This window comes from Cupriavidus gilardii, assembly GCF_013347325.1.
GTDB classification, from domain to species: Bacteria; Pseudomonadota; Gammaproteobacteria; order Burkholderiales; family Burkholderiaceae; genus Cupriavidus; species Cupriavidus gilardii.
Genome location: NZ_CP054626.1, coordinates 2,637,737 through 2,695,407, shown reverse-complemented (window position 1 = coordinate 2,695,407; position 57,671 = coordinate 2,637,737). Strand labels below are relative to the sequence as shown.

At 66.9% G+C, this 57,671-nt stretch carries 47 protein-coding genes (1 of these 47 cut by a window edge); 17 read left to right on the top strand and 30 right to left on the bottom strand.

The features are described from left to right. Positions 1–44 precede the first annotated feature (44 nt). From FOB47_RS22275 to FOB47_RS22255, 5 genes are all read left to right on the top strand, one after another. Positions 45–1,288, top strand: a protein-coding gene (locus tag FOB47_RS22275; protein ID WP_420839240.1) for an IS3 family transposase whose coding sequence is annotated in 2 segments (ribosomal slippage) — positions 45–399 and positions 399–1,288 — 1,245 coding nt in all. Because the reading frame shifts where the segments join, the coding sequence is not laid out codon by codon here. 461 nt (positions 1,289–1,749) lie between these two features. Beyond that, on the top strand, positions 1,750–3,141 hold the full coding sequence (locus FOB47_RS22270) for an SAM-dependent methyltransferase (RefSeq protein ID WP_174782150.1): 1,392 nt from the start codon (positions 1,750–1,752) through the stop codon (positions 3,139–3,141). A gap of 20 nt (positions 3,142–3,161) precedes the next feature. Further along, entirely contained in the window at positions 3,162–4,493 is a 1,332-nt protein-coding gene (locus FOB47_RS22265; protein WP_053822488.1) for a sensor histidine kinase, read from the top strand. Between the two features lie 5 nt (positions 4,494–4,498). Then, entirely contained in the window at positions 4,499–5,683 is a 1,185-nt protein-coding gene (locus FOB47_RS22260) for a hybrid sensor histidine kinase/response regulator (RefSeq protein WP_053823198.1), read from the top strand. Next, on the top strand, positions 5,680–6,672 hold the full coding sequence (locus FOB47_RS22255; RefSeq protein WP_053822487.1) for a response regulator: 993 nt from the start codon (positions 5,680–5,682) through the stop codon (positions 6,670–6,672). Before FOB47_RS22260 ends, FOB47_RS22255 begins: the two co-directional genes overlap by 4 nt. A gap of 125 nt (positions 6,673–6,797) precedes the next feature. Here the strand turns inward: FOB47_RS22255 and secF are convergent, their stop codons facing one another. The 5 genes from secF to queA form a co-directional block, all read right to left on the bottom strand. Continuing rightward, a complete protein-coding gene (secF, locus tag FOB47_RS22250; protein ID WP_174782149.1) occupies positions 6,798–7,769 on the bottom strand; it encodes a protein translocase subunit SecF in 972 nt (323 codons plus the stop codon). Positions 7,770–7,876: 107 nt separating this feature from the next. Next, entirely contained in the window at positions 7,877–9,751 is a 1,875-nt protein-coding gene (secD, locus tag FOB47_RS22245) for a protein translocase subunit SecD (protein WP_174782148.1), read from the bottom strand. 209 nt (positions 9,752–9,960) lie between these two features. Continuing rightward, a complete protein-coding gene (gene yajC, locus FOB47_RS22240; RefSeq protein WP_006577207.1) occupies positions 9,961–10,290 on the bottom strand; it encodes a preprotein translocase subunit YajC in 330 nt (109 codons plus the stop codon). 131 nt (positions 10,291–10,421) lie between these two features. Beyond that, positions 10,422–11,552, bottom strand: a complete 1,131-nt coding sequence (gene tgt, locus FOB47_RS22235) for a tRNA guanosine(34) transglycosylase Tgt (RefSeq protein WP_174782147.1) — start codon at positions 11,550–11,552, stop codon at positions 10,422–10,424. A gap of 46 nt (positions 11,553–11,598) precedes the next feature. Next, positions 11,599–12,636, bottom strand: coding sequence for a tRNA preQ1(34) S-adenosylmethionine ribosyltransferase-isomerase QueA (gene queA, locus FOB47_RS22230; RefSeq protein WP_053822483.1), 1,038 nt, complete (start codon positions 12,634–12,636; stop codon positions 11,599–11,601). 301 nt (positions 12,637–12,937) lie between these two features. Between queA and recG the strand changes: the two genes are divergently transcribed. The 5 genes from recG (at position 12,938) to ubiA (ending at position 19,928) form a co-directional block, all read left to right on the top strand. Then, positions 12,938–15,163, top strand: coding sequence for an ATP-dependent DNA helicase RecG (recG, locus tag FOB47_RS22225; protein ID WP_244959364.1), 2,226 nt, complete (start codon positions 12,938–12,940; stop codon positions 15,161–15,163). A gap of 263 nt (positions 15,164–15,426) precedes the next feature. Beyond that, positions 15,427–16,377: a LysR substrate-binding domain-containing protein gene (locus FOB47_RS22220; RefSeq protein WP_053822481.1), complete on the top strand. Its 951-nt coding sequence runs from the start codon at positions 15,427–15,429 to the stop codon at positions 16,375–16,377. A 430-nt stretch (positions 16,378–16,807) separates the two neighbouring features. Continuing rightward, positions 16,808–18,253 (top strand): catalase, encoded by a 1,446-nt coding sequence (locus FOB47_RS22215; RefSeq protein ID WP_174782146.1) that lies wholly within the window; start codon positions 16,808–16,810, stop codon positions 18,251–18,253. Positions 18,254–18,411: 158 nt separating this feature from the next. Beyond that, a complete protein-coding gene (locus tag FOB47_RS22210) occupies positions 18,412–18,897 on the top strand; it encodes a Dps family protein (RefSeq protein ID WP_006577618.1) in 486 nt (161 codons plus the stop codon). A gap of 173 nt (positions 18,898–19,070) precedes the next feature. Beyond that, a complete protein-coding gene (gene ubiA, locus FOB47_RS22205; RefSeq protein WP_174782145.1) occupies positions 19,071–19,928 on the top strand; it encodes a 4-hydroxybenzoate octaprenyltransferase in 858 nt (285 codons plus the stop codon). A 111-nt stretch (positions 19,929–20,039) separates the two neighbouring features. Here ubiA and proC read toward each other — a convergent pair whose 3' ends face one another. Continuing rightward, positions 20,040–20,879, bottom strand: a complete 840-nt coding sequence (proC, locus tag FOB47_RS22200) for a pyrroline-5-carboxylate reductase (protein ID WP_174782144.1) — start codon at positions 20,877–20,879, stop codon at positions 20,040–20,042. A 77-nt stretch (positions 20,880–20,956) separates the two neighbouring features. Then, positions 20,957–21,655 (bottom strand): YggS family pyridoxal phosphate-dependent enzyme, encoded by a 699-nt coding sequence (locus FOB47_RS22195; RefSeq protein WP_174782143.1) that lies wholly within the window; start codon positions 21,653–21,655, stop codon positions 20,957–20,959. Between the two features lie 90 nt (positions 21,656–21,745). On the opposite strand from FOB47_RS22195, the gene FOB47_RS22190 reads away from it, so the two are divergent. Then, positions 21,746–22,240 (top strand): glutathione peroxidase, encoded by a 495-nt coding sequence (locus FOB47_RS22190; RefSeq protein WP_174782142.1) that lies wholly within the window; start codon positions 21,746–21,748, stop codon positions 22,238–22,240. An 80-nt stretch (positions 22,241–22,320) separates the two neighbouring features. Here FOB47_RS22190 and FOB47_RS22185 read toward each other — a convergent pair whose 3' ends face one another. The 9 genes from FOB47_RS22185 to FOB47_RS22145 all read right to left on the bottom strand — a co-directional run bounded on the left by FOB47_RS22185 (position 22,321) and on the right by FOB47_RS22145 (position 32,793). Further along, complete coding sequence (locus FOB47_RS22185) at positions 22,321–23,877, bottom strand: glycine betaine uptake BCCT transporter (RefSeq protein ID WP_006578594.1); 1,557 nt, start codon at positions 23,875–23,877, stop codon at positions 22,321–22,323. A gap of 85 nt (positions 23,878–23,962) precedes the next feature. Next, positions 23,963–24,685 (bottom strand): LrgB family protein, encoded by a 723-nt coding sequence (locus FOB47_RS22180; RefSeq protein ID WP_053822478.1) that lies wholly within the window; start codon positions 24,683–24,685, stop codon positions 23,963–23,965. After that, the gene (locus tag FOB47_RS22175; protein ID WP_053822477.1) at positions 24,682–25,089 is read right to left on the bottom strand and encodes a CidA/LrgA family protein; all 408 of its coding nucleotides are present in this window, start codon (positions 25,087–25,089) and stop codon (positions 24,682–24,684) included. The genes FOB47_RS22180 and FOB47_RS22175 overlap by 4 nt, the downstream gene beginning before the upstream one ends. Positions 25,090–25,156: 67 nt before the next feature. Next, positions 25,157–26,401 carry a glycolate oxidase subunit GlcF gene (gene glcF, locus FOB47_RS22170; RefSeq protein WP_174782141.1) on the bottom strand — a complete coding sequence of 415 codons (1,245 nt, stop codon included), beginning with the start codon at positions 26,399–26,401 and terminating at the stop codon, positions 25,157–25,159. A 144-nt stretch (positions 26,402–26,545) separates the two neighbouring features. Next, positions 26,546–27,652, bottom strand: coding sequence for a glycolate oxidase subunit GlcE (glcE, locus tag FOB47_RS22165; protein WP_174782140.1), 1,107 nt, complete (start codon positions 27,650–27,652; stop codon positions 26,546–26,548). Between the two features lie 121 nt (positions 27,653–27,773). Then, positions 27,774–28,718 carry an ion transporter gene (locus tag FOB47_RS22160; RefSeq protein WP_170265881.1) on the bottom strand — a complete coding sequence of 315 codons (945 nt, stop codon included), beginning with the start codon at positions 28,716–28,718 and terminating at the stop codon, positions 27,774–27,776. 17 nt (positions 28,719–28,735) lie between these two features. After that, a complete protein-coding gene (locus tag FOB47_RS22155) occupies positions 28,736–30,259 on the bottom strand; it encodes an FAD-linked oxidase C-terminal domain-containing protein (protein WP_174782139.1) in 1,524 nt (507 codons plus the stop codon). 195 nt (positions 30,260–30,454) lie between these two features. Then, positions 30,455–31,345 carry a LysR substrate-binding domain-containing protein gene (locus FOB47_RS22150; RefSeq protein WP_006575626.1) on the bottom strand — a complete coding sequence of 297 codons (891 nt, stop codon included), beginning with the start codon at positions 31,343–31,345 and terminating at the stop codon, positions 30,455–30,457. Positions 31,346–31,374: 29 nt separating this feature from the next. Further along, a complete protein-coding gene (locus FOB47_RS22145; RefSeq protein ID WP_174782138.1) occupies positions 31,375–32,793 on the bottom strand; it encodes an FAD-binding oxidoreductase in 1,419 nt (472 codons plus the stop codon). Positions 32,794–32,993: 200 nt separating this feature from the next. Between FOB47_RS22145 and FOB47_RS22140 the strand changes: the two genes are divergently transcribed. From FOB47_RS22140 to FOB47_RS22125, 4 genes are all read left to right on the top strand, one after another. Beyond that, positions 32,994–33,545: a cob(I)yrinic acid a,c-diamide adenosyltransferase gene (locus FOB47_RS22140; RefSeq protein WP_053822473.1), complete on the top strand. Its 552-nt coding sequence runs from the start codon at positions 32,994–32,996 to the stop codon at positions 33,543–33,545. Between the two features lie 195 nt (positions 33,546–33,740). After that, positions 33,741–35,696, top strand: coding sequence for a molecular chaperone DnaK (gene dnaK / locus FOB47_RS22135; protein ID WP_174782137.1), 1,956 nt, complete (start codon positions 33,741–33,743; stop codon positions 35,694–35,696). Between the two features lie 185 nt (positions 35,697–35,881). Continuing rightward, positions 35,882–37,015 carry a molecular chaperone DnaJ gene (dnaJ, locus tag FOB47_RS22130; protein WP_174782136.1) on the top strand — a complete coding sequence of 378 codons (1,134 nt, stop codon included), beginning with the start codon at positions 35,882–35,884 and terminating at the stop codon, positions 37,013–37,015. Positions 37,016–37,167: 152 nt separating this feature from the next. Next, the gene (locus tag FOB47_RS22125) at positions 37,168–38,388 is read left to right on the top strand and encodes an ISL3 family transposase (protein WP_174779953.1); all 1,221 of its coding nucleotides are present in this window, start codon (positions 37,168–37,170) and stop codon (positions 38,386–38,388) included. Positions 38,389–38,439: 51 nt separating this feature from the next. Here the strand turns inward: FOB47_RS22125 and FOB47_RS22120 are convergent, their stop codons facing one another. Both FOB47_RS22120 and FOB47_RS22115 read right to left on the bottom strand, forming a co-directional pair. Further along, positions 38,440–38,796 carry a hypothetical protein gene (locus FOB47_RS22120; protein WP_174782135.1) on the bottom strand — a complete coding sequence of 119 codons (357 nt, stop codon included), beginning with the start codon at positions 38,794–38,796 and terminating at the stop codon, positions 38,440–38,442. Positions 38,797–39,602: 806 nt separating this feature from the next. Continuing rightward, positions 39,603–43,535, bottom strand: coding sequence for a hypothetical protein (locus FOB47_RS22115; protein ID WP_174782134.1), 3,933 nt, complete (start codon positions 43,533–43,535; stop codon positions 39,603–39,605). Between the two features lie 312 nt (positions 43,536–43,847). On the opposite strand from FOB47_RS22115, the gene FOB47_RS22110 reads away from it, so the two are divergent. Continuing rightward, positions 43,848–45,758 carry a chorismate-binding protein gene (locus tag FOB47_RS22110; RefSeq protein WP_174782133.1) on the top strand — a complete coding sequence of 637 codons (1,911 nt, stop codon included), beginning with the start codon at positions 43,848–43,850 and terminating at the stop codon, positions 45,756–45,758. Here FOB47_RS22110 and FOB47_RS22105 read toward each other — a convergent pair. The 9 genes from FOB47_RS22105 to FOB47_RS22065 all read right to left on the bottom strand — a co-directional run bounded on the left by FOB47_RS22105 (position 45,755) and on the right by FOB47_RS22065 (position 52,977). Further along, positions 45,755–46,477: an ATP-binding cassette domain-containing protein gene (locus FOB47_RS22105; protein WP_053822469.1), complete on the bottom strand. Its 723-nt coding sequence runs from the start codon at positions 46,475–46,477 to the stop codon at positions 45,755–45,757. The two genes, FOB47_RS22110 and FOB47_RS22105, sit on opposite strands and share 4 nt — an antisense overlap. Next, positions 46,474–47,172, bottom strand: coding sequence for an ABC transporter permease (locus tag FOB47_RS22100; RefSeq protein WP_023263954.1), 699 nt, complete (start codon positions 47,170–47,172; stop codon positions 46,474–46,476). Before FOB47_RS22100 ends, FOB47_RS22105 begins: the two co-directional genes overlap by 4 nt. A gap of 9 nt (positions 47,173–47,181) precedes the next feature. Further along, positions 47,182–48,003: a 3-methyl-2-oxobutanoate hydroxymethyltransferase gene (gene panB / locus FOB47_RS22095; protein WP_174782132.1), complete on the bottom strand. Its 822-nt coding sequence runs from the start codon at positions 48,001–48,003 to the stop codon at positions 47,182–47,184. A gap of 49 nt (positions 48,004–48,052) precedes the next feature. After that, positions 48,053–48,415: a DMT family protein gene (locus tag FOB47_RS22090; protein ID WP_006578922.1), complete on the bottom strand. Its 363-nt coding sequence runs from the start codon at positions 48,413–48,415 to the stop codon at positions 48,053–48,055. Continuing rightward, entirely contained in the window at positions 48,379–48,897 is a 519-nt protein-coding gene (folK, locus tag FOB47_RS22085) for a 2-amino-4-hydroxy-6-hydroxymethyldihydropteridine diphosphokinase (protein WP_006578921.1), read from the bottom strand. Before folK ends, FOB47_RS22090 begins: the two co-directional genes overlap by 37 nt. Next, positions 48,894–50,399, bottom strand: coding sequence for a polynucleotide adenylyltransferase PcnB (pcnB, locus tag FOB47_RS22080; RefSeq protein WP_053822466.1), 1,506 nt, complete (start codon positions 50,397–50,399; stop codon positions 48,894–48,896). The genes folK and pcnB overlap by 4 nt, the downstream gene beginning before the upstream one ends. Position 50,400: 1 nt before the next feature. Then, entirely contained in the window at positions 50,401–51,075 is a 675-nt protein-coding gene (locus tag FOB47_RS22075; RefSeq protein ID WP_006578919.1) for a histidinol-phosphatase, read from the bottom strand. Positions 51,076–51,188: 113 nt separating this feature from the next. Next, positions 51,189–51,896 (bottom strand): DnaA regulatory inactivator Hda, encoded by a 708-nt coding sequence (gene hda, locus FOB47_RS22070; RefSeq protein ID WP_174782131.1) that lies wholly within the window; start codon positions 51,894–51,896, stop codon positions 51,189–51,191. A gap of 10 nt (positions 51,897–51,906) precedes the next feature. After that, positions 51,907–52,977, bottom strand: coding sequence for an AI-2E family transporter (locus tag FOB47_RS22065; RefSeq protein WP_053822464.1), 1,071 nt, complete (start codon positions 52,975–52,977; stop codon positions 51,907–51,909). A 281-nt stretch (positions 52,978–53,258) separates the two neighbouring features. Here FOB47_RS22065 and purM point away from each other — a divergent pair, with 281 nt between their 5' ends. Then, positions 53,259–54,311, top strand: a complete 1,053-nt coding sequence (gene purM / locus FOB47_RS22060; protein ID WP_053822463.1) for a phosphoribosylformylglycinamidine cyclo-ligase — start codon at positions 53,259–53,261, stop codon at positions 54,309–54,311. Positions 54,312–54,402: 91 nt separating this feature from the next. Here the strand turns inward: purM and FOB47_RS22055 are convergent, their stop codons facing one another. The 3 genes from FOB47_RS22055 to mutL form a co-directional block, all read right to left on the bottom strand. Beyond that, complete coding sequence (locus FOB47_RS22055; RefSeq protein ID WP_174782130.1) at positions 54,403–54,909, bottom strand: GNAT family N-acetyltransferase; 507 nt, start codon at positions 54,907–54,909, stop codon at positions 54,403–54,405. Between the two features lie 71 nt (positions 54,910–54,980). Continuing rightward, entirely contained in the window at positions 54,981–55,934 is a 954-nt protein-coding gene (gene miaA / locus FOB47_RS22050; protein ID WP_174782129.1) for a tRNA (adenosine(37)-N6)-dimethylallyltransferase MiaA, read from the bottom strand. 34 nt (positions 55,935–55,968) lie between these two features. After that, positions 55,969–57,671, bottom strand: partial view of a DNA mismatch repair endonuclease MutL gene (gene mutL, locus FOB47_RS22045; RefSeq protein WP_174782128.1) — the 3' portion only. Its footprint extends 295 nt past the window's final position; the window shows 1,703 of its 1,998 coding nt (coding positions 296–1,998); the start codon falls outside the window, past its right edge; the stop codon is at positions 55,969–55,971.

Here is a 57,671-nt window from a genome sequence, read left to right as displayed (position 1 = left end):
CAAAAGACCGCTTACACTTTTCCTGTCGAGATTGGGAGAGTGCTGTGGAGAGGGAACGGAAGCGAACGCAACGTGACTACACGCTGGCTTTTAAGTTGGCAGTTGTGGAGGCGGTGGAAAAAGGCGAACTGACGTACAAACAGGCGCAGCGCAAGTACGGCATCCAGGGCCGGTCTACAGTACTGGTATGGTTGCGCAAGCATGGACTACAGGACTGGAGCGGCTCGTTGCCCCGGGGCGTCCAGTACGCCAGGATGGAAAACCAAGACAAGACCAAACGGGTTACGCCAGAACAGCGGATCAAGGAGTTGGAAGTCCAGTTGCGCGAAGCGCAGGAGAAAGCGCGCCTGTTCGAGGCAGTGATTGACGTGATCCAGAAGGAGCACGGGGGGCGCATCGTAAAAAAGCCTTTGGGCAGGTCCTCACGCAAGAGCTCGTCCAAGGGCTAAGCGTTAGCAAGGCCTGCCGTTACTTCGGCATCAGCCGTCAGGCTTACTACAAGCGCCGCGACAGCGAACTGCGGCAGGCCGCTCGGGATAGTGCGATCTGTGCGCTGGTCAAGCAGGTGCGGCTGCGCCAGCCTCGCATAGGTACGCGCAAGCTGCAGCAAGTACTGCGGGCCCCGATGGAGAGGGCCGATATCCAGCTCGGTCGTGACCGGCTGTTCGAAGTGCTGCGCGCGGCCAGGCTACTGGTGAAGCCGCATCGGGCCTATCACAAGACCACCGACAGCCACCACCGCTTTCGCCGCCATCCAAACTTGCTCAAGGATGGACCGCAAAAGGTCGTACCCACTGCACCAGAACAGCTCTGGGTCGCTGACATTACGTACCTGCCCACGACGCACCAGACGGTCTACCTTAGCCTGGTCACCGACGCCTACTCACGAAAGATCGTGGGCTACCACGTCCACGATAGCCTGCAGACCGAGCAAGTGAGCCAGGCCCTGAAGATGGCGCTGCGCTCACGCCAGACCCGGCAGCCCTTGGTACACCATTCGGATCGCGGCATTCAATACTGCTCGACTTACTATCAGGCTATCCATCAGCGGCACGGCCTGACCTGCTCGATGACCGATGGCTACGACTGCTATCAAAACGCCATGGCCGAGCGCATTAACGGCATCCTCAAGAGCGAGTTCCTCTTGAACCGTCCGCGAGATCTGCTGCAAGCTGCCCGTATGGTCCGAGAGTCAGTACAGATCTATAACGGCGAGCGTCCGCATCAGGCCTTGAAATACAAAACGCCCGATGAGGTCCATCGGGCGTTGCTCACCTTGGCTCAATAAGACCAGGCAACCGCAAAAGAACTGTCAACCTATGTCAGGACTTGACAATGGCAACCCCTCCCGCGGTGGGGGGCATGTGCGGCCGCTCCCCCTCGTTGGGATGAGGGTCGTTGTCCACTGCAGGGGCCCACAGTACAATCGGTCGCTGATTCGCACCTGGCGGCCCGGGAGCGGGACCGGGGCAGGCGTTGCCCGACCGCGACCGAGGCCGTTGCCGGCCGGCTTCCGGTCAGGCTGCTGGCCCGCATCGGCCTGTCGTTGGCCCGCTGTGTTCCCGCAGCTTTGCCCTTTCGCCGCTCACTTCCCGATCAGGATCGCAAGCGTATGCCCAACCCCTAGTTCCGTGCATCGCCTTCGCCGAGCCGTTCGCGAGTTCCTTCGCCCATGCCGCGCCGGACCGTTCCGACCCCCGTGTCGGCATGAGCCAGCCGCATTCTTCGGATTATCCCTGGCGCAAAACCGTGTACTCCCAAACGCAAATTGATCCGGTGGTCAGCTTCCGCAACTCGCAGGGCGAGCAGGTGCGGGGCACGATCATCAATCTCCAGAGAAAGTCTCTGGTGATGGAAGTCTATAACCCGTATTCGATCGTCCAGGTCAGCGAGGTATTGAGCGACCTGAGCGTCAGGATCGGGGCCAAGAACGCCTATCTTGGCAAAGCGGTGGTGATGAGCCTGGTCAATACCGGTCTCACGGCGGTGGTCTCGCTGACGCTGATCGACGAGTGGCGCGAGCTGAGCGACCTGCCCAACGAGCCGCGCTCGGTGGGACGCGAGGCCGAGCTGTTCGTCACGGACTGGGACACGCGCTTCAACATCCGCCGCGATTACCAGATCGCCGTCAACGAGATGCGCGCCTTCCTGTCCGAGGTGTCGCGCTGGGTCGAGCAGGTGGACCTGACCGAAAGCCTGCCCAAGGTCGACGGCCGCCTGCGCGAGGACGTGTTCCAGGAGCTGGCCACGCCGCTGATGGTCAAGGTCAAGGCGTATCTGGACCGGCTGGAAGGGGAGGCCGAGCGCGTCGACGTCGAACTGGCGCCGGTCCATCGGACCTATGCGCAATCGGCGCTGCATCCGCTGCTGCTGCGTGCGCCGTTCGTCTATCGCACCTTCACCAAGCCGCTCGGCTACGCCGGCGACTACGAGATGGTGAACCAGATCCTCAGCGATCCGCAGCAGGGGCCCACCACCTACTTCCAGATCGTCAACACGGCCTTCCTGAAGGCGGCGGTCGCCACCGCGCACCGCAACCGCATCGATCTGCTGGTCGAGTTCCTCGGCCGCCAGGCCGACAGCGCCCGCGCCGCGGGCCGACCGTTTCGCGTGCTCAACGTCGGCTGCGGCCCGGCCTTCGAAATCCAGCGCTTTGCGCGCGAATACGCCGAGCCCGAACGGCTGTCGTTCCAGCTGGTCGACTTCAGCGAGGAGACGCTCGAATTCACGCGCGGCTCGATCCAGCGGGCGGCACGCGAGGCGGGCCGCAACCTGCAGGTCGAGATGGTGCACGAGTCGGTGCACGAGCTGCTCAAGCGCCGTATCGCGGTCGAGGACCCTTCGGTGCGCGAGTTCGATGCGGTCTATTGCGCCGGCCTGTTCGACTACCTGTCCGACAAGGTCTGCGCCCGCCTGCTGAACCATTTCGCGGCGCGCACGCGCCCCGGCGGGCGGGTCCTGGTCACCAACGTCCATTCGAGCAATCCCGAGCGATACGGCATGGAGCATCTGCTCGAGTGGTACCTGATCTATCGCGACGAAGCAAAGATGCTGAGCCTGCTGCCCGAGCAGTCGACCGACCACCAGGTCTATGTCGATGCCACGGGCGTCAACGTGTTCGCTGAAGCCACCATCTCCTGAGGCGGCGCCGCCGATCTGCCATGACTGTCAACCGACTCTACGCCGGATACCAGGCCGAACTGGCCGACTTTCGCCTGGCGTTCAGCCGCGGCGGGGCCTACACCGCCATCGTGCTGGTGCTGCTCGGCATGGGTCTCGATTACGGCCAGTACCCGGAATGGCAGGTACCGTTCGCGGTCGCCCGCATCGTCGTCTCGATGCTGATCGCCGGCATCGTCGTGGTGCTGTACAGCCAGCACGGGCGCAGGTTGGCCCCGTGGCTGACGCTGTCGTGGCTGCTGCTGCCGCAGCTGATGATCGCGTGGATGATCTGGGAGACCGATGGCGTCGCCTCGCCGTACTACGTCGGCCTGAACCTGGCGATCTTCGCGTCGGGCATCGCGCTGCCGTTCGGCCTGTGGCAGAACGTGGTGTTCGGCGGGCTGTCCTACCTGTGCTACCTGGTCGCCTGCCTGCTGCATCCTGATGGGCTGCATCCGATCGGCACCTTCATCGTCAATTCGCTGTTCGTGCTGTTCGCCGGCGCGGCCAGCGCGGTCTACACCTACTTCAACGAGAAGGGCCGCTTCCAGCTGTTCCGGCTGAAGGAAGAACTGGCCCACAAGAACGACGAGCTGGCGCGCATCAACGAGAACCTGGCGCAGATCAAGGGCCAGCTGCTGCAGCAGGAGAAGATGGCCGCGGTCGGTACGCTGGCCGCGGGGCTGCTGCACGAGGTCAACAACCCGGTCAATTTCTGCCTGATGGCGATCGAGATCGCGCTGGAGGAGCCCGAGGCCAAGGAGAGCGCCTCGCTGCAGGAATGCCTGATCGACGCGCGGCAGGGGATGCAGCGGATCCAGCATATCGTCTCGGACCTGAAGATCTTCGCCTATCGGCAGCCCGGCGCCGAGGTCGAGGGCCGGCCCTTCCTGTTCGAGAAGGCGCTGGACTCGGCCAGCCGGCTGACCGCGCACGAACTGCGCGGCGTGCGGATGACGCGTGAGCTGCCGCCCGACACGCTGGTGTTCGGCGACGAGGCGGCCATCATCGGCGTGCTGATCAACCTGTTCTCGAACGCGGCGCTGGCGATGCGCAAGGCCGGCACGCCCGCACCGGCGATCCATACCACCGTCGTCTGGCGGGACGGCCGGCTGCATGTCAACGTGCGCGACAACGGCCCGGGCATCCCCAGCGAGAATCTTGCGCGCGTGTTCGAGCCGTTCTTCACGACGCGCGAAGTCGGACAGGGCCTGGGACTGGGGCTGTCGATCAGCTATGCGGTGATCGAGCGGCATGGCGGCGTACTGTTCGCCGAAAGCGAGCTGGGCCAGTGGGCCGCGTTCAGCTTCGATCTGCCGCGGGCGGAATGAGCGCGATGACAGAACAGCGGACAGACCAGCGGACGGATCCGCGGCCCGAGCTGCGATCCGATCTGCGCCAGCCGCGGCTGACCGTGCTCTACGTCGACGACGAGGAGATGGCCTGCAAGTACTTCGCGCGCGCGGCCGGCGCGGAGTACGAGGTGCTGCTCGCCCAGGGCGCCGACCAGGCGATCGAGATGCTGCGCAACGACAGTGGCCGCACCGCGGTGCTGGTCACCGACTTCCGCATGCCGGGGCGCAACGGTGCCGATCTGCTGCGGCAGGTTGCCGCCGAATATCCGCAGATCGTGCGGATCCTGGTGACGGCATACGCCGACAAGGACATGCTGCTGCAGACGGTCAACAGCGGCGAGGTGTTTCGCATCCTCGAGAAGCCGCTCGGCCTGCAGGCGGTGCGCGACGTACTGGCGCTGGCGCGCGAACGCTATCGCGAACGGCAGTCGCGCCACCAGCGGCTGACCGCGATCGACGAGACGCTGGCGTTTCTGGCGCACGAACTTAACACCCCGCTCGCGGCTATCGCGAATTTTGCCCGTGGTGTTGAAAGCCGCAGCAGCGCCGAATACGATCCGCAGCGCCAGGCCGAGATCGGCCAGGCGGCCGCGGTGATGCACAGCAATGCGCAGTACTGCCTGGCGGTGATCTCGTCGTTCCTGGAATCGGTGCGCGGCAATGGCGAACGGCCGCTGACCAGCGAGAACGATCGCGACATCACCGCCGGCAGCCTGATCATGGCGCTGCTCGACAGCTATCCGTTCACGGGCCCGCAGCGCAACTGGATCGAGGTCGAACTGCACGGCGATTTCATCGTTCATACGCTGCCGAACTGCGTGTCGCTGGTGCTGTCGTCGTTGCTCAACAACGGCTTGCGGGCGCTGACCGATGTTCCCAGGCCGTCGCTGCGCTTCCGTGTGGTGGCGCAGCCCGACCCCGTGATCTGCATCAGCGACAACGGCCCGGGCATTCCACCGGACGTGATGGAACGCCTGCTGGTCGATCCGGTCACCACGCATGCCGCCGCCGGCGGAAATGGCCTCGGCATGATTTTCTGCAACCGCGTCATGCAGTCGTTCGGCGGCGGCATCCGGATCGAGTCGACCCCGGGCGCCGGCACCACGGTGACGCTGGAATTCCCCCATACGAAGACTCGAATGCACAGCAATAGGAGCGGTCAATGAACGAACCGAACGACAACCAGGCATCGCCTCCCGCGATTCTGTTCGTCGACGACGAGGCCACCGCGGTCAAGTATTTCCAGAGGGCGATCGGCGGGCTGGCGCCCGTGGTCACCGGCGGTTCGGTCGAAGAGGGCAAGGCGCTGCTCGAAGCCCATGGCGACACGCTGGCCGTGCTGGTCTCGGACCAGCGCATGCCGGGCGAATATGGCAACGAGCTGCTGCGCCATGCCCGCGAGCACTATCCGCATATCGTCCGCATCCTGACCACTGCCTATTCGGAGCTCGAGTCGACGGTGCAGGCGGTCAACGAGGGGCAGATCCACCGTTATATCAAGAAGCCGTGGGACATCACCGCGCTGCGCATGGAGCTCAAGCAGGCGCTGGAGATTGCCGGCCTGCGCCGCGAGCGCGACCAGCTGGTGCGCGAGAAGCTCAGCGTGATTCAGCGGCAGACGCTGGCGGCGCGCATCGGCATGGTGCGCGCGCTGTGTGCCAGCCTGATCGGTCCCGAGCGCTTCCAGCCGGTCGAGACCTATCTGGCGGCCGCCGTGCTGGCCGGGGCCAAGGGTCCCGAGCCGGACTGGGCGCGGATGGACTACGCCGACCTGGTCGGCGCCGAAAGCCAGCGCAGCGGCGCCTTCGGCCATGCGGTGGCGAGCCGCCTGGCGCAGCTGCGCGCGGCCCATGACGCCGCCGCGGGCGCCGATGCGCTGGCGGTGATCGCGCAGCAGCTGGGCGAGGCGGTGCGCCGCGACGGCGACGCCCTGGTGTGGCTGTCGTTGCCGGTGCTGTCCGAATTCCTCGGCGCACCGGTCGGCACGGCGGTGTCGGAGCAGCACGCCGCGTGGTTCGCCGCGCTGCTGTGGCTCGACCACAGCGGCAATGCGCTGCAGATGCTGCGCGACGGCAACACGATCGTCTCGCGCCTGGCGCCCGCGTCGAGCGAATTCGGGGCCGACCGGCTGGCAATCTGGATCGAGCAGTTCTGATGCGGTTTTCTCGCCGCTCCCGCTTGGGAGAGAGGGGGGACACAGCCGGTGAGCGGTACGCTGGAGCAAGAAAAAACGGGGCCTGAGCCCCGTTTTTTTACGCGTGCTTCCTTACTACCGGCACGTCATGCCTGCGCGCCGTAGTTCGGATCGTCGCGGTCCGCGCCGCTGGCCTTCTTTTCGCCCTTGATCAGGTCCTCGCGCTTGACGCCCAGCCACATGGCCAGCGCCGCGGCGACGAACACCGACGAATAGATGCCGAACAGGATGCCCACGGTCAGCGCCAGCGCGAAGTAGTGCAGCGTCGGGCCGCCGAAGAAGAACATCGACAGCACCATCATCTCGGTCGAGCCGTGCGTGATGATGGTCCGCGAGATCGTGCTGGTGATCGCGTTGTCGATGACCTCGTGGGTCGTCATCTTGCGGTACTTGCGGAAGTTCTCGCGGATCCGGTCGAAGATCACCACCGACTCGTTGACCGAATAGCCGAGCACCGCCAGCACCGCCGCCAGCACCGACAGCGAGAATTCCCACTGGAAGAAGGCGAAGAAGCCCAGGATGATCACGATGTCGTGCAGGTTGGCGATGATGCCGGCGACCGCGAACTTCCATTCGAAGCGGATCGACAGGTAGATCACGATGCCGGCGATCACGCACAGCAGCGCCAGCAGGCCGTCGGTGGCCAGCTCCCGTCCGACCTGTGGGCCGACGAATTCGACGCGCTGCAGGTTGGCGTCGGGCGAGACCGCCTTGAGCGCGCCCATCACCTGCTCGCTCTGCTGCGCCGAGCTGATCGGCTTGCCGTCGGCGCCCTTCTGCAGCGGCAGGCGGATCATCACGTCGCGCGAGGTGCCGAAGTTCTGCACCTGCACGTCGGTGTAGCCGAGCTTGCCGACCTGGCCGCGGATCCGTTCCAGATCGGCCGGTTGCTGGTAGCTGACCTCCATCACCGTGCCGCCGGTGAACTCGATCGACAGGTGCAGGCCCTTCTGCCAGAGGAAAAAGACGGCGGCGAAGAACGTCACGAAGGAAATCACGTTGAAGATCAACGCGTGCTTCATGAACGGAATGTCGCGCCGGATGCGGAAGAATTCCATGGTGAATCCTGTATCTGCTGCAGCGTGCTGCGTTCGGGTGTTTCGTTTTCAGAGCGAAGCCGCGGGGCAGGGCCGCGCGCGGCTCGCGCTCGATGCGCTGACTTCGCTCACTTGTTGGCCACGGTGCCCTTGTTGTCGGGGCTGGGCCTCCAGATCTGGCCGATCGACACGCTCTGCAGCTTCTTCTTGCGGCCGTACCAGAGGTTGACCAGGCCGCGGTTGAAGAACACCGCCGAGAACACCGACGTCAGGATGCCCAGGCAGTGCACCACCGCGAAGCCGCGCACCGGGCCAGAACCGAAGGCCAGCAGCGCCAGGCCCGCGATCAGCGTGGTCACATTCGAGTCCAGGATCGTGGCCCAGGCGCGGTCGAAACCGACCGCAATCGCCATCTGCGGCGACGCTCCGGCACGCAGTTCCTCGCGGATGCGCTCGTTGATCAGCACGTTGGCGTCGATCGCCATGCCCAGCACCAGCGCGATGGCCGCGATGCCGGGCAGCGTCAGCGTGGCCTGCAGCATCGACAGCACCGCGATCAGCAGCAGCAGGTTGACGCCCAGCGCGATCACCGAGAACACGCCGAACAGCAGGTAGTACAGCACCATGAAGACGGCGATCGCGGCGAAGCCGTAGGCCACCGAATCGAAGCCCTTCTCGATGTTGTCGGCGCCCAGCGACGGGCCGATCGTGCGTTCCTCGATGATCTCCATCGGCGCGGCCAGCGAGCCGGCGCGCAGCAGCAGCGCCAGGTCGTTGGCGGCCTCGGTCGAGTACGAGCCGGTGATCTGGAAGCTCGAGCCCAGTTCGGACTGGATCGTCGCCACCGTCAGCACTTCGCCCTTGCCCTTCTCGAACAGCACGATGCCCATCGGCTTGCCGATGTTCTCGCGCGAGACATCGCGCAGCACGCGGCCGCCCTGGGCGTCGAGCTTGATGTTGACGGACGGGCGCTGGTTCTGGTCGAAGCCGGCCGATGCGCTTTCGATGCGGTCGCCGGTGAAGATCACCTGCTTCTTCAGCACCACCGGGGCGCCGTTGCCGTGCAGGAACAGCTCGCTGCCGAACGGGACCGGATCGCCCTGGCGCGGGCTGCGCGGCGCGTCCGGATCGACCAGGCGGGCCTCCAGCGTGGCGGTACGGCCGATGATGTCCTTGGCCTTGGCGGTGTCCTGCACGCCCGGCAGCTGCACCACGATGCGCTCCGCGCCTTGCTGCTGGATCACCGGCTCGGCCACGCCCAGTTCGTTGACGCGGTTGTGCAGCGTGGTGATGTTCTGCTTCACGGCGGCGTCCTGCACCGCGCGGCGCGCCGCTTCGGTGAAGGTGCCGACCACGTTGTTGCCGTCCATCGCGAAGGTCAGGTCCGGCATGGTGTCGGCCAGCACGCCGCGAGCACGGTTGGCGTCCTCGGGATTGTTGAAGCGCACCGTCACGCGGTCGCCGTTGCGGTCCACGCCGCCGTGGCGGATGCCCTTGTCGCGCAGCACCGTGCGCGCATCGCCTGCCAGGCTGTCGAGCTTCTTGTCGACCGCGCCCTTCATGTCGACCTGCAGCAGGAAGTGCACGCCGCCGCGCAGGTCCAGGCCCAGGTACATCGGCAGCGCATGCAGCGACGTCAGCCACTTCGGCGAGCCGGACAGCAGGTTCAGCGCGACCACATAGGTCGGGTCGGCGGGATCGGGGTTCAGCGCGCGCGACAGCACGTCCTTGGCGCGCAGCTGCTCGTCGGTAGTGCGAAAACGCGCCTTGACCGAGCCGGACTGTCCCGACACGTCGAAGAACACACCGTCGGGCTGCAAGCCGTTCTGCGCCAGCACCTGCTCGATCTGCTTCTGCATCGCCAGATCGACCTTGACGGTGGCCTTGCCCGACGAGACCTGCACCGCAGGCGCCTCGCCGAAGAAGTTGGGCAGCGTATAGATGATGCCGATGGCAAGCGCCACCAGGATCACGAGGTATTTCCAAAGCGGATAGCGATTCATCTTCGGCCAGTCTTTCTACGGTCTTGCTACGGCCGGCGCGGCGCGCGGACGGCAGTCCGCGGGCGCGCCGCGCAGGCAACCGGTTGGCAAACAGCCGCCTGGCCCGACCGGAGACTTCCCGGGGCGGGGCCAGGCGGCTGTGCGGGCACGCTATTGGCGGCGTGCCGGAACCTTGCGGCCAAGCCGCAAGGCGTGAGAGAGCGAGGGGCTCAGAGCGCCTTGAGCGAACCCTTCGGCAGCACCGCGGTGACGGCGTTCTTCTGCACCGTGATCTCGGTGCCTTCGGCGATTTCCAGCGTCACATACTGCTCGTTGACCTTGGTGATTCGGCCCAGGATGCCGCCGGCGGTCACGACTTCGTCGTTCTTGGCCAGCGCTTCCAGCATCGCCTTCGCTTCCTTCTGCCGCTTCATCTGCGGGCGGATCATGATGAACCACAGCACCGCGAACATCAGGATGATCGGCAGGAAACTCATCAGGCCACCCGCCGCGCCGCCGGCTCCGCCGGTGGCCTGGGCAAATGCGTTCGAAATCAGCACGTTGCTTCTCCGTCACAAATTACATTCAAGGAATCGGGCATTCTATCACCCGCTTCGGCCGGTCCAGGCGCTTCTTCGCCCGCCTGGACAGGCCCGTTTCGCACGGCCGGCGGCAGGGCCGGCAGGCCGCTCTACTGGGTGCCGCGCGCCCGGTCGGCGGCGAACTGGCGGCGGAAGGCGTCGAAGCGGTGCTGCTCGATCGCCTCGCGGATTTCGCGCATCAGCTGCAGGTAGTAATACAGATTGTGGATCGTATTGAGCCGCGCGCCCAGAATTTCTCCAACCCGGTGCAGATGGTGCAGATAGGCCCGGGAGAAATTGCGGCAGGTGTAGCAGGCGCAGCTTTCGTCCAGCGGCCGCGGGTCGTTGCGGTGCGCCGCGTTCTTGATCTTGACGTCGCCAAAACGGGTAAACAGCCAGCCGTTGCGCGCGTTGCGGGTCGGCATCACGCAGTCGAACATGTCGACACCGGAGGCCACGCCCGCCACCAGGTCCTCCGGCGTGCCGACGCCCATCAGATAGTGCGGCTTGTCCGCCGGCAGCCGCGGGCCGACGTGTTCGAGCACCCGCATCATGTCTTCCTTGGGCTCGCCGACCGACAGTCCGCCGATCGCCAGGCCATGGAAGCCGAGCTCCGACAGCCCGGCCAGCGACTCGTCGCGCAGGTCCTCGAACATGCCGCCCTGGACGATGCCGAACAACGCGTTCGGGTTGGCCAGCCGCTCGAACTCGTCGCGCGAGCGTTTGGCCCAGCGCAGGCTCATCCGCATCGAGCGCGCGGCCTCCTCGTGCGTGGCCGGGCGGCCCTCGATCTCGTACGGCGTGCATTCGTCGAACTGCATCACGATGTCCGAGTTCAACGTGCGCTGGATCTGCATCGAGATCTCCGGCGACAGGAACAGCTTGTCGCCATTGACCGGCGAGGCGAAGGTCACGCCGTCCTCGGTGATCTTGCGCAGCTCGCCCAGCGAGAACACCTGGAAGCCGCCCGAGTCGGTCAGGATCGGCTTGTCCCAGCCGATGAAGCGGTGCAGGCCCTGGTGGGTGTCGATGACCTCGAGCCCGGGCCGCAGCCACAGATGGAAGGTATTGCCCAGGATGATTTGCGCACCGATCTCGTTCAGCTCCAGCGGCGACATCGCCTTGACCGAGCCATAGGTGCCGACCGGCATGAAGATCGGCGTTTCGACCACGCCGTGGTTCAGGGTGACGCGGCCGCGGCGGGCGTTGCCGTCGGTGGTGAGCAGTTCGAATTGGAGCATGGGGTAGCGGTGGCGGAGATTCGTTGGGGCGGTGCGTGCCGGCGGCTCAGCGCTGGCGCTGCAGCAGCATCGCGTCGCCGTAGCTGAAGAAGCGATAGCGCTGTTCGACCGCATGGCGATAGGCGATGCGGATCGGCTCGATGCCGGCCAGCGCGGACACCAGCATCAGCAGCGTCGACTTGGGCAAGTGGAAGTTGGTGATCAGCGCGTCGACCAGCCTGAAGCGGTAGCCAGGCGTGATGAAGATGTCGGTGTCCCCGCTGCCGGCCACCAGCTCGCCCTCGGGCGTGGCGGCCGATTCCAGCGCGCGCAGCGAGGTGGTGCCGACCGCGATCACGCGGCCGCCGGCGGCGCGGGTGTCGCGCACCGCCTGCGCCAGTTCCTCGGAGATCGCGTACCACTCCGAGTGCATCTTGTGTTCGGCCAGGTTCTCGGTGCGCACCGGCTGGAAGGTGCCCGCGCCGACGTGCAGCGTCAGGAAGGCGCGCCGCACGCCGTGCGCATCGAGCCGCGCGAACAGCGCGTCGTCGAAATGCAGCCCGGCCGTCGGCGCGGCCACCGCGCCCGGATGACGGGCATAGACGGTCTGGTAGCGGGTCTCGTCGTAGGCGTCGGGATCGTGCGTGATATAGGGCGGCAGCGGCAGCCGGCCGAAGCGCTCGATCAGGTCCAGCGCCGGCTCGGGAAAGCGCAGCGTGAAGAACTGGTCCACGCGCGGGCCGACCGTGACATCGAAGGCATCGGCCAGCCGCAGCGTGCTGCCCTCGGCCGGCGTCTTCGAGGCACGCACCTGGGCCAGCACCGTGTCCTGGTCCAGGACCCGCTCGACCAGCACCTCGACCTTGCCGCCGCTGGCCTTCTGGCCGAAGAAACGGGCCTTGATCACGCGGGTGTCGTTGAACACCAGCAGGTCGTTCGGGCGCAGATAGTCGGTCAGGTCGGCGAACGCACGGTCGTCCAGCTCGGTAGCGCCGTCCGCGCCGGTCCGCACGACCAGCAGCCGGCTCGCGCTGCGGTCTGGCAGCGCGGTCTGGGCGATCAGTTCGGGCGGCAGCGGAAAGTCGAAATCGGACAGCGTCAGCATAAAGGGACAGGGGCCGGCGCCTCGAAACGAGGCCGGCACGTATTCTCAAACAGTCGGCAACAGTGGGCAGCGAGCCGCAGCAGGACAGGGAACCGCCGGTGGCGCCTGGAGCGCGCGGCGCAGGCATGGGTACAATCGGCGGACCCGCTATTGTAAGGCTTCGGCCGCCAGGCTTGCCGCGCTGGCCATGATGGCGGGTATTGCGCCGGGGCGACCCGCGAAGCGCCGACGGCCCAGCCGTTTTCCACGATCCGATCCGACACGCCAGCGGCGCCGCCGCGCCCTGCCGACCACCGCCTCGATGCCCGTCACCGCCAGCGAACGCACGCCCGAGCCCGACGCCCAGCCGCAATCGACCAAGCCGGCCGGCAAATCGACGTCCAGGCCGACCAAGCCGGCCGCGGCCGCGAAATCCGCCAAGACCACCGCGCCGTCGTCGGCGATGGCCAAGCTCGCCAAGCTGGGCCTGAAGCGCGACGTCGACCTGGTGCTGCACCTGCCGATGCGCTACGAGGACGAGACCACGCTGCTGCCGATCCGCGAGGCCGTGCATCGCGCGGGCCTGGGCTTTGCCGTGCAGGTCGAGGGCGAGGTGGTGTCGAGCGAGGTCACGCTGCGGCCGCGCCGGCAGCTGGTGGTGCGCATCGCCGACGACAGCGGCGAGCTGACGCTGCGCTTTCTCAACTTCTACGGCAGCCAGGCCAGGCAGATGGCCGAGGGCGTACGGCTGCGCGTGCGCGGCGAGGTCCGCGGCGGCTTCTTCGGCGCCGAGATGATCCATCCGGTCGTGCGCCCGGTCGGCCCCGACGAGCCGCTGCCGGACCGGCTGACACCGGTCTATCCCGCTACCGCCGGCATCTCGCAGGCCTATCTGCGCAAGGCCATCGGCGGGGCGCTGCAACGCACGCCGCTGCCGGAAACGCTGCCGCGGCCGCTGCTGGACGGCCCGCTGGCGCCGTTGAGGCTGCAGCCGCTGGCAGAATCGCTGCGGCTGCTGCATGCGCCGCCGCCGCAGGTCGACGAGGCCGCGCTGGTCGACCGCTCGCATCCGGCATGGATACGCATCAAGTTCGACGAGCTGCTGGCCCAGCAGCTGTCGCTCAAGCGGGCCCAGGCCGCCCGCCGCGCCCGCAACGCGCCGCCGATGCCGCGCCGCGCCGGCGGCCTGCTGGACCGATTCCTCGCCGCGCTGCCGTTCGCGCTGACCGGCGCCCAGCAGCGCGTGGTGCGCGAGATCGCCGCCGACATGGGCGCGCCGCACCCGATGCACCGTCTGCTGCAGGGCGATGTCGGCAGCGGCAAGACCATCGTCGCCGCGCTGGCGGCCTGCCAGGCGATCGACGCCGGCTACCAGGCCGCGCTGATGGCGCCGACCGAGATCCTGGCCGAGCAGCATTACCGCAAGCTGTCGGGCTGGCTGGCGCCGCTGGGCGTCGAAGTGGTGTGGCTGGCCGGCAGCCTGAAGCGCACCGAAAAGCGCGAAGCCGTGGCACGGGTCGAATCGGGCCAGGCGCAGCTGGCGATCGGCACGCACGCGCTGATCCAGGACGCGGTGCGCTTCGCCAGGCTGGGCCTGTCGGTCGTCGACGAGCAGCATCGTTTCGGCGTGGCGCAGCGGCTGGCGCTGCGCGGCAAGGCCGACGCCGCCGAAGGGCCGGAGCAGCACGGCGCCGCGCGCCCGCAACAGGCCGACGAGCCCGCCACGGTGCCGCACCAGCTGATGATGTCGGCCACGCCGATCCCGCGCACGCTGGCGATGACCTATTACGCCGACCTTGACGTTTCGGTGATCGACGAACTGCCGCCCGGCCGCAGCCCGGTGGTCACGCGGCTGGTCAATGACGCCCGCCGCGACGAGGTGGTCGAGCGCGTGCACCACGCCGCCGCGCAGGGCCGGCAGGTCTACTGGGTCTGCCCGCTGATCGAGGAGAGCGAGGCGCTGCAGCTGCAGACCGCGCAGGAAACGTTCGAGACGCTGGCCGCCGCCTTGCCGGACCTGAAGGTCGGCCTGGTTCATGGGCGGCTGCCGCCGGCCGAGAAGGCCGCGGTGATGGATGCGTTCTCGGCCAACCGTCTGCAGGTGCTGGTGGCCACCACGGTGATCGAGGTCGGCGTCGACGTGCCCAATGCCTCGCTGATGGTGATCGAGCATGCCGAGCGCTTCGGACTCGCGCAGCTGCACCAGCTGCGCGGCCGCGTCGGCCGGGGCAGCGCCGAGTCGGTCTGCCTGCTGATGTACCAGGCCCCGCTGTCGCCGACCGCCAAGCAGCGGCTGGCGACGATGCGCGAGACGACCGACGGCTTCGAGATCGCGCGGCGCGACCTGCAGATTCGCGGGCCGGGCGAATTCCTTGGGGCGCGCCAGTCCGGCGAGGCGATGCTGCGCTTTGCCGACCTCGAGACCGACGCCTGGCTGGTCGAGCCGGCGCAGCAGGCGGCCGAGCTGCTGCTGAGCCGCTATCCGGAGGCGGCGCAAGCGCATCTGTCGCGCTGGCTGGGCGGGCGCGAGCACTACCTGAAGGCCTGAAACGGCTGCCGCGGTGCGCGCCGGGCCGTCGCAGGCAAGAGCAGCCGGCGCCGCTTTGCCGCGGGGCTCTGACAGAACCTCGATTCGAAGGTAAAATCTATCGCTTCCGAAAAGCGATAATTTGCGAAGCACTTCTGTCACGTGCCTTCGCGGCGATTCGACCGTCCCGCCGGCCGCACCGGCCGCCCGGGATACGCCCGGCAAGCTCCGGCAACATCACCGGAATCGCCCGCTCCACCGCAACCGTCCCAAGCCGATACGACATGACGCTGACCGAACTGAAGTACATCGTTGCCGTCGCGCGAGAGCGCCATTTCGGCCGTGCCGCCGAGGCCTGCTTCGTGTCGCAGCCGACGCTGTCGGTGGCGATCAAGAAGCTGGAAGACGAGCTGAACGTGCAGATCTTCGAGCGCGGCACCTCCGAGGTGTCGGTGACCGCGGTGGGCGAGCAGATCGTCGCGCAGGCGCAGCGGGTGCTGGAGCAGACCATGGCGATCCGCGAGATCGCCAAGCAGGGCAAGGACCCGCTGGCGGGGCCGCTGCGGGTCGGCGTGATCTACACGATCGGGCCGTACCTGCTGCCGGCGCTGGTCAAGCAGATGATCCAGACCGTGCCGCAGATGCCGCTGATGCTGCAGGAGAACTACACGGTCAAGCTGATCGAACTGCTCAAGCAGGGCGAGATCGACTGCGCGATCATGGCCGAGCCGTTCCCCGACTCGGGGCTGACGGTGCGGCCGCTGTACGACGAGCCCTTCGTCGTCGCGGTGCCGCGCGGCCATCAGCTGGAGAAGGCCGAGCATGTCGCGCCGGACGAGCTGAAGCAGCAGACCATGCTGCTGCTGGGCAGCGGCCACTGCTTCCGCGACCATGTGCTGGGCGTCTGCCCGGAACTGTCGCGCTTCTCCCAGGCGGCCGACGGCATCCAGAAGACCTTCGAGGGCTCGTCGCTCGAGACCATCCGTCATATGGTGGCCAGCGGCGTCGGCATTACCGTGCTGCCGCGTACCTCGGTGCCGGACATGCAGGCCGGCAACGATCTGCTGTCCTACGTGCCGTTCGCCGAGCCGGTGCCCGATCGCCGCGTCGTGCTGGCCTGGCGCAAGAGCTTCACCCGGCTGCCGGCGATGGAAGCGCTGTGCGCCGCGGTCGCTGCCTGCGATCTGCCGGGCGTGCGCAAGCTGACGCCGGACGCGCTGGCCAAGGCGGCCTGACCCTTTTCCATCCCGCTGCATCCACCGTTCGTCCCCGCGCAGGGGGGACCGCAGTGCCTTGCAAAGGCGCTGTTAGCTTTCCGCTATATCATAGTTTTAAATAATTAAATTCCCATACCAATAGGTGATTGTTAAACTCCTTCCATCGACGCACGATACCGCTCGCAGAAGGAGTCAGCATGACCCGCAATCGTCCCTTGTCGTTGCTCGCCCCGGGACCCGTCTGGCGCGACCTGCGCCGTCAGCTGACCGACTGCCTGGCCTGTTTCGCCACCGTCTATTGACGGCCGGCGAACGCGGCGTCACGGCGGCATCGCAAACGGCGCGTAGTCTCGCGCTCGTTGGGGCAGCCGTTTTGCGCAGCCGTTCCGCGCACCCCCGTATCTCCGTATTCCCCGTATTCCCCGTATCCCCACCAGCAGAGGTCACGATGAGCAAGGACAAGGACATCCTCACCACCGCCGCCGGCGCGCCGGTCGCCGACAACCAGAATTCGCTGACCGCCGGCGTGCGCGGTCCGATGCTGCTGCAGGACGTCTGGTTCCTGGAGAAGCTCGCGCATTTCGACCGCGAGGTCATTCCCGAGCGCCGCGTGCACGCCAAGGGCTCGGGCGCCCACGGCACCTTCACGGTGACGCACGACATCACGCAGTACACCAAGGCCTCGATCTTCGCCGAAGTCGGCAAGCAGACCCCGCTGTTCCTGCGCTTCTCGACCGTGGCCGGCGAGCGCGGCGCCGCCGATGCCGAGCGCGACGTGCGCGGCTTCTCGGTCAAGTTCTATACCGACGAGGGCAACTGGGACGTGGTGGGCAACAACACGCCGGTGTTCTTCGTCCGCGATCCGCTGAAGTTCCCCGATTTCATCCACACGCAGAAGCGCAATCCGCGCACCAATCTGCGCGACCCGATCGCGGTCTGGGACTTCTGGTCGCGCCATCCCGAATCGCTGCACCAGGTCACGATCCTGATGAGCGATCGCGGCCTGCCGCAGAACTACCGGCAGATGCACGGCTTCGGCTCGCACACCTACTCGTTCATCAACGCCGCCGGCGAGCGCTTCTGGGTCAAGTTCCACTTCAAGTCGCAGCAGGGCATCGCCAACTGGACCAACGAGGAAGCGGCGAAGGTCGTGGCCGGCGACCGCGAGAGCGCGCAGCGCGACTACGAGAACATCGAGCAGGGCAATTTCCCGCGCTGGAAGCTGCAGGTACAGATCATGCCGGAGGCCGACGCGGCGACCTATCGGATCAATCCGTTCGACCTGACCAAGGTCTGGCCGCATGCCGACTACCCGCTGATCGACGTCGGCGTGCTGGAGCTGAACCGCAATCCGGACAACTACTTCGCCGAGGTCGAGCAGGTTGCGATGAACCCGTCCAACATCGTGCCGGGCATCGGCTTCTCGCCGGACCGGATGCTGCAGGGGCGGCTGTTCTCGTACGGCGACACGCAGCGCTACCGGCTCGGCGTCAATCACCACCAGATTCCGGTCAACGCGCCGAAATGCCCGTTCCACAACAGCTTCCACCGGGACGGGGCGATGCGCGTCGACGGCAACCAGGGCAGCAAGCTGAACTACGAGCCGAACCGGCAGGGCGCCTTCGCGGCCGGCGAGCGCGCGGTCGAGCCGCCGCTGGCGGTCGGCGCGGTGGCGGACCGCTTCGACCACCGGGCGGACGACGACGATTACTACAGCCAGCCGCGCGCGCTGTTCCAGCTGTTCGACGAAGGCCAGCGCCAACGGCTGTTCGGCAATATCGCGGCGGCGATGCAGGGCGTGCCGGCCGACATCGTCCAGGTCCAGCTGGCGCACTTCCGCAAGATCGACCCGGCCTATGCGCAGGGGGTGGAGCAGGCGCTGAACGTACGTTGACGATCGTCGCGGGGCGTCCAGCCGGCGCGTGCGGGTTTGTCCGCATTCGCCGCGGGATGCCATAATGCGATGCCGGGCCGCAGGCGGAGATCCCGCACGCGGCCCGTCGCATTTTTCCGCAGTTAGTCGTGGCCACATCAGAACGGAGCGTATCGATCATGGCGAAGAAGAACGAGATGAGCGTGAACATCGGGATTTCGGACAAGGACCGCAAGAAGATCGCCGAGGGCCTGTCCAAGCTGCTGGCGGACACCTACACGCTTTATCTGAAGACGCACAACTTCCACTGGAACGTCACCGGCCCGATGTTCAACACGCTGCATCTGATGTTCGAGACGCAGTACAACGAACTGGCGCTGGCGGTCGACTCGATCGCCGAACGGATCCGCGCGCTGGGCTATCCGGCACCGGGCACCTACAAGGAATACGCGCGGCTGTCGTCGATCCAGGAGGAAGAGGGCGTGCCCGAGGCCACCGAGATGATCCGCAAGCTGGTCGAGGGCCAGGAGGCCGTGGTGCGCACCGCGCGCTCGATCTTCCCGCTGGTCGAGGCCGCCGCCGACGAGCCGTCGGCCGACCTGCTGACCCAGCGCATGCAGACCCACGAAAAGACCGCGTGGATGCTGCGCTCGATGCTGGCCTGACCGGGCCGGTGTCGTGACGATGCGCCGCCGATGCCGGCGGCGCATCGTTCCAGGTTGCAACAGGGGCCTCGCCAGGGGCAACCGAACCTGATGGCAACCGCTGGGCCTCGTTCCCGATCCCGCTTCCTGCCCGTCCGCCCGTGCCGCTGTCCCCCTCCCACCGCCCGACCCCGATGTTCGAACGTTTCGCCCTATACGCGCGCCTGGTGCGCATCGACAAGCCGATCGGCACGCTGCTGCTGCTGTGGCCGACCTTGTGGGCGCTGTGGATGGCGGCCGGCGGCCCGCCGCCGTGGCCGATCTTCTGGATCTTCGTGGCCGGTACCTTCCTGATGCGATCGGCCGGCTGCGCGATGAACGACTGGGCGGACCGCGACTTCGACAAGCACGTGAAGCGCACCCGCGAGCGGCCGCTGACCGCCGGGCGCATCCAGCCCTGGGAGGCGCTGGCGGTGGCGGGCACGCTGGCCGTGCTGGCCTTTCTGCTGATCCTGCCGCTCAACGCGCTGACCAAGTGGCTGTCGGTGGTCGCGGTGATCGTCGCGGCGACCTATCCGTTCTTCAAGCGCTTCTTCGCGATCCCGCAGGCCTATCTGGGCATCGCGTTCGGCTTCGGCATCCCGATGGCGTTCGCCGCGGTGCAGGAGCAGGTGCCGCCGGTGGCCTGGCTGATGCTGCTGGCCAATGTGTTCTGGTCGGTCGCCTACGACACCGCCTACGCGATGGTCGATCGCGACGACGATCTGCTGATCGGCATGAAGACCTCGGCGATTACCTTCGGCCGCTTCGACGTCGCGGCGATCATGATCTGCTATGCCGGCTTCCTCGCGCTGATGGCGCTGGCCGGCAGCATGCTCGGGCTGGGCTGGCCGTACTGGCTCGGCCTGGCGGCCGCCGCGGCAACCGCGCTGTATCACTACACGCTGATCCGCGGGCGCGACCGCATGCAGTGCTTCGCGGCATTCCGGCACAACAACTGGCTGGGCGCCTGGGTGTTTGCCGGCACCGCGTTGGCGTACGCGCTGCGGTAGAGCCTGTCGTTCCCGCGCAGGCGGGAACCCAGCGACTCCAAGGGGGCGGCTGAAAGCCGCTGGGTCCCCGCCTGCGCGGGGACCACAGCGATCCTGGCGCTGGCTCCGGACTCAACCTTCCTTGCCGAATTCCTCGCCCATCTGCGCGCCGCGCGCCGCGGCGGCATGGACCGCCTTGACGAAGGCGTCGCCGACACCCGACTGTTCCAGCACCGTCAGCGCCGCGTAGGTCGTGCCGCCCTTGGACGTCACGCGCTCGCGCAGCGTGGCCACCGGCTCGCTCGACTGCGCAGCCAGCGCGGCCGCGCCGCGGAAGGTCTCGATCGCCAGCTGGCGGCCCTGCGCCGCGGTCAGCCCCAGTTCGGTGGCCGCGCGCTCCATCGCCTCGATCACGTAGAACACATAGGCCGGGCCGCTGCCGGAGACCGCGGTGACCGCATCCATCTGCGCATCGTTGTCGAGCCAGACGCACTGGCCGACCGCCTCGGCCAGCGCGGTGGCGATCGCGCGGTCCTCGGCCGACAGGCTCGCTGGCGCGCTCAAGCCCGTCATGCCCTTGCCGGCCAGCGCCGGCGTATTCGGCATCGCGCGCACCACGCGCGCATGGCCCCCGAGCCAGCGCTGGATGTCCTGCAGGCGGATGCCGGCGGCCACGCTGATGACCAGGCTGCGGCTGCCGGCGGCGCGCAGATGCGGCAGCAGCTGCTCGGCCGCCTCGCGGAACTGCTGCGGCTTGGTCGCCATCACGATCACGTCGCTGCCGGCCAGTTCGACATCGGGCGTCTCGACGGTATGCACGCGCTGTTCGCGCGCGAGCCGCTCGCGTGCCGGCGCGTACGGGTCGGCGACGCGGATGGACGTCGGCGGCACGCCGCGGGCGATCAGGCCGCCGATCAGCGCGGTGGCAAGGTTGCCGCCGCCGACGAAGCCGAAGGTCAGGGTGGTGAGCATGGGTGGGTCTCGCTGTGAGTCTGGAACGTGGGAATCGGAAGGTGGACGGCCGGGTTCCGGCCCGATTCAGGCCGGGTTCAGGCCGGCCGCGGACGGGAGCCGAAGATCGCGGTGCCGACGCGCACGATGGTCGCGCCTTCGGCCACCGCCGCTTCGAGGTCACCGGACATGCCCATCGACAGCGTGTCGACCGCCAGCCCGTCCTCGCGCAGCGTGGCCAGCAGCGCGCGCAGCGCGGCGAACGGGCGGCGCTGGGCCGCGATGTCTTCCTCGGGCTCGGGAATCGCCATCAGCCCGCGCAGATGCAGATTGGGCAGCGGCGCGATCGCGCGGGCAAGGGGCAGCACGTCGGCTGGCGCCACACCGCTCTTGCTGGCCTCGCCGCTGATATTGACCTGGATGCAGACCTGCAGCGGCCCCATCGAGGCCGGGCGCTGCGCCGACAGCCGCTCGGCGATGCGCGGCCGGTCGACCGAATGGACCCAGTCGAAGTGCTCGGCCACCGCACGTGTCTTGTTGCTTTGCAGCGGGCCGATGAAGTGCCAGGACAGCTGCTCGCGCAACGATGCCAGCGCGGCGATCTTGTCGAGTCCTTCCTGCACGTAGTTTTCGCCGAAGGCGCGCTGGCCCGCCTCGAAAGCCTGGCGCACGGCCCCGGGCGGAAAGGTCTTGGACACCGCCAGCAGCGATACGTCGCCGGCCGATCGGCCCGCCTCGAGTTCGGCGGCGGCAAGGCGCCGGCGCACGGCTTGCAGATTCGCGGCTATGACCGACATGATTCGGCAAACATCAAAAGAAACGGTTGGCAACTAGGGGTAGGCCATTATAGTGTTTGCTCCCGACCCAATCGCCGACAGGAACACGCCATGGACAATGTCTACCAGTTCACCGCCGAATCGCTGGCCGGCCAACCGGTATCGCTATCGCAGTTCGAGGGCAAGGTGCTGCTGATCGTCAATACCGCCAGCGAATGCGGTTTCACGCCGCAGTACGCCGGGCTGCAGCGGCTGCACGAGCGCCATGCGGGCCGCGGCTTCGCGGTGCTGGGCTTTCCCTGCAACCAGTTCGGCAAGCAGGAGCCCGGCGATGCGCAGCAGATCGGCCAGTTCTGCGAATCGCGCTTCCAGGTCAGCTTTCCGATGTTCGCCAAGATCGATGTCAACGGCGCCAACGCGCATCCGCTGTATCGCTGGCTGACCGGGCAGAAGCCGGGCCTGCTCGGCATCGAGGCGATCAAGTGGAACTTCACCAAGTTCCTGCTGCGCCGCGACGGCACGGTGTACAAGCGCTACGCGCCGACCACCAGGCCGGAGGACATCGAGGCCGACATCGAGACGCTGCTGGCCGAGCCGGCGCACTGAGCCGGCGCACTGAGCCGGCGCACTGAGCCGGCGCACCGAGCCGGCGCACCGAGCCGGCGCCGGCCGTCGCCAGCGGCCGCTCAGTCCTGCGGCGGCCCCGCCGGCGGCTGGGTTTCGCGGTCGCGCAGCAGACGCTCGAGCAGCCGGTCGCGCGCGCGGTGCCGGCGTTCCAGCCGGGTCGATTCCTCGTCGAGCGCACGGAACAGGCTGACGCACATCGCGGCCATCACCACCGCGAAGGGCAGCGCCGCCAGGATCGACATCGACTGCAATCCCTTGAGGCCGCCGGACACCAGCAGCACGCCGGCGATCAGCGCGATCAGCACGCCCCAGATCAGCTTGAGCCGCGCCGGCGGACGCGGATTGCCGTGGTCGGACATCATGCCGAGCACGAAGGTCGCCGAGTCCGCCGAGGTCACGAAGAATACGGTGACCAGCACGATCGCCAGGATCGATGTCAGCGTCGCCGCCGGGTAGGCGTCCAGCAGCGCGAACAGCGCCAGCGACGGATCTTGCTGGACCGCCTGCACCACCGGCACGTTCTGGAACATCGACGCATACAGGCCCGCGCCGCCGAACACACCGAACCACAGGAAGCTGATCAGCGTCGGCGCCAGCAGCACGCCGACGATGAACTCGCGGATCGTGCGGCCCTTCGAGATGCGCGCGATGAAGGTGCCGACGAACGGCGCCCAGGCGATCCACCAGGCCCAGTAGAACAGTGTCCAGTCGGCGACCCAGGTGCCCTGGCTGAACGGCGTCATCCGCATGCTCATGCCGATCAGGTTGTCCAGATAGGCGCCGATCGTGGTGGTCAGCGCATCCAGGATGAACGAGGTCGGCCCCAGCACGAACACCGTCAACAGCAGCAGCACGGCCAGCACCATGTTCAGATTGCTGAGCCACTGGATGCCGCGCGTCAGCCCGCTCAGCGACGACAGGATGTACAGCGCCCCGGCCACCGCGATGATGATCAGCTCGACCGCGATATCGTTGGGCACGCCGAACACCCGGTACAGGCCGGCATTGATCTGCAGCGCGCCCAGCCCCAGTGAGGTGGCGACGCCGAAGGCCGTGGCGATCAGCGCCAGCACGTCGATCCATTTGCCGAGCGGCCCGTTGGCGCGCGCGCCGATCAGCGGCTCGAAGGTGGTGCTGATCAGCATCGGCCGGTCGCGGTTGAACTGGAAGAAGGCCAGCGCCAGCGCGACGACCGAATAGGCGGCCCACGGATGCAGGCCCCAGTGGAACAGTGCGTAGCGCAGCCCGGTGCCGGCAGCCTGCGGCGTCAGCGGTTCGAGCCCCTGCGGCGGCTTGATCAGGTGCGACACCGGTTCGGCCACGCCCCAGAAGACCAGGCCGATGCCCATGCCGGCGGCGAACAGCATCGAGAACCAGCTCAGCCGGTGGAACTGCGGTTCCGCGTCTTCGCCGCCAAGCCGGATGCTGCCGAAGCGGCCGAACGCCAGGTACAGCGCGAACACCAGGAAGCCGAACATCGTCAGCAGATAGAACCAGCCGAAGCGGGCAATCACGCCCGTCAGCAGCCATTGCATCGTCGCGCCGAGCTGATCGGGCGCCAGCGCACCCCACAGCACGAACAGCGAGACGAGCGCCAGAGCCAGCTTCAGTACCATCGCGTTCTCCCGGTCGGTTGTCGTTCGGTCCTGCGTTGCCGGCGCCGAAGCGCGCTGCGGCGGGTTCAGCGCCGATCGGCGCAAATCAGCGCGGCATCCACGTCGCCAGCAAGGGCACCAGCACCGCGGTCAGCACGCCGTTCAGGCCCATGCCGAGCGCGGCGAAGGCGCCGGCCTCCTGGTTGACCTGGAAGGCGCGCGCGGTGCCGATGCCATGCGCCGCCAGGCCGGTGGCGAAGCCGCGCACGCTGTAGTCGCGCATGCCGAGCAGGTTCAGGATCTTGGTCGCGCTGATCGCGCCGATGATGCCGGTGCCCATCACCAGCACGGCGGTCAGCGACGGCAGGCCGCCGATCTTTTCCGCGACGCCCATCGCGATCGGAATGGTCACCGACTTGGGCGCCAGCGAGCGCACCACCTCGGGCGAGGCGCCCAGCAGCCAGGCGATGCCGACCGCCGACACCACCGCGACCAGCGAGCCTGCCAGCAGCCCGCAGAGCAGCGGCAGCACGTGCGCGCGCAGCTTCGGCAATTGCTGGTACAGCGGCACCGCCAGCGCCACGGTGGCCGGGCCGAGCAGGAAGTGGACGAACTGGGCGCCGTCGAAGTAGGTCTGGTACGGCGTACCGGTCACGGTCAGCACCGCGACCAGCAGCGCGACCGAGATCATCACCGGATTGGCCAGCGGCGAGAAACGCGCGCGCTCGTAGATGCGGAAGGCGAACACATAGGCCAGCAGCGTCGCGGTCAGCCCGAGCAGCGGGCTGGCGGCCAGATAGACCCAGATCTCGTTCAGGCGCGGCGTCATCGCGTCTGCCCCGTGCCGTTCGCGGCATCGTCCGCGGAAGGGCTGGAAGGGGCGGACGGCGAAGCCGGAGGCTTGCGCATCAGCGCGCGCGTGACGAGCGCCGTGGTGGCGATCGCCAGCCAGGTCGACAGCACCAGCGCGACGATGATCGGCATCCATTCGCCGCCGATGCGGCTGCCGTGCACCATGATGCCGACGCCGGCCGGCACGAACAGCAGCGACAGGTGCTTGAGCAGTTCGGCGGTGGTGCCCTGGATCACGGCCAGCAGGCGATCGTCGATCGCGAGCCAGCAGAACAGCAGGATCATGCCGATCACGGGACCGGGAACGGGCAGGCGCAGCGCGTAGCTGAACACCTCGCCCACGGATTGGAATACCAGCAGGATGGCAAGCGTCTGAAGCATGCGAGGGGCAGGTTGGTCGGCCAGGCGGAATCACCGCGATTCCACCGGCGGCAGCCCCCGCGCATCGTCAACCGAGCATGCGATCCACCAGTTCGATCCAGTGCAGCACCGGCGTCTGCGTGCCGCTTTGCAGATGGGTGATGCAGCCGATATTGGCGGACACGATGGTGTCCGGCTGCGTGGCCTGCAGTTTGGCGAGCTTGTCGTCGCGCAGGCGATAGGCCAGGTCCGGCTGCAGCACCGAGTAGGTGCCCGCCGATCCGCAGCACAGGTGGCTGTCAGCGCAGAGTTTGACCTCCACGCCGAGTGCGGTCAAGAGCGCCTCCACCTTGCCGCGGATCTGCTGGCCGTGCTGCAGCGTGCAGGGCGGGTGCCACGCGACCCGTTGCTCGGGCGGCGGCGCGGCCTCGGCCAGCCGTTTCAGCGGCTCGGCGAACGCGGGCAGCAGCTCGGACACGTCGCGCGTCAGCGCCGAGATGCGCGCCGCGCGTTCGGCGTACTCCGGGTCGTGGCGCAGCAGATGGCCGTACTCCTTGACCATCACGCCGCAGCCCGACGCGTTCATCACGATGGCCTCGGCGCCGGCCTCGACATGCGGCCACCATGCATCGATATTGCGCCGCATATTGTCGAGGCCGCCCGGATGGTCGCCATTGTGATAGCGGATTGCCCCGCAACAACCGGCCTCGGGCGCGACCACCATCTGCACGCCGAGACGATCGAACACGCGCGCGGTGGCGGCATTGATGCCGGGCGACATCGACGGCTGCACGCAGCCGGCCAGCAGCAGCATCTTGCGGGCGTGCTCGCGTTGCGGCCATGCGCCGGCCGGCGCGGCGACCGGCACCTTGTTGCGCAGCACCTCGGGCAGCAGCGGACGCACCAGCTGCCCCATGCGCATCGCCGCCCCAAATAGGCGAGGGCGCGTCAGCCCTTCGCGCAGCACCCAGCGCGCGATGCGCTGGCGCGCCGGCCGATGCAGGCCCTGCTCGGCCAGCCGCTCGTCGACGACCTGGCGGCCGATGTCGACCAGCCGGCCGTAGGTCACGCCGGACGGGCAGGTCGACTCGCAGTTGCGGCAGGTCAGGCAGCGGTCCAGATGCAGCCGCGTGCTTTCGGTGACCGGATTGCCCTCGAGCACCTGCTTCATCAGATAGATGCGCCCGCGCGGGCCATCGAGCTCGTCGCCGAGCAGCTGGTAGGTTGGGCAGGTCGCGGTACAGAAGCCGCAGTGCACGCACTTGCCGACGATGGACTTGGCTTCTTCGCCATCGGGCGTGTCGCGGAGGAAATCGGCCAGGGTCGTTTGCATGATAGGGACCAGAGGGTTTGTCGCGCCGGCTTGTCGGTTGGCTTGCTGTTCGGGTTTGTCGCGGGGACTTGCCGGGACGCTTGTCTAGCGAATGGGCGAATGGACGAATGGGCGAATGAGCGAATGAACGAAGCGAGCGCCGCTTCAGAGCTCCGGGTACAACCGCCCCGGATTGAAGATGCCGGCCGGATCGAAGGCCGCCTTCAGCCGCGCGTGGATCGCCATCAGCGGCGCGGACTGCGGCGTGAACACGCCTTCCGACTTGTCGCCGTGGCGGAACAGCGTGGCGTGCCCGCCCGCGGCCTGCGCGATGGCGCGCACCTGCGCTGCCGGTACCGGCTGCGCCGGAATCCACCAGCGCTGGCCCCCGCCCCATTCGATCAGCTGCGTGCCGCCCGCCGCCGGAGGCAGCGCCAGCGGCGCGGCCGTGGTCGGCACCGCCAGGCGCCACAGCGGCGCGCCGGCATGGGACGGCGCGAAGAACGGATGGGTCTGCTCGCGCAGCGCCTGCCACAGCGCCTGCGCCTCGCCTTGCTCCATCGCCTCGCCGCCGAGACGCTCGCGCGCGGCCCGCAATGCCGCCGCCGCACCGGACAGCCGCACGTGCAGCACGCCGTCGTGCCAGACCGAGGCCGCGATCGGCAGCGGCTGGCCGCCCCACTGGTTCAGGCGCTCGAGCGCCTCGGCCTCGCCCAGCTCGAAGCACAGCGTGGCGTCGTCGAACGGCACCGGCAGCACCTTCAGCGAAACCTCGAGAATCAGGCCGAGCGTGCCGAGCGAACCGGCGATCAACCGCGAGACATCGTAGCCCGCGACGTTCTTCATCACCTGGCCGCCGAACTGCAGCGTATCGCCGCGGCCGTCCATCATCTGCACGCCGAGCACGAAGTCGCGCAGCGCGCCAACGGACTGCCGGCGCGGACCGGACAGGCCGGCCGCGACCGCGCCGCCCAGCGTCGCCCGGCTGACGCCATCGGCGCCGGCGAAGTGGGGCGGCTCGAAGGCCAGCATCTGGCGCCGTTCGGCCAGCGTCGCCTCGATCTCGGCCAGCGGCGTGCCGCAGCGCGCGGTGATCACCAGCTCGGCGGGGTCGTAGTCGACGATGCCGGCATGGCCGCGCGTGTCCAGCACCTCGCCCTGGGGCGGCTGGCCGTAGAAGTCCTTGCTGCCGCCGCCGGTGAAGCGCAGCGGCGTACGGCTGGCGGCGGCGTGCCGGATGGCATCGCGAAAGGCGTCGAGCTTGTCTTGCATGGCGTTGGCAGGGATGGCTGGGGTTCTGGTTTTCTGTGGTTCGGGGCGTCCTGCGCGCGGCACGCGGCCGCGCCGGCGGGCGCTCTGGTTCTGTGGCTCGGTCGTTCGTCGTCGCGCAGCGTCAGGCGTTGTCGCCGACCTCGGCCTGATACGGCGGCAGCTTCTTGCCGCAGTGCTTGCAATAGGAGGCGTCGGGGTCGTGCCCTTCCGTCAGGCAATGCACGCAGGTGCGCGTGGTCAGCGGGCGCCGGATGATGCTGGCGGCCAGTTCCGCGCCGACGATGCCGGTCGGGAAGGCGATGATGCCGTAGCCCAGCAGGATCGTCAGCGAGGTGATGAATTGCCCGAACGCGGTCTTGGGCACCATGTCGCCGTAGCCCGTGGTGGTCAGCGTCACGACGGCCCAGTACATGCTGCGCGGAATGCTGACGAAGCCATTCTCGGGTCCTTCGACCACGTACATCACGGTGCCGAGGATCACGGTGATGATGAACACCGTGCCGAGAAAGACAGCGATCTTGCGCCGGCTGTTGGCCAGCGCGCGATAGAGGATCTGCGCCTCCTCGAAGTAGACGGTCAGCTTCAGGATCCGGAACACGCGCAGCAGCCGCAGCAGGCGCACGTCGATCAGGAAGGCGAGCTCCGGCATGAAGAAGGCCAGCCAGGTCGGCATGATCGAGATGAAGTCGATGATGCCGAAGAAGCTGAACACGTAGCGCAGCGGCCGCCGCACCACCAGGATGCGCATCACGTACTCGGCGGTAAACAGCAGCGTGAACATCCACTCGAGCACGGTGAAGCCCACGCCGAGCCGCGCGTGGATCGCCGGCACGCTGTCGAACATCACCACCAGCACGCTGGCGACGATCGCCAGCAGCAGCGCGACATCGAACTGCCGGCCCTCGCGCGTATCGGCCTCGAAGATGATCGTGTACCAGCGCTGGCGCCAGCCGGTCTCCGGCTTGCCCAGATACTGGCGCACGAAGGCTTCCTGGCGGCGGCGCGGATCGTCGCGCGGCGCCTGGCGCGGGCCGTCGTTGCGAGGGGCTTGGCGGTAATTGGCCATCGGCGTGCGGGCCGCGCTCAGAAGCGCGGCAGGTCCGGATGCGGCAGCAGGCCGCGGCGCACATGCATCTTGCCGTATTCGGCGCAGCGCGCCAGCGTCGGGATGGCCTTGTCCGGATTGAGCAGCCGCGCCGGGTCGAAGGCCGCCTTGACGCGCAGGAAGGCCTCGCGCTCCTCGGGCGCGAACTGCACGCACATCGAATTGAGCTTCTCGACGCCGACGCCGTGTTCGCCGGTGACGGTGCCGCCGAGCTCGACGCAGGTCTCCAGGATGTCGGCGCCGAACAGCTCGGCGCGCTGCCACTCGTCATGGTCCGCGCCATCGAACAGGATCAGCGGATGCATGTTGCCGTCGCCGGCATGGAACACGTTGATGCAGCGCAGGCCGTACTTGTGCTCCATCTGCTCGATGCGCTTGAGCAGCGTGCCGATGTGCTTGCGCGGGATGGTGCCGTCCATGCAGTAGTAGTCGGGCGAGATCCGGCCGGCGGCGGGGAAGGCGTTCTTGCGGCCGCTCCAGAAGCGCAGCCGCTCTGGCTCGCTTTGCGACACCGCGATGCGGGTCGCGCCGGAGGCGCGCAGCACCTCGCTCATCCGCTCGATTTCCTCGGCCACTTCCTCGGGCGTGCCATCGGACTCGCACAGCAGGATCGCGGCCGCGTCGAGGTCGTAGCCCGCATGGACGAATTCCTCGACCGCGGCGGTCGCCGGCTTGTCCATCATCTCGAGCCCGGCCGGGATGATGCCGGCCGCGATCACGTCGGCGACCGCATTGCCGCCTTTCTCGACGTCGTCGAAGCTGGCCATGATGACCTGCGCCAGCTGCGGGCGCGGCACCAGCTTGACGGTGACCTCGGTGGTGACCGCCAGCATGCCTTCGGAGCCGATCAGTACCGCCAGCAGGTCCAGGCCCGGCGCATCGGGCGCGGCGCTGCCAAATTCGACGACCTCGCCTTCCATCGTGATCGCGCGCACGCGCAGCACGTTGTGAACGGTCAGGCCGTATTTCAGGCAATGCACGCCGCCGGAATTTTCGGCGACATTGCCGCCGATGGTGCAGGCGATCTGCGACGAGGGATCGGGCGCGTAGTACAGGCCGTACGGCGCGGCGGCTTCGGAAATGGCCAGATTGCGCACGCCCGGCTGGACCACGGCGGTGCGCGACAGCGGATCGATCGACACGATGCGCTTGAACTTGGCCAGCGACAGCACCACGCCGCTGGCGATCGGCATCGCGCCGCCGGACAGGCTGGTGCCGGCGCCGCGCGGCACCACGGGCACGCGCAGCCGGTGGCACAGCCGCAGGATCGCGATCACCTGTTCCTCGCTATCGGGCAGCACCACCGCGAGCGGCACCTGGCGATAGGCCGCCAGGCCATCGCATTCATACGGCACGGTGTCTTCGGGGCGCGTCAGCAGCGCCGGCTCGGGAAGGATGCGCGCGAGCTCGCGCAGCAGCTCGGCGGTCTGCTCGGGCGACAGCGCGGCGGCCTGCGCGGCGGAGGAGGCCGCGGGGATGGCGGCGTCTTGCGGGGCGTTCATGGCGACTCCTGTATGGCCTCGCGGCCCTGGCGGCGCGGGCGAGGCGGGGACGGCAGACTATAGCGCAGGCGATGGCCGTGCAGCCGCCGCCGCACGTGAATTCGGCGCGCCGCGCCGATCAAATTCGTTCATGCCGGGGCGGCATCGCGGTGCTGCGCGGCGTTTCAGGCCGCGCCGGCGCCGCGCCTCACCAATTCACCACTCGAGGCTGAGCAGCCAGTCGACGAAGTAGCGGGCCTCGGGCTTGAGCGGCGCCTGTTCGCGCTCGACGATGTAGTAGCCATGCGGCGACTCCGATTCGATATCGAGCAGCCGCACCATCTGGCCCAGCGACAGCCAGTGCCGCGCCATGCGCTGGCGCACCAGGGCCACGCCCTGATTCGAGGCGACCGCCTCCAGCATGAAGCCGATGTCGTTGAACTGCGGGCCGCTCTGCGGCTCGGGCCAGTCGAGCCCGGCGGTCTCGAACCACGGCTTCCACGGCTCCAGCGGACTGCGCAGCAGCACCAGATTCGCCAGGTGCTCGGGGCGCGTGATCGAGCGTCCGTCGATCCGTTCATAGTACTCGCGCCCGCAGGCCGGAAACACCGGCTCGACCAGCAGCCGCGTGGTCTTCAGGTCCGGATAGCGGCCCGTGCCATAGCGGATCTCGACGTCGGTGTCCTCGGCCTTCACATCGAGGAAGGGAATCGCCAGCTGCAATTCCAGGTCGATATGCGGGTAGAGCGCACCGAACTCGGGCAGCCGCGGTACCAGATGCTGACGGCCGAAGGTCGGCGGCGTGGCGACCCGCAGCCGCGTGCGCATCTTGTTGTACTCGGGGCGGGCCAATTCGTTCAGCGACTTGAGCGCGTCCTGCACATTGCGCAGATAGCGCGTGCCGGCCGCGGTCAGCCGCAGCGCGGTGTTGGCGCGCACGAACAGGTCTTCGCCCCACAGCTCCTCGAGGTTCTTGATCCGGTGCGACACCGCGCTGGGCGTCACCGACAGTTCCTCGGCCGCGCGGGCGAAGCTGCCCAGCCGCGACGCCGCCTCGAAGGCGATCAGCAGATGGAGCGGCGGGATGCGGTTGAACAGCGCGGCCATGGTCGGTTTCGTATCGGCTGGGGTGCGGCTCAGCGGCTCGGGCGGAAGATCTTGCCCGGGTTCAGGATGCCGTTCGGGTCCAGCACGCGCTTGATCGCGCGCATCAGGTCGAGCGCGTCCTCGCCATGCTCGCTGACCAGGAAATCCATCTTGTGCAGTCCCACGCCGTGCTCGCCGGTGCAGGTACCGCCCATCGCCAGCGCGCGCGCGACGATCGCCGCGTTCAGGGCCTCGGCCTGTTCCAGCTCCTCGGGCTTGTTCGGATCGGTCAGGATCGCCACGTGGAAATTGCCGTCGCCAACGTGGCCGACGATGGGGCAGGGCAGCCCGGAAGCGATCAGGTCGCGCTCGGTTTCGACCACGCAGTCGGCCAGACGCGAGATCGGCACGCAGACGTCGGTGGTCACCGCGCGGCAACCGGGCTTGAGCTGCAGCATCGCAAAATAAGCGGTATGGCGGGCGTTCCATAGCCGGCTGCGGTCCTCCGGCCGGGTCGCCCATTCGAAGCCCTGGCCGCCATGCTCGGCGGTGATCTGCTGCACGGTCTCGGCCTGCTCGCGCACGCCGGCCTCGGTGCCGTGAAATTCGAAGAACAGGTGCGGGCTTTCCGGCAGCGTCAGGCGGTCGTGGCGGTTGATCGCGCGGATCGCCAGCGCGTCGACGAACTCGACCCGCGCCACCGGCACGCCGAGCTGGATCGTGTCGATCACGGCCCGCACCGCGCTGCCCATGTCGGGAAAGGCGCAGACCGCGGCCGAGATCGCCTCGGGCTGCGGATACAGCCGCACCGTGATTTCGGTGATGATGCCCAGCGTGCCTTCGCTGCCGACGAACAGACGGGTCAGGTCGTAGCCGGCCGAGGACTTGCGGGCATGGGTGCCGGTCTTGATCACGCGGCCGTCGGCGGTGACCACGGTCAGCGCCAGCACGTTCTCGCGCATGGTGCCGTAGCGCACGGCGTTGGTGCCCGACGCCCGCGTCGCGCACATGCCGCCCAGCGAGGCGTCGGCGCCCGGGTCGATCGGAAAGAACAGGCCCGTGTCCTTGATCTCCTGGTTCAGCTGCTTGCGGGTGACGCCCGGCTGAACGGTAACGGTCAGGTCTTCCGGCTGCACCGCCAGCACCTGGTTCATCTGCGACAGGTCCAGGCTGATGCCGCCGGCCACGGCCAGCAGATGCCCCTCCAGCGACGAGCCGGCGCCGTAGGGAATCAGCGGCACGCCATGGGCGTTGCATAGCCGGGCGACCTCGGCGACTTCCTCGGTGCTGTGGGCGAACACCACGGCATCGGGCGGGGCCGGCGGAAACGGCGATTCGTCGCGGCCGTGGTGATCGCGCACGCCGGCCGAGGTGGTGAAGCGCTCGCCGAAGCGCGCCTGCAGGGCGTCGGCCACTTCCGGCGGCAACGGACGGCGGGTCAGGGCGGCGTGGGGCGTGGGATGGTTCATGCTGGTCTCCGGCGAGGCTGGGCGGGCTGGCTTGCCCTGGCTGGCCGCGGTGGCCATCAATGGTCGTCATTCTGGGCGACCGCCGAGCCGCTGCCCTTGTCTGGATGCGGCCGCGTGGGGGCGGCCGGGTGTTGCGGACCCCGTTATTCTACGCCGCGTGCATGCCGCGCCATAATGCGGCTTCGACAGGGAGAACTTCCATGGGCAATCGATTGAGCCGGATCGCCACCCGCACCGGCGATGCGGGCACCACCGGATTGGGCGACGGCAGCCGTACCGGCAAGGACAGCCTGCGCATCGCCGCGATCGGCGAGGTGGACGAACTGAACGCACAGCTCGGGGTGCTGCTGACCGAGGCGCTGCCCGACGACATCCGCGCCGCGCTGCTCCATATCCAGCACGACCTGTTCGATCTGGGCGGAGAGCTGTCGATTCCCGGCTACACCCTGGTCAAGCCGGAGCAGGTCGCCCAGCTCGACGACTGGCTGGCCCACTACAACGCCGATCTGCCGCGGCTGGCCGAATTCATCCTGCCCGGCGGCACCCGCGCGGCGGCGCTGGCCCATGTCTGCCGCACCGTCTGCCGGCGCGCCGAACGGGCGCTGGTCGCGCTGGGCGCTGTCGAAGCGGTCAACGAGGCGCCGCGCCAGTACCTGAACCGGTTGTCGGACCTGCTGTTCGTGCTGGCCCGCGTCGCCAACCGGGCCGGCGGGCAGACCGACGTGCAATGGCAACGCGGCCGCAAGAATTGATTTGACATAAGTGACGATTCGGGCGGATTCTCGCCCCCGACGGCGTCCCGGAAGCCCCCAGCGCGGCGCCCTAAAAACCAAGAAATTTACTCGGATTTGCTGGTTCCGCCCTTGAAAAGGTGCCGGCCGGCCACACTTCGGCCTCAGGTTGAGTTGAGGCCGCGCGGATAGCGATGGCTCAAGAGGAGAGAATAAATGGGTAAGATCATCGGTATCGACCTCGGTACCACCAACAGCTGCGTCGCGATCATGGAGGGCAACACGCCCAAGGTGATCGAGAACTCGGAAGGGGCGCGTACCACCCCCTCGGTCATCGCCTACATGGAAGACGGCGAGATCCTGGTCGGCGCCCCCGCCAAGCGCCAGGCAGTGACCAATCCCCGCAACACCCTGTACGCCGTCAAACGGCTGATCGGCCGCAAGTTCGAAGAGAAGGAAGTCCAGAAGGACATCGGCCTGATGCCGTACTCGATCGTCAAGGCCGACAACGGCGACGCCTGGGTATCGGTGCGCGATCAGAAGCTGGCCCCGCCGCAAGTCTCGGCCGAAGTGCTGCGCAAGATGAAGAAGACCGCCGAGGACTACCTCGGCGAGCCGGTGACCGAAGCGGTCATCACCGTGCCGGCGTACTTCAACGACGCCCAGCGCCAGGCCACCAAGGACGCGGGCCGCATCGCCGGCCTGGAGGTCAAGCGCATCATCAACGAGCCGACCGCGGCCGCGCTGGCCTTCGGCATGGACAAGAACGAGAAGGGCGACCGCAAGATCGCGGTGTATGACCTCGGCGGCGGTACCTTCGACATCTCGATCATCGAGATCGCAGACGTCGACGGCGAAAAGCAGTTCGAAGTGCTGTCGACCAACGGCGACACCTTCCTCGGTGGCGAAGACTTCGACCAGCGCCTGATCGACTACATCATCGGCGAGTTCAAGAAGGAGCAGGGCGTCGACCTGTCCAAGGACGTGCTCGCGCTGCAGCGCCTGAAGGAAGCCGCAGAAAAGGCCAAGATCGAACTGTCGAGCTCGCAGCAGACCGAAATCAATCTGCCGTACATCACGGCCGATGCTTCCGGTCCGAAGCACTTGAACCTGAAGATCACCCGCGCCAAGTTCGAAGCGCTGGTCGAGGAGCTGATCACCCGCACCATCGAACCGTGCCGCATCGCGATCAAGGACGCGGGCGTCAAGGTCAGCGACATCGACGACGTGATCCTGGTCGGCGGCATGACGCGCATGCCGAAGGTGCAGGAGCAGGTGCGCGAGTTCTTCGGCCGCGACGCCCGCAAGGACGTGAACCCGGATGAAGCCGTTGCCGTCGGCGCGGCGATCCAGGGCTCGGTGCTGTCCGGCGATCGCAAGGACGTGCTGCTGCTCGACGTGACCCCGCTGTCGCTGGGCATCGAGACGCTGGGCGGCGTGATGACCAAGATGATCAGCAAGAACACCACGATCCCGACCAAGCATGCTCAGGTGTTCTCGACGGCCGACGACAACCAGCCGGCGGTGACGATCAAGGTCTACCAGGGTGAGCGCGAGATGGCCAGCGGCAACAAGCTGCTGGGCGAGTTCAACCTGGAAGGCATCGCTCCGGCGCCGCGCGGCATGCCGCAGATCGAGGTGTCGTTTGACATCGACGCCAACGGCATCCTGCACGTCGGCGCCAAGGACAAGGCGACCGGCAAGGAAAACCGGATCACGATCAAGGCGAACTCGGGTCTGTCGGAAGAAGAGATCCAGCGCATGGTCAAGGACGCCGAGGCCAACGCCGAGGAAGACCGCAAGGCCCGCGAACTGGCCGACGCGCGCAACCAGGCCGACGCGCTGGTGCACTCGACCCGCAAGGCGCTGACCGAGTACGGCGACAAGCTGGAGTCGGGCGAGAAGGAAAAGATCGAGGCTGCGATCAAGGAACTGGAAGACGCCGCACGCGGCGGCGACAAGACCGAGATCGACGCCAAGGTCGCGGCGCTGTCCGAGGTCAGCCAGAAGCTGGGCGAGAAGGTCTACGCCGACATGCAGGCCAAGGCGGGCGAATCCGGCGCCGCCGGTGCTGCTGCCGGCGCTGGCGCGGCTGGCGGTGCGCACGAAGCGCAGCCGCAGGACGACAACGTCGTGGATGCCGAGTTCAAGGAAGTCAACGACAAGAAGTAATGCGACGGACATGGGATGGCGCGGGCCTTGCGCCGGCGCCATGCCTGTCCCGACGCCGGGCGGCGGATATCGGACCAAGCGCGGACCTGCGGGCCGGCGCCGTCGGATTTCCCCGCTCGGCTTTTTGCTATTCGTCGACCGGCGCGCATGTGCGCGCGGATCGGCCAATCAGGGTTTGAGCCACCATGGCAAAACGTGACTACTACGAAGTGCTCGGGGTGGGCAAGAACGCGAGCGACGACGACATCAAGAAGGCGTATCGCAAGCTCGCGATGAAGTACCACCCGGACCGCAATCCGGACAGCAAGGATGCGGAGGAGAAATTCAAGGAGGCCAAGGAGGCCTACGAGATGCTCTCCGACCCCGAAAAGAAGGCGGCCTACGACCAGTACGGCCACGCGGGCGTGGACCCGAACATGGCGGGCGGCTTCGGCGGTGCCCAAGGCTACGGCGGCTTCGCCGAGGCCTTCGGCGATATCTTCGGCGACATCTTTGGCCAGGCAGCCGGCGGCCGGCAACGCGGCGGTCCGCAGGTCTATCGCGGCGCCGACCTGCGCTACAGCATGGAGATCACGCTCGAGCAGGCCGCGCACGGCCACGAGGCGCAGATCCGCGTACCGCACTGGGACGACTGCGATCACTGCCACGGCAACGGCGCCGAGCCGGGCTCGCACGTCGAGACCTGCCCCACTTGTAAAGGCATCGGCCAGGTCCGCGTGTCGCAGGGCTTCTTCACGATGCAGCAGACTTGCCCGAAGTGCCACGGCACCGGCAAGTACATCCCCAAGCCGTGCGTCAAATGCCACGGCCAGGGCAAGATCAAGACGCAGAAGACCCTCGAGGTCAAGATCCCGGCCGGCATCGACGAAGGCATGCGGATCCGCTCGACCGGCAACGGCGAACCCGGCATCAACGGCGGGCCTCCGGGCGACCTCTATGTCGAGGTCCATATCGAGCCGCACCCGGTGTTCGAGCGCGACGGCGACGATCTGCATTGCCAGATGCCGATCTCGTACGCCACCGCCGCGCTGGGCGGCGACCTCGAAGTGCCGACGCTGAACGGCAAGGCCAGCTTCCCGGTCCCCGAAGGCACCCAGACCGGCCGCACCTTCCGCCTGCGCGGCAAGGGCATCAAGGGCGTCCGCTCCGGCACGCCGGGCGACCTCTACGTGCACGTCAACGTCGAGACGCCGGTCAAGCTGACCGAAGCCCAGAAGGAGCTGCTGCGCCAGTTCGACCGCTCGGTCCACGAAGGCGGCTCGCGGCACAGTCCACAGGAGCAGTCCTGGCTGGATAAGGTGAAGAGCTTTTTTAGTTGAGGCTTGCTTCCCTGCGGTCGGCGGGGAGCGCCAAAAAAGTCAGCCGCGCCCTTTGTTGGGCGCGGCTTTTTTTTGGTTCTTCGCAGAATTCCGTGAAGGGTTCCGGTTTTTCGTATGCTTGATGCCTGTTATTTCAGGGGTCAGGAGCGGGAATGCTGGATCGGAAGACGTTGCAGGCGCTGGGTTGCTGGACCGGATACCGTCTTGAGCGGGTAGTCTGGCCCGAAGGCGACAGTCGGACGCTATCGCTTTATCTGAAGCCGACCAGCAAGGTCATGCACTGCCAGGAATGCGGCGCGCGCTGCAAGCAGGTACACGAGACCACCGTTCGGCGGGTACGAGACCTGCCGATTTTCGACTATCGCGTCGTTCTACACGTGCCGCGCCGGCGTGTCTGGTGTGATCAATGTGGCGGCCCGCGGCTGGAGCGGCTGGATTGGCTCGGGCGCTATCAGCGCGTGACAGCGCGCCTGGCCGAGGCTTGTGGTCGACTGTTGCGCGACTGCTCGGTGCGCGCTGTCGCCGCGTTCTATGAGCTTGGGTGGCACACGATCAAGTCCATCGACAAGGCGCGCTTGCGCGAGGCGGTGACGGAGCCGGACTGGGCCAACATCCGCTATCTGGCGATGGACGAATTTGCGCTGCATAAGGGCCACCGCTACGCCACGGTCGTCGTGGACCCGATCGGCCGGCAGGTGCTGTGGATTGGCAAGGGCCGTTCACGCGAGACGGCGCGCGCCTTCTTCGAGCAACTGCCAGCGGGCGCGGCAGAGCGGATTGAAGCGGTTGCCATCGACATGACGACGGCATATGAACTCGAGATCCGCGAGCATTGCCCGCAGGCCGAAGTCGTCTATGACTTGTTCCATATCGTGGCCAAATATGGACGCGAGGTCATTGATCGGGTTCGGGTCGATCAAGCCAATCGGCTACGCCACGACAGGCAGGCGCGACGCGTTCTGAAGTCGACGCGTTGGCTCCTGCTGCGCAATCGGGCCAATCTGAGCGAGGGTCAGGCCATTCATCTGAACGAGGTGTTGGCTGCGAACCGACCGTTGATGACGGTCTACATCCTGCGCGACGAACTCAAGCGGCTGTGGTTCTACCGCCGCCCGGGATGGGCGCAGCGGGCATGGCACAACTGGTTTGAGCAAGCGCAGCAAAGCGGTATTGGTCCGTTACAGCAGTTCGCCCATCGCTTGAGCGGCTACTGGCACGGCATTGTGGCCCGGTGCCGGCACCCGCTGAACACCAGCGTCGTCGAAGGCATCAATAACACCATCAAGGTCATCAAGCGGCGCGCTTACGGCTATCGCGATGAGGAGTACTTCTTCCTCAAAATCCGCGCTGCCTTCCCCGGTATTCCTCGATGAACCTTTTTTTTGTACGTGAATCGTTATGTTCTAGCTACCTGTGCTGGGCAGTCATACGACGTTGCATAGGAGCTCGGCGCAAGTGCGATTCGGCTTGGACCGATGGGTGCCCGTTTCCGATTTCTTCGGCTGCGGCGGTATCCAGTCGATCCGCTTCGGCTCTACGAAGTGGAAGGTTTTGACATCCTGGCGCCAGGTTTCATTGGGTTCGTAGTCGGGGTGCACGACATGGAAGGTGTTGGCGAAGGCTTGATTCATCGATGCCTCGTTGTCGAATGGGCCGAGGAAGCTGAGCGGAACGCCCTTCATTTCCGCGGCTAGCAGGCGAAGTTTGTAGTGATTTGTCGAGATGTATGAGTCGGGACCTTGCTCCAGGTCAGCACAGATCAGCGAGATTGAGTGCTTCAACTTTTCTCGGCTGTAGCTTGTATCCCTCATTAGCACGTTGTAAGGACGGCAGTAGAAGCGATCGGCTTGGGGCGGAGCCGGAGGCAGTACTGGGGCGCCAGGGAAGTGGCGTTGCAGAAATCGCCCCTTCGGGCCGGGACCGTATAGCAGTTCAAAATCCTCCATGTCGATTACGCCGTTCAAAAGGCACGCCACTAGCACGATGTCGTGCCGCGAATCGTGCAGTGGCAACTTCCGAGCATCGGCTGCCGAGATTCCCAGCCGTGTGAGGTGATGTGCCTTGATCCCATCGGGATGGTCAGAGTCTCGTCGAACGTGTTGGACAAACAGGTCGAGGGTGTCAAAAAAACCTTGCGCGTTATCTTGTCGGCAGCGTACGCGGAGGCTACGAGCAAGATGGCCGGAATCCCAAGAAGTCGTACGTGGGCGCCGTGAACTGTCAAATTCCGCGCTTTTAGCGTCTTCAGCATGTCGCTCTTATCCAGAGGCACTGGATTTTGTGGGTTGCAAGCGTTCGCAACACCATTTGCGGAGGAGGCGCTGAGCGCGATAGCGAATTGGTCCAAGCGCTTCTCGTCTGAGGGGAATGAATCGATGCAAGCGCGCGCAATGAATGCTGATGCACGACGCGCGTGATCCAGAGGGTTTAGCGTGTTGAATGGTGAGCGGCTAGTGGAGGCGTGGAGCATGGTGTAACTCCTGGGATTGGATTGGGGAGCCGACTTGTGCTGCTCTGGGAACGGAACCGGTTGCGCAAATCGGGGAATATGACGCACGGACTGATTTTGTCGCGGCTACCCGAGCAATTAGGGGCTTGCCTCTTCAGATCCCGGTGCGTCTGTCTCCTCCAGAGATTTCGGTGCTCGCGAAGAGATTCGAGCGTTGAACCAAAGCAATTCCGTCGACACAGATACTGTTCTGGTCTCGGTAAGCATCACGTCACTGTGGATGCCGATTTCTTCTTCCCGATAGTCTCCCGTGTAGGCGCCGAATCCAGCAAGCTTGTAGTGCTCGTCGGTGATCAGCAGCGCCATGCAGCGCTGTGGCATACCATAGCGGCTAGTCAAATCGCCAAACGGTGAGCATGCACCGTTTAGTCCTTCCGCCAACGCTATCCACGTGTTGAGTTCGGCGAGTTTGTCGTCCACCAGATTTCGCCGAACCATGAAGGTCTGCCTTGAATCCCGGGCATGCAAAAGCGTGTACTGCAGGCACCTGTTGTGGTCCAGCTTCGCTACTTCAGGCGTCAACGATTCGTTGCAAGCGCTCCATTGCTTGTGTACCTCGGGTGTGTTCAAGTGGGCGATCAGGTCGTCGACATTCCGGAAAACGATGTCCCAGGCGAACGAAGGCTGCGTGATGCCGTCTCTCGTTTCGCGCCGAATAAAATGTTGAAGGCCCCGCTCCCTGAAGGCGACTTGCGCGCCCAACAGCTCGCCCGATGGCAGTCCGCTCTTGAGATGGCTCGTGAACTGCATGGGCAGCAGGGTAGCGAGCACCCGCACCGCTGCGTTGTATCGGGAGCCGGCTCCAATGCCATGAACCGCGACCCGCGTGGATCCTGTTCGGTCGATGCGTCTCTGCTTGATCAGCAGATCGGTCTCCTTGCCAAGGCGTGCATTGACAGAGCCATGAAGAACGCCTTCGTGGATCTTGGCACTGACGCCGACCGAAACGCCGGCGTTAACGGCTTCTGTCGAAGTCTTATTTTCAAAAACGTTCAGGGCGAGTTCGCCAGTCAGTAGGGGCTGAAAGCATTGGTTGCACAGCTCCAGAAGCGCTCGGTCACGTTTAGCCTGATGTGGCTGTGCGGCGAGATCCTTCTCGAACTTGCTTGCCAGTTTCTTGCCGAACACCACATTGACGGCGTTCTGCCCCGCCTTTACCCAATCCCTTGAACCGCGGATCGCCGGGGCACGTATGGCGATGCCCGTCTCGGTACCATCTCGATCGACGTAACTGACGTCCACGCCAACATCCAAAGCGGTCGTTGCGGAAACGGAGATACCGGCCCCGACCTGGCCGGTATCTCCCCTCGTCTCGCTCGCGGTAATCGTCTGTCCACCGACAGAACTGCTCAAGATGCCGAAGGTTCCCGTACGGGCCGTCGTACTTGCATGCGAGAATGACACGCTTATCGTAGGGGCCGGGCCTGCCAATATCGCAGCGGTGCCGGCGCCGATGCTGACGCTGGCCCCTACACCGGAGGCGCTCGAAACGCTACCCTTGGCGCCGTTACCGAGATTGGTGTCGATTCGATGACTTGCGATCTGCCGGAAGTCTTCCCTTGTCCGCGGCGCTTCGGGGAGGATCATCCCGGCATCAGCTTTGTCGCGGCCGGCTCGCAGCATCGCGACGATCTGCCGATACTGTTTGAAGCGGCGGCCTATCTCAGGAGCGTCCGTGGATGCTTCGGGCTTCAGCCGAACCGTTTGCTGAGTGGAGGCCGTGCGAGCGAGCATGGAGGCCTCAACAGCCCACTGGTCAATTGCGTCGAGATCGATCCGTGTGATGCGGTTCACTTCCGCTTCGATTTCCTGTAGGTGCGGAAGATTGCCCGGTAGATCCATCAAGTCGCTGATTACTGCTTTCTTGAATGCGTCTGTAACGGTATACGCGTGAAGACGCATGCCGAACTCGGTGGAGCCGAGCCATCGCGTTAGAAGACTGGATCGGACAATGCAGGCAGTTCGTGGCGTGGTCGTAATGTTGGGCGCAACCTCATCGGCGGGGGAATCGGGGTGCAAAGCCAATCCGGCGTTCTGATACTGCGCTTGTATCGCTGTCAGATGCATCCTTAGTCCATTTATGGACGCTCTGGTACTGCCTTTAATGTCGAGCCGGTGATAAGCCAGTTCAAGATCGTGTTCGGAGTAGCACTGAAATGCACTTTCGAGCTCGATCGCACGCGTCACGTTGTCGAGTCTCGTCAAAATATCTTCGAACTCTCGGTCTAATCGGGCTGTGGTTTCTGCCGGCAACCCGAGCTTCCGCAGTGCATCTCGGGAATCCAGCACATCCCGCAACAGTGCCTCATGCCGAAGCAACGGAGTCCCGGCGACCACCTTCAATTGCAATACCAGCAACCGTGTCATACGACCCATTGCCGTCTGGTGATCCTCGCTCTGTTGAACCACAGTTCTACGGGTCACAGCCTGCGTCATGGGATCAGCCAGCGCCAAGGCAACAGGCGAATCGTCGGGCATCAGTTCACTCTCGACGCCAGTCTGCAGGTCCACGTGCCTGCGCGGCAGCCATTCCAGTACCAGCTTGTTGAGCAGCTGCTGGAACTGAGCGAGCAAGCCGTTGTCCAGATCGTCCCGGAAGCCGTTACGCCACAAGGCGAGCGCCGCGACTTCATCTTTGGATAGCGGCGCGGTAACGGATGGCGCGCTGTCTTCTCGCTCCAGCGCTTGTCGCTGAGCTTTCAGCCACCCCGGATCGGCCACCGCTCGAAACTGCATCAGCTTGACGGCGCCAAGCAACGCGCGATACGCAAGCCGGTTTTCCGGTGGGTGGTTTTTATCGGCGAGCATTGCCGCGGCAAATTCCGCGGCGCCAATTGGATGTCCGATCCAGGCTTGCAGGGCGGCAATCTCTCTCGCGACATTGCTGTCGCCGCGTGCCGCCCCACGGCTTTCATATTCCCGGCGGACGGCATCGGCGCGGGCAATGAGGTAATCGCACGATTGAAGATAGATCCGCAACGCGGCACGCCACTGCTTCGCAACCGGCTCGGCCAGGCCCGCGGGCGGGGGAATCAGGTCGCAGAGCATCTGGAAGCCAAGCTCGCATCGCGAAAGATGCCGGGCAACCTGCCAACATGCAATCACCGCCTCATTGTCATTGCTCAATTGGTGCCACGGGCTGCGAAGCATGCGGAGGAGTTCGGCCGCCTTTTGCGGTGAGCGTTTCAGCGGTTCCAGTTCCGCCGAGACTTCGGTAGAGATGGCGCTGCCCAGTAGAAGGAGCTTTGCGAGAGTGACGATCGGTGGGTTTGATCCGGTTTCGATAGCACCCCCGAAGCCCTCGGCGACGAGACCGTGCAGCATGTCATACAGTCTGGCGAATGCACGTGACGCGTCCTCGCCGGCGAGATCGAATGCTGCTGCAAGTTCCCTCTTGCAGGCCTCCTCGTCCATTTCGGGCGCATCTGCAGCCTGCGACGCGGTCACCGGTCCAAAAAGTTGATGCAGCAAACCGTTTCGCCACGCGTAGTCCCTGTCGCTCAAGGGTTTGCACACCGGCGAAATCTGGATCTGGGCGGCTGGCCGCGTACCATGGTTTCCCAAATGGTCAGCGACGTAGTCTGACTGAGCCTCCGTTGTCCTTTTCCCCGGCGTTTGGATACTGACCGTTGGCGTCAGTATCCTTGGCGGTCCTTTCGCATTCTCCTGCCCATCCGGAAACCGCAACCAGCTTTCCACCGTCTTGCCGATCCGGTAGGACCGGCTCCCTACGCCGCGGAGCTGAAAAAAATCCGCAACGCGGTGAGTGAAAAACTCCTTGATGGCCTGAATCAATCGCGCCGCGGGCGTCAGGTCTTCGATATCGAGACGGCAGACCTGAATGCCGAACTGATGAGTCCTGATTACCAGGTATTCGTGACCCTCGACGCGTACATTGAGGCAGCCGATATCGCCTTCGGGAACCCGGAGTATCCGTTCCTTCTTCGACCTTGGGATGGTGGCCAGGTCCTCAAGGCGCGCACACTGGATGAATGAGGTGCTGTCTCCCATCTCTCCCCCGTATCGGTTTCAGTCCCGTGCGACATGCACGGGGTGACGGTCCCGTTTTTTGCGCCATCACTGCGGACGGCATGGCGGCAACGATCCGCGCATTGCGCGGAGGTCGCTATAAAAAACGGCGGAGACTTGTTTTTGCCGGACGACGAGGAGAACTGCCGCCTGGGAGCAAGCGCACGGCGGTGTCGAGCGATGCCATTCTCGAGGAATTGGCGCGAAGCTCTGGCCGCGGGCGATAATGTCGGCTCTCCCTCAGGCCCGCCCCCGCCGCCATGCCCGTGGCGCTCTCTTGTCCCTTGCTGCCCGATGTCCCCGTTGTCTCCTTGCCCAGGCTCTTCCGCGTCGTCCGCCTTACCTCGGATCGACGAAGGCGCCCCATTCGTACTGCTCGACGACGCCAGCGAGGCGGCGGCGATGTGCCGGCTCTACGCCGACCACATGCGGACGGACGTCGTGCCGGCGGGTGAATTGGAAGAACTCGAGACAAGACTCGGAGAGGGGTGGAAAGCCGGCTGGCATGCCTGCCTGTTCGCCCCGTATGAATTCGGTGCGCCGCTGGTCCGAGTGCCGACGCTCGCACAGCCCAATGTCGACAATCCGTTCGCCGACGGCGCCATGCGCGTGCTGTGGTTTGCCTCGAAAACGGTGTGCGATGCGGCGACCGTTCAATGCTGGCTGGAAGCCCAATCCGACGCCAGTACGCCCGCTGGCGCGATGCAAGTCCGATCGGACACCGACGAAGCGAGCTTCCACGCGGCCATCGCGCGCATCCACGAATGGATCGAGGCCGGGCACACCTATCAGGTCAACTTCACGCAGCGTCTGCGCTTCGAAGCGTTTGGCGATCCGATCGCCTTCTATCGGGATCTGCGCCGCGCGCAGCCTGTGCCATATGGCGCGCTGGCCCGGCTGCCTGGCGATCGGTGGGTGTTGTCGCTATCGCCTGAGCTGTTCTTCCGCCACGATGGCGGCGGCCAGCTGGTGACCCGGCCGATGAAGGGCACCGCGTTGCTCAGCGGCGAGCCGGAGCGCGATGCGCAAGCCGCCGCTGCGCTGGCGGCCGACGCCAAGAACCGGGCCGAAAACGTGATGATCGTGGATCTGCTGCGCAACGACCTCGGCCGGGTCGCGCAGCCGGGTACGGTGCGGGTGCCAGAGCGCTTTGCCGTGCAGCCATTCGGGCAGGTGCTGCAGATGACCTCGACTGTCACGGCCAGCGCGCGCGCCGGGACCACGCTTGCCGGTCTGCTCGCTGCGCTGTTTCCGTGCGGCTCGATCACCGGTGCGCCGAAGCGCCGGACCATGGAGATCATCGCCGAGCTGGAGCGTGCGCCGCGCGGACTCTATACCGGGTCGATCGGCTGGGTCGATGCGCCGGAGCCGGGCGAGACGCTGGGACGGGCGGCGTTGTCCGTGGCGATCCGCACGCTGGTGCTCGGTCCGCGCCGCGACGATGGCTTGCGCGCCGGCGAAATGGGCGTCGGCAGCGGCATCGTGCACGACAGCGTTGCCGCGGACGAGTACGCGGAATGCGGCTGGAAGGCGCGCTTTCTGACGGGACACGATCCCGGCTTCACGCTGATCGAGACGATGCGGGTCGAGCAGGGCCGTTGCCTGCGCCTCGATGCGCATCTGGCCCGGCTGGGCGCCTCGGCGGCGTGTTTCGGTTTTCGCTTCGACGAGGAGAAGGCGCGCGATGCGATTGCGCGGGAGCTGGCGTCCTCGGGACAAGGCCCCGCACGTCTGCGAGTCACGCTGGACAAGGCCGGAGCGTTGCAATTGACAAGCGGCGCGCTGGACCCGCTGCAGCCAGGGCCGGTCGGCCTGATCGTCGCCGCCGCCGTCTTGCCGGTCGCCGATTCCTTGCGCCGGCACAAGACCAGCGCGCGCGAAACGTTCGATGCCGGTTGGCGCGAGGCCGAGCGCGCCGGCGCTTTCGACGCCCTGTTCTTCAACACGCGCGGCGAACTGCTGGAAGGGGGGCGCAGCTCGGTCTTCGTTCGCGTCGACGGCCGCTGGCTGACGCCGCCGCTGGCGGCGGACATCCTGCCGGGCGTGATGCGGGATGCGGTGTTGCGCGATGGCGAGGCCCATCTGGGCGGCCCGGTGACGGAGAGCCCTATTACGCGCGAGATGTTGCTTCGGGCCGATGCGCTGGCGGTCGCCAATGCGCTGCGCGGCGTGCTGGCCGCCAAGCTTGCCGTGAACCAGCGCTAGCGATGGTGCGTGTCCAGCCGCCCGTCGGTCAGCTTCCAGCGCACCACGCCGGGCAGATTGATCAGGTCGCGGTCGTGGCAGATCATCACCACGGTGCGGCCCTCGGCGGCGAGTTCGCGCACCAGCGCGATCACCTGCTCGCGCGCGTGGCCATCCAGGTTGGAGGTCGGCTCGTCGAGCAGCAGCAGGTCGGGCTCCAGCACCTTGGCGCGGGCCAGCGCGACGCGCTGGATCTCGCCGCCGGACAGGCGGTCGGGCGCGGTGTCCTGGACATGCGTGATGCCGGCCCAGCCGAGGGCGGCGCCGACACGCCGGGCGACTTCGTCGGCCGGCAGTCCGCGCGCATGCAGCCCATAGGCGATGTTCTCGCGCACCGAAGTGCGGAACAGGTACGGATGCTGATGCATGTAGGCGATGCGCTGGCGCAGCGCCGGCGGCAGCGGGTCCAGCGCGGCGCTGCACGGCTTGCCGTCCGCGCCGGTCCAGTCGACGGTGGCGCCCGGCGCCCGTTCGAGGCCGGCGATCATCCGCAGCAGCGTGGTCTTGCCCGCACCGTTGACGCCTGTCAGCACCACCGCGGTGGCGCGCGGAAAGGCCAGCGCGTCGATATCGAACAGGGCCCGAGCCCCGATGCGGCGGCGCAGCCCGCGCACCACCAGCAGCGGCGGCGCCAGCGCGTCGGCGGCGGGGCGGTTCAACTCCGGTTCCGGTGCGTTCATCGGCGAAATCCTCCGGCGCCCTGCAGCCACGCCAGCAGCACGTTGACCAGCAGGGCCAGCGCCACCAGCACGATGCCCAGCGCGATGCCTTGGGCGAACTCCCCCTTGCTGGTTTCCAGCGCGATCGCGGTGGTGATGGTGCGGGTCGAGCCTTCGATATTGCCACCGATCATCAGCGCCGAGCCGACCTCGGCGATCACGCGGCCGAAGCCGGCGACCACGGCCGCCATCAGGCCGAAGCGCAGCTCGCGCAGCACCGTAAAGAAGGTACGCCAGGCGCCCGCGCCCAGCACCCAGGCGGTTTCGCGCAGCCGCGCGTCGGCGCCCTGCAGTGTCGACAGCGCGAACGCCAGCACCACCGGAAAGCCGATCACCGCCTGGCCGATCACCATGCCGGTCGGCGTGAACAGCAGCCCGAGGCTGCCCAGCGGCCCCTGGCGCGTCAGCAGCAGATAGAGGATCAAGCCAACCAGCACGGTCGGAAACGACAGGAAGGCCTGCGCCAGTACCACCACCAGCCGCCGGCCGGGGAAGTCATGGGTGGCGATCAGGTAAGCGGCGCCGACCGCGGGCACGGTGGCGATCGCCAGCCCGGCGAGGGCGATCTTCAGCGATGTCCAGACGATCTCCCACAGCGCGGGATCGCCGCCGGCCAGCAGGGCAAAGGCGGTCGCGGTGGCCGCGCCGATCTCCATCGGGCGCCGTCAGGCCGTGAAGGTGTGTTCGGGCGCGGGGAAGCTGCCGTCCTTGACCGCGGCGATATAGGCGCGGATGGCGCCCTCGATCGAGGTCTGGCCTTCCATGAAGTTGCGCACGAACTTGGCCTTGCGGCCCGGATAGATGTTCAGCATGTCCTGCAGCACCAGCACCTGGCCCGAGCAGTCCGCGCCGGCGCCGATGCCGATGGTCGGAATCTCGAGCTGGCTGGTCACGGTGGCGGCCAGCGCGGCCGGCACCGCCTCCATCACGATCAGCTGGGCCCCCGCGCTCTGCAAGGCCTCGGCGTCGCGGCGCAGCTGGGCCGCGCTGGCGTCGGTCTTGCCCTGTACCTTGAAGCCGCCGAAGGCATGGACGGACTGCGGGGTCAGCCCGATATGCGCGCACACCGGAATGCTGCGCTCGACCAGGAAGCGCACGGTCGGCGCCAGCCACTCGCCGCCTTCGAGCTTGACCATCTGCGCGCCGGCGCGCATCAGCGTCGCGGCGCTGGCGAAGGCCTGCTCGGGCGTGCCGTAGGTGCCGAACGGCAGGTCGCTGACCACCAGCGCGGTCTGGTTGCCGCGCGCCACGCATTCGGTGTGGTACCCCATCTGTTCGAGCGTGACGGGCAGCGTCGTCTGCTGGCCCTGCATCACGTTGCCCAGCGAATCGCCGATCAGGATCACCTCGACGCCGCAGTGGTCGAGCAGCGCGGCGAAGCTCGAGTCGTAGGCGGTCAGCATCACGATCTTTTCGCCGGCGGCGCGCATCGCCTGCAGCTTGGGGATGGTGATGGACTTGCGGGAGGGTTCCAGGAGATAGCTCATCGATGTGCCTCGGAGGTCCGCTTGCCGGCGCCCGCGACGGGCGGCGCGTTCAGCTGCGGAAGATGAAATAGACGGCACCGACCATGCACAGCGCCGCCCACACGTAGTCCCACTTGAAGCTTTGCTGCATGTACAGCAGCGAGAACGGCACGAACACCGTCAGCGTGATCGCTTCCTGCAGGATCTTCAGTTGCGCCAGCGAGATGCCATGCTGGAAGCCGATCCGGTTGGCCGGCACCTGCAGCATGTATTCGAACAGCGCGATACCCCAGCTGACGATGGCCGCGATATACCAGGGGCGGCTGCTCAAATCCTTCAGGTGGCCGTACCACGCGAAGGTCATGAACACATTGGACAGCGTCAGCAGGCCCGTGGTCAGGAGGAACGGAGAGATTCCGCTTGGCGCGTACATTGGCAGAAGGAGACCTTGTCGATGCGCTGGCCCGCGACCGCGGGCAGATGGTCGGCGGCGCGGCCCAGGCCCGGAATCACCAGGTCGGGTTCGAGTTCGAGCAGCGGCACCAGCGTGAACGCGCGCGCCGCCACGCGCGGATGCGGCACGGTCAGCTGCGCGCCATCATGCATTTCGTCGCCGAACACCAGCAGGTCCAGGTCCAGCGTGCGCGGTGCATTGCGGAAGGGCCGCTCGCGGCCGAACTGGTCCTCGATATGGTGGCAGATGACCAGCAGCTGGGCGGCGGTGAAGCTGGTCTCCAGCTTGACCACCGCGTTGTAGTAATCGTCGCCGCCGGCATCGACCGGCGCGCTGCGGTACAGCGAGGATCGCGCCACGATGCGGATGCCGACCTGCTGCGCCAGGCAGACGATGGCGTCCTTGACGGCTTGTTTTGCGTCGCCCAGGTTGGCGCCGATGCCGATGAAGGCCAGTGTCATTCGGTTTCCTCCGGCTGGCCGCGCCTGCCGCCTTGCTGGTCGGCTGGCGCGTCCATCTCATCCCGGGGGGAAACTTTATCCGATTTCCGTGCCGGCCGCCGACGGCGCTTCTTGCGCGCGGGACCTTCGCTGCCGGCCGTGCCGGAGGCGCGTGCCGCCTCGATCAGATTCTCGCGGCCTTCGGAATCGGCGTTCTGGAAGTCCTGCCACCAGCTCGCCAGTTCGGCCGGCATTTCGCCGGCCTCGCAGCGCAGCTGCAGGAAGTCGAAGCCGGCCCGAAAGCGCGGCGACTCCAGCAGCCGGAACGGCATGCGGCCCACGCGCTTCTCGAAGCGCGGCTGCATGCCCCAGATGTCCCGCATGTCGGTGACGAAGCGGCGCTGGATCGCCAGCTGGCCGGTCTGGCGCTCGAGCACGTCGTCCATTGCCGCATTGAGCGCCGCGATCGGATGCTCGCCGGCCTCGCGCAGCGACTTCCAGCGCTGCAGCACGTGGTGCCACAGCAGCGCGGCGAACAGGAAGCCCGGCGAAACGGGCTTGCCGGTCTGCACCCGGCGGTCGGTATTGTCCAGTGCCAGTTGCACGAAGCGCTGGCCCAGCGGCTGTTCGATCGCGACGTCGAGCAGCGGCAGCAGGCCCTTGTGCAGGCCGGCCTTGCGCAGCTCCTGCAGCGAGGCCCAGGCGTGGCCGGACATCAGCAGCTTGAGCATCTCGTCGAACAGGCGCGCGCTCGGCACGTTGTGGATCAGCGAGGCCAGATCGGCGATCGGCTGGCGCGTGGCCTCGTCGATGTCGAAGCCGGTCTTGGCGGCGAACCGTACCACGCGCAGCATCCGCACCGGGTCCTCGCGGTAGCGGGTGACCGGGTCGCCGATCATCCGCAGCGTGCGCGCCCGCATGTCTTCCATGCCGTGGTGGTAGTCGTGCACCGTCTGCTCGGCCGGGTCGTAGTACATCGCGTTGATGGTGAAGTCGCGCCGTTCGGCGTCCTCCGCCTGCGAGCCCCAGACGTTGTCGCGCAGCACCCGGCCGGAGGCGTCGATCGCGTGGGTCTTGTTGTCCAGTTCGGCGCGCTTGAGGCGGCGGCCTTCGGGCAGCGTTTCGCTGGCCACCGCGTCGACCAGCGCACGGAAGGTCGACACCTCGATGATTTCCTGCTCGCGCCCGCCGTAGAAGGTCACGTGCACGATCTGGAAGCGCCGGCCGATGATGCGCGAGCGGCGGAACAGCGCCTGCACCTGCTCGGGCGTGGCGTTGGTCGCCACGTCGAAGTCCTTGGGCTTGATGCCGAGCAGCAGGTCGCGCACCGCGCCGCCGACGATGAAGGCCTGGTAGCCGGCCTGCTGCAGCGTGCTGGTGACCTTGACCGCGTTGCGCGACAGCAGCGCCGGATCGATCTGGTGCTCGTCGGCGGTGATGATGCGCGGCGTGTGGGCGCGGCCGAGGCGGCGCTGCTTGGGCCCGGGCTTGCCCAGCAGCCGGTTGATTAGCTTCTTGATCACGTCAGAACAGGTCCATGATGCGCCAGCCGGCCGCGGCGGCATGATGGCGGAGGCGCTCGTCCGGGTTGGTGGCGATCGGCTCGGTGACCTTGGCCAGCAGCGGCAGGTCGTTCATCGAATCGCTGTAGAAGGTGGTGGTGGCGAAGTCCTGCCAGCGCGCGCCCTGTTCCTTCAGCCAGGCCTCCACGCGGGCGATCTTGCCTTCGCGAAAGCTTGGGATGCCGAACACTTCGCCGGTGTAGGCGCTCTCGGCCAGGCCGTCGGCGGTGGCCGGTTCGGTGGCGATCAGGTGCTTGATGCCGAAGGCGGCGGCGATCGGCGCGGTGACGAAGCTGTTGGTTGCCGTGACGATGGCACACAGGTCGCCGGCATCCAGATGCTTGTAGACCAGCGCGCGAGCCTGCGGCGTGATGGCCGGCTCGATCACTTCATGCATGAATTGCTGGCGCCAGGCGTTCAGGCGCTCGCGCGGATGGGCCGCCAGCGGGGCCAGCGCGAACTTCAGGAAGGCCTGGATATCGAGGGTGCCGGCCTTGTAGTGGCCGTAGAACTCGTCGTTCTTGCGACGGTAGGTTTCCTCGTCGACCACGCCGAGACGGACCAGAAAGCGGCCCCATTCGTGGTCGCTGTCGGTCGGGATCAGGGTGTGGTCGAGGTCGAACAATGCCAGATTCATGGGCGGCGATTTTACCTTAAGGGGATGACGGCCGGCTGGCGGCCAATTGCAGGGACCGTGCCAGGACGCGGGCCGGGTGCAGACCTGGCGACGGCTTTTGGCCGGCCCGCGCGCTATTCACGCAACTCGGCGAACATTTCGCGCAACAGCGGCAGCGTCACTGCCCGCTTGCGTTCGAGCGAATAGGTGTCGAGCGCGTCCAGCAGCGCCATCAGGCTGGGCATGTCGCGATAGTGACGGGTCACCAGCCAGTGCGGGATTTCGGGAGACAGCTGCAGCCCGCGTTCGCGCGCGGCCTGCACCAGTGCCGCCATCTTGTCGTCGTCCGACAGCGGCGCGAGCTGGTAGACCAGGCCCCAGCCGAGCCGCGTGCGCAGGTCCTCGCGCACCGGCATGCTGACCGGGGCCAGGCTGCCGGCCACCACCAGCGCGGTGCGCACGTGCGCGCGGACCTCGTTATACAGCGAAAACACCGCGATCTGGCGGGCTTCGTCGAGCAGGTCGACATCGTCGACGGTGTACAGCTGGCAGCTCGGATCGAAGATGAAATCGGCCAGCGCGTGGTGCGGGCTCAGATAGCGGCAGCGCAGGCCGGCATGGGCACCGGCATCGCACAGCGCGTGCAGCAGATGGGTGCGGCCCGAGCCCGTCTCGCCCCACAGATAGATCAGCCGGTCGGTGGCGCGCTCCTGCGACACCGCGCCCGGCAGCTCGCGCAGCCGTTGCACCGGCTCGCGGTTAGCCGACACGAAGAAGTTCTCGAAGGTCGACGGCGGCGGGCTGCCGAGTTCCAGCGACAGTTGCTTGGGGCGCGGAGACATGGCGTATCGATTACTTCCGGTAGAGGTCGCTTGTCACGTACAGCCGCCGCAGCTGGCGGGCGCCAACCAGCAGGACCGCGCAGGTCGGCAGCGCCAGCAGCACGCCGAAGAAGCCGAACAGCTGCCCGAAGGCGAGCAGGGCGAAGATCACCACCAGCGGATGCAGGCCGATCCGGTCGCCGACCAGCCTCGGCGTCAGATAGAAGCTCTCGACGAACTGGCCGATGCCGTAGACCAGCGCGACCGCGCCCAGTCCGTACAAGTTGCCGAACTGCAGCAGCGCCGCGACGATCGCCAGCGCCAAGCCGAAGCCGAAGCCGATATAGGGGATGAAGACCGCCAGGCCGGTGAACACGCCGATCGGGATCGCGATCTCGAAGCCGGCGATGGTCAGGCCGATCGAATACAGCGCGGCCAGGATCAGCATCACCAGGATCTGCCCGCGCAGATACTGCGACAGCAGCGCGTCGGTTTCGGCCGTCAGCTCGCGTACCTTGGGCACCCAGCGGCGCGGCACCAGGCCCTCGATCCGGCGCATCACCATGTGCCAGTCCATCAGCAGATAGAACATGACGATCGGCACCAGCAGCGCCAGCCCGCCGTAGGTGACCAGCGCCGTGCCGGAGACGCGCACATAGGTCAGCAGCACCGCCAGCAGGTCCTCGGGGCTGGCGGCGAAGCGCTCGGACATCATGCGGCGCAGGCCCGGGAAGTCGAAGCGCACGCGCACGCCAAGCTCGGACAGCCGCGGGGCCACCACCGAATTGAGCTTCTTCAGCAGCTCGGGCAACTGCTCGCGCAATTGCGGAATCTCGCGCTGGAGCACGGCAATGACCAGCAGCACCAGCAGCACCACGACGACGATCAGCAGCAGGATCATCAGCGAGACGGCGATCATCCGCGGCACCTTGTGCCGCTGCAGCCAATCGACGCCGGGGTTCAGGATATAGGCGAAGATGAACGCGAACAGGAAGGGCGACAGCACCGGCGCCAGCGCCAGCAGCGTGGCGAACAGCACGACGCCGAGCGCGACCCAGAGCAGAATGCGCTTGGCCTCGTGGGACAGCAGGGGGGCGTTCATCGGGAAAGTCGGGAAAAGACCGGCAAAAAGAGACCAGCAAAAAAGAAGGGCGAGAACGGGCGGCAAGCGCGCGTCGTCGCCCGGCGCGGCGGGTTTGCATGGCGCGAGCCGATGCAACTGGAAGCCGACACCCTGTATCCGTTAAAATCGCGATTCTACTGGACTCGCGACCGGCCAACCGGTGCCGCGAGGGCCGCATTCCTCACTTGTGCGTGGTCCGACGCTTGATCCGACTCGCCCGAGTGTCGTCATTTCCATCATTCCAGGACCCGCAGAACTCCATGAGCGCAGCCCCCACTTCCGGCCAGGCAGGCCTTTCGTACCGCGATGCCGGCGTTGACATCGATGCGGGCGACGCGCTCGTCGACCGTATCAAGCCCTTTGCCAAGCGCACCATGCGCGAGGGCGTGATGGCCGGCATCGGGGGCTTCGGGGCGCTGTTCGAGCTGTCGCGCAAGTTCAAGGAGCCGGTGCTGGTGTCGGGCACGGACGGCGTCGGCACCAAGCTGAAGCTGGCCTTCCAGCTGAACCGCCACGATACCGTGGGCCAGGACCTGGTCGCGATGAGTGTCAACGACATCCTGGTACAGGGCGCCGAGCCGCTGTTCTTCCTCGACTATTTCGCCTGCGGCAAGCTGGATGTCGATACCGCCGCCACCGTGATCCAGGGCATCGCCCATGGCTGCGAGCTGGCCGGCTGCGCGCTGATCGGCGGCGAGACCGCGGAGATGCCGAGCATGTACCCGGACGGCGAATACGACCTGGCCGGCTTCGCGGTCGGCGCGGTCGAGAAGAGCCGCATCATTGACGGCACCGCCATCGTGCCGGGCGACGTCGTGCTGGGCCTGGCCTCGTCGGGCGCGCATTCGAACGGCTACTCGCTGGTGCGCAAGATCATCGAGGTCGCCAAGCCCGATCTGGACGCCGATTTCCACGGCCAGCGCCTGCAGGACGCCATCATGGCGCCGACCCGCATCTACGTGAAGCCGCTGCTGTCGCTGATCGAGACGCTGCCGGTCAAGGGCATGGCCCACATCACCGGCGGCGGCCTGACCGAAAACGTGCCGCGCGTCCTGCCCAAGGAAGTCACCGCGGTACTGCAGCGCGATGCGTGGACGCTGCCGCCGCTGTTCCAGTGGCTGCAGGCCCAGGGCCGCGTCGCCGACGACGAGATGCACCGCGTGTTCAACTGCGGCATCGGCATGGTGGTGATCGTTGCCAAGGAAGATGCCGAACGCGCGATCCGGCATCTGCAGGCGGCCGGCGAGGCGGTGTGGCAGATCGGCGAGATCCGCGAGCGCGAGGAAGGGCAGGCGCCGACCGTGGTGGTCTGATCTCCCTTCGGCTCTGGAATGCCGAAAGAAAACAGGCGGATGCTCGGGCATCCGCCTGTTTTTGTTTGGGCGCGCCGCTGCGGTGTTGAGGTCAGACTTGCCTGGCCGCCATCGCGGTCAACGCCTCGCCGGTTACCCGGCAGATGCGCCAGTCCGGCAGCACGCTCGCGCCCATCGCGCGATAGAAGTCGATCGACGGCGTGTTCCAGTCCAGCACCGTCCATTCGAAACGACCGCAACCGCGCTCGACCGCCAGCCCTGCCAGATGGACCAGCAACGCCTTGCCGATGCCGTGGCCGCGCCAAGCCGGCTCGACGTACAGGTCCTCGAGGTAGAGGCCCGGCTTGGCCAGGAACGTCGAATAGTTGTGGAAGAACAGCGCGAAGCCGATTGCGCGCGGGCCTTCGGCGGTAGGCACCTCGGCCAGCACCGCCTCGGCCGACGGACGTGCGCCGAACAGCGTCTGGCGCAGCTTCTCCGGCGTCGCCTCGACCAGATGGGTCAGCTTCTCGTACTCGGCCAGTTCGGCGATCAGGCGCAGCAGCGTGTCGCAGTCGGCGGCGGTGGCGGGGCGTAGCGTGAAAGCGGCGTCGGTCATGGCGGCAGAATTCGATTCAGGAGTCCGGACGGGACGAAGCCGCGATTATCGCGCGCTGCGTGCGTCCCTGGCTACGAGCCCAACCGCGCCAGCCGCGCCACCTGCTCGACATAGTCGGGCGCCAGGCAATCGACCACCAGCCGTTCGGGCGTCGAGCGCAGCCACGTCAGCTGGCGCTTGCACAGCTGGCGGGTCGCGGCGATGCCGCGCTCGCGCATCGTGGCGAAATCGCAGTGGCCGTCCAGGTATTCCCAGACCTGCCGGTAGCCGACGCAGCGGATCGACGGCAGCCCCGGATGCAGGTCGCCGCGCGAGCGCAGGCGCTCGACCTCATCGAGCAGGCCGCCGCCCAGCATTGCGTCGAAGCGGGCCTCGATGCGCGCGTGCAGCACCGCGCGGTCCGACGGCTCCAGCGCGATGGCGCGGAAACGCGAGCCCGCCTGGCCATCGAAGGTACGCGCATCGGCCTCGCGGGCCAGCAGCGCCGACATCGGCAGCCCGGTCAGCCGGTGAATCTCGAGCGCGCGCTGGATGCGCTGCGAATCGTTGGGCGCCAGCCGGGCCGCGGTGACTGGATCGACCTGGGCCAGCATCGCATGCAGGGCGGGCCAGCCGCGCTCTTCGGCCAGTCGGTCGAGCTCGGCGCGCACCTGCGGATCGGCCTGCGGCAGATCGTTCAGGCCCTGGGTCAGCGCCTTGTAGTACAGCATGGTGCCGCCGACGATCAGCGGCTCGCGGCCGCGCGCGCGGATCGATTCGACAAGCGCATTGGTGTCGGCGACGAATTGCGCGGCCGAATAACTGTCGGCGGGATCGATGATGTCGATCAGATGGTGGGGCACCGCGGCCAGTTCGGCGGCGGAGGGCTTGGCGGTGCCGATGTCCATCTCGCGATAGACCAGCGCCGAATCCATGCTGATGATCTCGATCGGCGCGCGCGCGGCCAGCGCCAGGGCGGCCGCGGTCTTGCCCGAGGCGGTGGGGCCGAGCAGGCAGACGATCGGAGCGGGCGAAGCGGCGGCCATGGAAGAAGCGGACGGCGACAGCAAGGGTGCGGCCTTACTGGCCGCGCAGGAACAGGCGGTCCAGCTCGGCCACGGTGAGCTGGACCCAGGTCGGCCGGCCATGGTTGCACTGGTCGGCGCGCTCGGTCTGCTCCATCTGTCGCAGCAGCGCGTTCATTTCCTCGACGGTCAGCTTGCGATTGGCGCGCACCGCGCTGTGGCAGGCCAGCGTCGCCAGCAGTTCGTTCTGGCGCTCGGCCAGCACGCGGGAACCGCCGTAGGCGTGCAGATCGCGCAGCACGTCGCGCGCCAGCGCCTCGGCGTCGGCCTGCTTGAGCAGCGCGGGAATGGCGCGCACCGCCAGCGTGGTTGGCGACACCGGTGCGATATCGAAACCGAGCAGCGCCAGCGTCTCCTGATGTTCCTCGGCTGCGCCGATCTCGACCGGGCTGGCCGGCAGCGTGACTGGAATCAGCAGCGGCTGCACCGTCATCTGGCGCGCGTCGAGGGCGGTCTTGATCTGCTCGTACAGGATCCGTTCGTGCGCGGCGTGCATGTCGACCAGCACCAGCCCGCGCGCGTTCTGGGCCAGCACGTAGATGCCGTGCAGTTGGGCGATGGCGTAGCCGAGCGGATGGTCGTCGGCGTCGTCCTGCAGGCCCTCGGTGGCACGCGGCGCCTGCGTCGGCGCGCCGTCGAGCAGCGACGGCGGTTCGTTTTCTCGCGCGGCACGCGCATCGGCCAGCCATGCGGGCGGCTGGCTCGACGGCGCGAAGCGATGGCCGGCCGGCGACAGCGCATCGCGCACCATGCCCAGATAAGCCTGCCGCGGCTGGGCGATGCCCAGTTCGGTCTGGCGTGCCACGGCGGTGTAATCGACCCAGGGGCGCCCGCCGGGTTGCGCAGGGCTGGTGGCCGCGACGCGCAGCGCCGGCGCCTGGCCACCATGGCCGACGCCGATGTCGGCGGTTTGCAGGCTGTCGCCGTTCTCGCCCGCCTGGCGCGCCAGGCAGCGCTGTACCGCGTGGTAGACGAACTGATGGACCGCGCGCGACTCGCGGAAGCGCACCTCGATCTTGGAGGGGTGCACGTTGACGTCGACCAGCTCGGGCGGCAGGTCCAGGCACAGCACATACGCCGGGAAACGGTCGCCGTGCAGCACGTCCTGATAGGCGCTGCGCACGGCGTGCGTCAGCAGCTTGTCGCGGACGAAGCGGCCATTGACGAAGAAGAACTGCTGGTCGGGACGGCCGCGCGAGGCGGTCGGCAGTCCGGCGAAGCCGTACAGCGCGAGGTCGCCGGCCTGTTCCTCCAGCGGCAGCCGCGCGCGCGCAAATTCGCTGCCCAGCACCTGGGCCGTACGCGTGGCGACATCGCCCGCGTTCCAGTGCTCCATTGGCTTGCCGTTGTGATGAACCGACAGCGTGACGTCGGGCCGCGCCAGCGCGATGCGCCGGATCACCTCGAGGCAATGGCCGAGCTCGGTCTGTTCGCTCTTCAGGAATTTGCGGCGCGCGGGCGTATTGAAGTACAGGTGCTGCACGTCGACGGTGGTGCCGACTCCGCCCGACGCGGGCTGCAGCGCCCCGGTATCCGCGTGGATCTGGCTGGCGTGGGGACAGTTTGCCGTGCGGCTGGTCAGCACCAGCTGCGAGACCGAGGCAATCGAGGCCAGCGCCTCGCCGCGAAATCCCAGCGTCAGCACCGATTCCAGTTCGTCGAGCGAGGCGATCTTGCTGGTGGCATGGCGCATCAGCG

Excerpts from the sequence above, each read along its gene's own strand:
- FOB47_RS22265 (WP_053822488.1), top strand. The coding sequence starts at position 3,162 with ATGACTGTCAACCGACTCTACGCCGGATACCAGGCCGAACTGGCCGAC.
- FOB47_RS22260 (WP_053823198.1), top strand. The coding sequence starts at position 4,499 with ATGACAGAACAGCGGACAGACCAGCGGACGGATCCGCGGCCCGAGCTG.
- FOB47_RS22255 (WP_053822487.1), top strand. The coding sequence starts at position 5,680 with ATGAACGAACCGAACGACAACCAGGCATCGCCTCCCGCGATTCTGTTC.
- secF (WP_174782149.1), bottom strand. The coding sequence starts at position 7,769 with ATGGAATTCTTCCGCATCCGGCGCGACATTCCGTTCATGAAGCACGCG.
- secD (WP_174782148.1), bottom strand. The coding sequence starts at position 9,751 with ATGAATCGCTATCCGCTTTGGAAATACCTCGTGATCCTGGTGGCGCTT.
- tgt (WP_174782147.1), bottom strand. The coding sequence starts at position 11,552 with ATGCTCCAATTCGAACTGCTCACCACCGACGGCAACGCCCGCCGCGGC.
- queA (WP_053822483.1), bottom strand. The coding sequence starts at position 12,636 with ATGCTGACGCTGTCCGATTTCGACTTTCCGCTGCCGCCCGAACTGATC.
- recG (WP_244959364.1), top strand. The coding sequence starts at position 12,938 with ATGCCCGTCACCGCCAGCGAACGCACGCCCGAGCCCGACGCCCAGCCG.
- FOB47_RS22220 (WP_053822481.1), top strand. The coding sequence starts at position 15,427 with ATGACGCTGACCGAACTGAAGTACATCGTTGCCGTCGCGCGAGAGCGC.
- FOB47_RS22215 (WP_174782146.1), top strand. The coding sequence starts at position 16,808 with ATGAGCAAGGACAAGGACATCCTCACCACCGCCGCCGGCGCGCCGGTC.
- FOB47_RS22210 (WP_006577618.1), top strand. The coding sequence starts at position 18,412 with ATGGCGAAGAAGAACGAGATGAGCGTGAACATCGGGATTTCGGACAAG.
- ubiA (WP_174782145.1), top strand. The coding sequence starts at position 19,071 with ATGTTCGAACGTTTCGCCCTATACGCGCGCCTGGTGCGCATCGACAAG.
- proC (WP_174782144.1), bottom strand. The coding sequence starts at position 20,879 with ATGCTCACCACCCTGACCTTCGGCTTCGTCGGCGGCGGCAACCTTGCC.
- FOB47_RS22195 (WP_174782143.1), bottom strand. The coding sequence starts at position 21,655 with ATGTCGGTCATAGCCGCGAATCTGCAAGCCGTGCGCCGGCGCCTTGCC.
- FOB47_RS22190 (WP_174782142.1), top strand. The coding sequence starts at position 21,746 with ATGGACAATGTCTACCAGTTCACCGCCGAATCGCTGGCCGGCCAACCG.
- FOB47_RS22185 (WP_006578594.1), bottom strand. The coding sequence starts at position 23,877 with ATGGTACTGAAGCTGGCTCTGGCGCTCGTCTCGCTGTTCGTGCTGTGG.
- FOB47_RS22180 (WP_053822478.1), bottom strand. The coding sequence starts at position 24,685 with ATGACGCCGCGCCTGAACGAGATCTGGGTCTATCTGGCCGCCAGCCCG.
- FOB47_RS22175 (WP_053822477.1), bottom strand. The coding sequence starts at position 25,089 with ATGCTTCAGACGCTTGCCATCCTGCTGGTATTCCAATCCGTGGGCGAG.
- glcF (WP_174782141.1), bottom strand. The coding sequence starts at position 26,401 with ATGCAAACGACCCTGGCCGATTTCCTCCGCGACACGCCCGATGGCGAA.
- glcE (WP_174782140.1), bottom strand. The coding sequence starts at position 27,652 with ATGCAAGACAAGCTCGACGCCTTTCGCGATGCCATCCGGCACGCCGCC.
- FOB47_RS22160 (WP_170265881.1), bottom strand. The coding sequence starts at position 28,718 with ATGGCCAATTACCGCCAAGCCCCTCGCAACGACGGCCCGCGCCAGGCG.
- FOB47_RS22155 (WP_174782139.1), bottom strand. The coding sequence starts at position 30,259 with ATGAACGCCCCGCAAGACGCCGCCATCCCCGCGGCCTCCTCCGCCGCG.
- FOB47_RS22150 (WP_006575626.1), bottom strand. The coding sequence starts at position 31,345 with ATGGCCGCGCTGTTCAACCGCATCCCGCCGCTCCATCTGCTGATCGCC.
- FOB47_RS22145 (WP_174782138.1), bottom strand. The coding sequence starts at position 32,793 with ATGAACCATCCCACGCCCCACGCCGCCCTGACCCGCCGTCCGTTGCCG.
- FOB47_RS22140 (WP_053822473.1), top strand. The coding sequence starts at position 32,994 with ATGGGCAATCGATTGAGCCGGATCGCCACCCGCACCGGCGATGCGGGC.
- dnaK (WP_174782137.1), top strand. The coding sequence starts at position 33,741 with ATGGGTAAGATCATCGGTATCGACCTCGGTACCACCAACAGCTGCGTC.
- dnaJ (WP_174782136.1), top strand. The coding sequence starts at position 35,882 with ATGGCAAAACGTGACTACTACGAAGTGCTCGGGGTGGGCAAGAACGCG.
- FOB47_RS22125 (WP_174779953.1), top strand. The coding sequence starts at position 37,168 with ATGCTGGATCGGAAGACGTTGCAGGCGCTGGGTTGCTGGACCGGATAC.
- FOB47_RS22115 (WP_174782134.1), bottom strand. The coding sequence starts at position 43,535 with ATGGGAGACAGCACCTCATTCATCCAGTGTGCGCGCCTTGAGGACCTG.
- FOB47_RS22110 (WP_174782133.1), top strand. The coding sequence starts at position 43,848 with ATGTCCCCGTTGTCTCCTTGCCCAGGCTCTTCCGCGTCGTCCGCCTTA.
- FOB47_RS22105 (WP_053822469.1), bottom strand. The coding sequence starts at position 46,477 with ATGAACGCACCGGAACCGGAGTTGAACCGCCCCGCCGCCGACGCGCTG.
- FOB47_RS22100 (WP_023263954.1), bottom strand. The coding sequence starts at position 47,172 with ATGGAGATCGGCGCGGCCACCGCGACCGCCTTTGCCCTGCTGGCCGGC.
- panB (WP_174782132.1), bottom strand. The coding sequence starts at position 48,003 with ATGAGCTATCTCCTGGAACCCTCCCGCAAGTCCATCACCATCCCCAAG.
- FOB47_RS22090 (WP_006578922.1), bottom strand. The coding sequence starts at position 48,415 with ATGTACGCGCCAAGCGGAATCTCTCCGTTCCTCCTGACCACGGGCCTG.
- folK (WP_006578921.1), bottom strand. The coding sequence starts at position 48,897 with ATGACACTGGCCTTCATCGGCATCGGCGCCAACCTGGGCGACGCAAAA.
- FOB47_RS22075 (WP_006578919.1), bottom strand. The coding sequence starts at position 51,075 with ATGAATCTGGCATTGTTCGACCTCGACCACACCCTGATCCCGACCGAC.
- hda (WP_174782131.1), bottom strand. The coding sequence starts at position 51,896 with ATGTCTCCGCGCCCCAAGCAACTGTCGCTGGAACTCGGCAGCCCGCCG.
- FOB47_RS22065 (WP_053822464.1), bottom strand. The coding sequence starts at position 52,977 with ATGAACGCCCCCCTGCTGTCCCACGAGGCCAAGCGCATTCTGCTCTGG.
- purM (WP_053822463.1), top strand. The coding sequence starts at position 53,259 with ATGAGCGCAGCCCCCACTTCCGGCCAGGCAGGCCTTTCGTACCGCGAT.
- FOB47_RS22055 (WP_174782130.1), bottom strand. The coding sequence starts at position 54,909 with ATGACCGACGCCGCTTTCACGCTACGCCCCGCCACCGCCGCCGACTGC.
- miaA (WP_174782129.1), bottom strand. The coding sequence starts at position 55,934 with ATGGCCGCCGCTTCGCCCGCTCCGATCGTCTGCCTGCTCGGCCCCACC.